The sequence below is a fragment of the Vibrio sp. L85 genome (assembly GCF_963871815.1).
GTDB lineage: Bacteria > Pseudomonadota > Gammaproteobacteria > Enterobacterales > Vibrionaceae > Vibrio > Vibrio harveyi.
This window is the reverse complement of sequence record NZ_CAWMYL010000116.1, coordinates 115,343-168,228: the sequence shown is the minus strand read 5'-3', so window position 1 is coordinate 168,228 and position 52,886 is coordinate 115,343. Positions and strand designations below refer to the sequence as shown.

The 52,886-nt window shown below is 44.4% G+C and carries 52 protein-coding genes, 1 tRNA gene and 1 pseudogene (1 of these 54 cut by a window edge); 17 read left to right on the top strand and 37 right to left on the bottom strand.

Annotated features, from left to right (window positions below; translation table 11 throughout):
- The first annotated feature begins 375 nt into the window (after positions 1-375).
- From AACR11_RS12910 to AACR11_RS12900, 4 genes and pseudogenes are all read left to right on the top strand, one after another.
- Positions 376-624 (top strand): hypothetical protein, encoded by a 249-nt coding sequence (locus AACR11_RS12910; RefSeq protein WP_079324767.1) that lies wholly within the window; start codon positions 376-378, stop codon positions 622-624.
- Positions 625-963: 339 nt separating this feature from the next.
- Positions 964-1,278 carry a transposase gene (locus tag AACR11_RS29865; RefSeq protein WP_416316084.1) on the top strand — a complete coding sequence of 105 codons (315 nt, stop codon included), beginning with the start codon at positions 964-966 and terminating at the stop codon, positions 1,276-1,278.
- Positions 1,167-1,826: pseudogene (locus AACR11_RS12905) on the top strand (transposase); the annotation flags it as partial. The gene AACR11_RS29865 and the pseudogene AACR11_RS12905, both read left to right, overlap by 112 nt.
- A gap of 658 nt (positions 1,827-2,484) precedes the next feature.
- Positions 2,485-2,877 (top strand): hypothetical protein, encoded by a 393-nt coding sequence (locus AACR11_RS12900; RefSeq protein ID WP_079324765.1) that lies wholly within the window; start codon positions 2,485-2,487, stop codon positions 2,875-2,877.
- Positions 2,878-3,260: 383 nt separating this feature from the next.
- Here AACR11_RS12900 and AACR11_RS12895 read toward each other — a convergent pair whose 3' ends face one another.
- The 5 genes from AACR11_RS12895 to AACR11_RS12875 all read right to left on the bottom strand — a co-directional run bounded on the left by AACR11_RS12895 (position 3,261) and on the right by AACR11_RS12875 (position 8,825).
- Entirely contained in the window at positions 3,261-3,452 is a 192-nt protein-coding gene (locus tag AACR11_RS12895) for a helix-turn-helix transcriptional regulator (RefSeq protein ID WP_053052850.1), read from the bottom strand.
- A gap of 93 nt (positions 3,453-3,545) precedes the next feature.
- On the bottom strand, positions 3,546-4,811 hold the full coding sequence (locus tag AACR11_RS12890; RefSeq protein ID WP_079324763.1) for a tyrosine-type recombinase/integrase: 1,266 nt from the start codon (positions 4,809-4,811) through the stop codon (positions 3,546-3,548).
- A 339-nt stretch (positions 4,812-5,150) separates the two neighbouring features.
- Positions 5,151-5,238, bottom strand: a tRNA-Ser gene (locus AACR11_RS12885).
- 144 nt (positions 5,239-5,382) lie between these two features.
- A complete protein-coding gene (locus tag AACR11_RS12880; RefSeq protein ID WP_005441741.1) occupies positions 5,383-5,832 on the bottom strand; it encodes an L-alanine exporter AlaE in 450 nt (149 codons plus the stop codon).
- 572 nt (positions 5,833-6,404) lie between these two features.
- Positions 6,405-8,825 carry a hybrid sensor histidine kinase/response regulator gene (locus tag AACR11_RS12875; protein ID WP_029789034.1) on the bottom strand — a complete coding sequence of 807 codons (2,421 nt, stop codon included), beginning with the start codon at positions 8,823-8,825 and terminating at the stop codon, positions 6,405-6,407.
- Between the two features lie 94 nt (positions 8,826-8,919).
- On the opposite strand from AACR11_RS12875, the gene AACR11_RS12870 reads away from it, so the two are divergent.
- On the top strand, positions 8,920-9,489 hold the full coding sequence (locus tag AACR11_RS12870; RefSeq protein WP_005450287.1) for a YecA/YgfB family protein: 570 nt from the start codon (positions 8,920-8,922) through the stop codon (positions 9,487-9,489).
- A gap of 66 nt (positions 9,490-9,555) precedes the next feature.
- Here the strand turns inward: AACR11_RS12870 and AACR11_RS12865 are convergent, their stop codons facing one another.
- The 8 genes from AACR11_RS12865 to AACR11_RS12830 all read right to left on the bottom strand — a co-directional run bounded on the left by AACR11_RS12865 (position 9,556) and on the right by AACR11_RS12830 (position 17,269).
- Positions 9,556-10,722, bottom strand: coding sequence for a glutathionylspermidine synthase family protein (locus AACR11_RS12865; protein WP_029789032.1), 1,167 nt, complete (start codon positions 10,720-10,722; stop codon positions 9,556-9,558).
- 5 nt (positions 10,723-10,727) lie between these two features.
- Entirely contained in the window at positions 10,728-11,297 is a 570-nt protein-coding gene (locus AACR11_RS12860) for a DUF1190 domain-containing protein (protein ID WP_029789030.1), read from the bottom strand.
- Between the two features lie 8 nt (positions 11,298-11,305).
- Complete coding sequence (locus AACR11_RS12855) at positions 11,306-11,722, bottom strand: DUF350 domain-containing protein (protein ID WP_005450290.1); 417 nt, start codon at positions 11,720-11,722, stop codon at positions 11,306-11,308.
- Positions 11,722-12,765 (bottom strand): potassium channel protein, encoded by a 1,044-nt coding sequence (locus AACR11_RS12850; protein ID WP_005450291.1) that lies wholly within the window; start codon positions 12,763-12,765, stop codon positions 11,722-11,724. The genes AACR11_RS12855 and AACR11_RS12850 overlap by 1 nt, the downstream gene beginning before the upstream one ends.
- A gap of 132 nt (positions 12,766-12,897) precedes the next feature.
- Positions 12,898-13,959, bottom strand: coding sequence for a quinolinate synthase NadA (gene nadA / locus AACR11_RS12845; RefSeq protein WP_005450292.1), 1,062 nt, complete (start codon positions 13,957-13,959; stop codon positions 12,898-12,900).
- A 246-nt stretch (positions 13,960-14,205) separates the two neighbouring features.
- Entirely contained in the window at positions 14,206-15,393 is a 1,188-nt protein-coding gene (gene manA, locus AACR11_RS12840; protein ID WP_029789029.1) for a mannose-6-phosphate isomerase, class I, read from the bottom strand.
- Between the two features lie 39 nt (positions 15,394-15,432).
- Complete coding sequence (locus tag AACR11_RS12835; protein ID WP_029789028.1) at positions 15,433-16,107, bottom strand: HAD-IA family hydrolase; 675 nt, start codon at positions 16,105-16,107, stop codon at positions 15,433-15,435.
- A gap of 73 nt (positions 16,108-16,180) precedes the next feature.
- Positions 16,181-17,269, bottom strand: coding sequence for a glycerol dehydrogenase (locus tag AACR11_RS12830; RefSeq protein WP_029789027.1), 1,089 nt, complete (start codon positions 17,267-17,269; stop codon positions 16,181-16,183).
- A 329-nt stretch (positions 17,270-17,598) separates the two neighbouring features.
- Between AACR11_RS12830 and AACR11_RS12825 the strand changes: the two genes are divergently transcribed.
- A complete protein-coding gene (locus tag AACR11_RS12825) occupies positions 17,599-18,468 on the top strand; it encodes an AraC family transcriptional regulator (protein WP_017819053.1) in 870 nt (289 codons plus the stop codon).
- A gap of 3 nt (positions 18,469-18,471) precedes the next feature.
- On the opposite strand, the gene AACR11_RS12820 is transcribed toward AACR11_RS12825, so the two are convergent.
- The 7 genes from AACR11_RS12820 to AACR11_RS12790 all read right to left on the bottom strand — a co-directional run bounded on the left by AACR11_RS12820 (position 18,472) and on the right by AACR11_RS12790 (position 25,357).
- Positions 18,472-18,807, bottom strand: a complete 336-nt coding sequence (locus AACR11_RS12820) for a PTS fructose transporter subunit IIB (RefSeq protein ID WP_026138354.1) — start codon at positions 18,805-18,807, stop codon at positions 18,472-18,474.
- A gap of 128 nt (positions 18,808-18,935) precedes the next feature.
- Positions 18,936-19,613, bottom strand: coding sequence for a fructose-6-phosphate aldolase (locus AACR11_RS12815; protein WP_029789024.1), 678 nt, complete (start codon positions 19,611-19,613; stop codon positions 18,936-18,938).
- Positions 19,614-19,716: 103 nt separating this feature from the next.
- Positions 19,717-20,580, bottom strand: a complete 864-nt coding sequence (locus AACR11_RS12810; protein WP_029789023.1) for an SDR family oxidoreductase — start codon at positions 20,578-20,580, stop codon at positions 19,717-19,719.
- A 1-nt stretch (position 20,581) separates the two neighbouring features.
- Positions 20,582-21,457: a [formate-C-acetyltransferase]-activating enzyme gene (locus AACR11_RS12805; protein ID WP_029789022.1), complete on the bottom strand. Its 876-nt coding sequence runs from the start codon at positions 21,455-21,457 to the stop codon at positions 20,582-20,584.
- Entirely contained in the window at positions 21,423-23,723 is a 2,301-nt protein-coding gene (locus tag AACR11_RS12800; RefSeq protein ID WP_017819048.1) for a formate C-acetyltransferase, read from the bottom strand. The genes AACR11_RS12805 and AACR11_RS12800 overlap by 35 nt, the downstream gene beginning before the upstream one ends.
- A gap of 133 nt (positions 23,724-23,856) precedes the next feature.
- A complete protein-coding gene (locus AACR11_RS12795) occupies positions 23,857-24,180 on the bottom strand; it encodes a PTS fructose-like transporter subunit IIB (protein ID WP_029789019.1) in 324 nt (107 codons plus the stop codon).
- 103 nt (positions 24,181-24,283) lie between these two features.
- Positions 24,284-25,357, bottom strand: a complete 1,074-nt coding sequence (locus tag AACR11_RS12790; protein ID WP_026138351.1) for a PTS fructose transporter subunit EIIC — start codon at positions 25,355-25,357, stop codon at positions 24,284-24,286.
- 431 nt (positions 25,358-25,788) lie between these two features.
- Between AACR11_RS12790 and ptsP the strand changes: the two genes are divergently transcribed.
- From ptsP to AACR11_RS12770, 4 genes are all read left to right on the top strand, one after another.
- Positions 25,789-28,296, top strand: coding sequence for a phosphoenolpyruvate--protein phosphotransferase (gene ptsP / locus AACR11_RS12785; RefSeq protein ID WP_079324761.1), 2,508 nt, complete (start codon positions 25,789-25,791; stop codon positions 28,294-28,296).
- A gap of 68 nt (positions 28,297-28,364) precedes the next feature.
- Positions 28,365-29,405 carry an oxidoreductase gene (locus AACR11_RS12780; RefSeq protein ID WP_050908528.1) on the top strand — a complete coding sequence of 347 codons (1,041 nt, stop codon included), beginning with the start codon at positions 28,365-28,367 and terminating at the stop codon, positions 29,403-29,405.
- 1 nt (position 29,406) lies between these two features.
- Positions 29,407-29,865, top strand: a complete 459-nt coding sequence (locus tag AACR11_RS12775) for a heme-degrading domain-containing protein (RefSeq protein WP_017819045.1) — start codon at positions 29,407-29,409, stop codon at positions 29,863-29,865.
- A gap of 85 nt (positions 29,866-29,950) precedes the next feature.
- A complete protein-coding gene (locus AACR11_RS12770) occupies positions 29,951-30,928 on the top strand; it encodes a KpsF/GutQ family sugar-phosphate isomerase (RefSeq protein WP_017819044.1) in 978 nt (325 codons plus the stop codon).
- A gap of 72 nt (positions 30,929-31,000) precedes the next feature.
- On the opposite strand, the gene ybgF is transcribed toward AACR11_RS12770, so the two are convergent.
- The 16 genes from ybgF to aspS all read right to left on the bottom strand — a co-directional run bounded on the left by ybgF (position 31,001) and on the right by aspS (position 45,809).
- Positions 31,001-31,756: a tol-pal system protein YbgF gene (gene ybgF, locus AACR11_RS12765; RefSeq protein WP_005450293.1), complete on the bottom strand. Its 756-nt coding sequence runs from the start codon at positions 31,754-31,756 to the stop codon at positions 31,001-31,003.
- A 15-nt stretch (positions 31,757-31,771) separates the two neighbouring features.
- A complete protein-coding gene (gene pal, locus AACR11_RS12760) occupies positions 31,772-32,293 on the bottom strand; it encodes a peptidoglycan-associated lipoprotein Pal (protein ID WP_005450296.1) in 522 nt (173 codons plus the stop codon).
- 32 nt (positions 32,294-32,325) lie between these two features.
- Positions 32,326-33,678: a Tol-Pal system beta propeller repeat protein TolB gene (tolB, locus tag AACR11_RS12755; protein ID WP_009698274.1), complete on the bottom strand. Its 1,353-nt coding sequence runs from the start codon at positions 33,676-33,678 to the stop codon at positions 32,326-32,328.
- A gap of 16 nt (positions 33,679-33,694) precedes the next feature.
- The gene (gene tolA, locus AACR11_RS12750; protein WP_029789016.1) at positions 33,695-34,759 is read right to left on the bottom strand and encodes a cell envelope integrity protein TolA; all 1,065 of its coding nucleotides are present in this window, start codon (positions 34,757-34,759) and stop codon (positions 33,695-33,697) included.
- A 13-nt stretch (positions 34,760-34,772) separates the two neighbouring features.
- Entirely contained in the window at positions 34,773-35,216 is a 444-nt protein-coding gene (locus AACR11_RS12745; protein ID WP_005450302.1) for an ExbD/TolR family protein, read from the bottom strand.
- A gap of 3 nt (positions 35,217-35,219) precedes the next feature.
- Positions 35,220-35,918: a protein TolQ gene (gene tolQ, locus AACR11_RS12740; RefSeq protein ID WP_005450306.1), complete on the bottom strand. Its 699-nt coding sequence runs from the start codon at positions 35,916-35,918 to the stop codon at positions 35,220-35,222.
- Positions 35,908-36,327 carry a tol-pal system-associated acyl-CoA thioesterase gene (ybgC, locus tag AACR11_RS12735; protein WP_029789015.1) on the bottom strand — a complete coding sequence of 140 codons (420 nt, stop codon included), beginning with the start codon at positions 36,325-36,327 and terminating at the stop codon, positions 35,908-35,910. Before ybgC ends, tolQ begins: the two co-directional genes overlap by 11 nt.
- A gap of 171 nt (positions 36,328-36,498) precedes the next feature.
- Complete coding sequence (ybgE, locus tag AACR11_RS12730) at positions 36,499-36,801, bottom strand: cyd operon protein YbgE (protein ID WP_017188312.1); 303 nt, start codon at positions 36,799-36,801, stop codon at positions 36,499-36,501.
- Entirely contained in the window at positions 36,794-36,901 is a 108-nt protein-coding gene (gene cydX / locus AACR11_RS12725; protein WP_000270284.1) for a cytochrome bd-I oxidase subunit CydX, read from the bottom strand. The genes ybgE and cydX overlap by 8 nt, the downstream gene beginning before the upstream one ends.
- 12 nt (positions 36,902-36,913) lie before the next feature.
- Entirely contained in the window at positions 36,914-38,050 is a 1,137-nt protein-coding gene (gene cydB, locus AACR11_RS12720; protein ID WP_029789014.1) for a cytochrome d ubiquinol oxidase subunit II, read from the bottom strand.
- 17 nt (positions 38,051-38,067) lie between these two features.
- Positions 38,068-39,654, bottom strand: coding sequence for a cytochrome ubiquinol oxidase subunit I (gene cydA / locus AACR11_RS12715; RefSeq protein WP_005450312.1), 1,587 nt, complete (start codon positions 39,652-39,654; stop codon positions 38,068-38,070).
- Positions 39,655-40,115: 461 nt separating this feature from the next.
- On the bottom strand, positions 40,116-41,120 hold the full coding sequence (ruvB, locus tag AACR11_RS12710; RefSeq protein WP_009698277.1) for a Holliday junction branch migration DNA helicase RuvB: 1,005 nt from the start codon (positions 41,118-41,120) through the stop codon (positions 40,116-40,118).
- A gap of 21 nt (positions 41,121-41,141) precedes the next feature.
- A complete protein-coding gene (gene ruvA / locus AACR11_RS12705) occupies positions 41,142-41,756 on the bottom strand; it encodes a Holliday junction branch migration protein RuvA (RefSeq protein ID WP_009698278.1) in 615 nt (204 codons plus the stop codon).
- A 78-nt stretch (positions 41,757-41,834) separates the two neighbouring features.
- Positions 41,835-43,286: a methyl-accepting chemotaxis protein gene (locus AACR11_RS12700; RefSeq protein WP_029789012.1), complete on the bottom strand. Its 1,452-nt coding sequence runs from the start codon at positions 43,284-43,286 to the stop codon at positions 41,835-41,837.
- Positions 43,287-43,408: 122 nt separating this feature from the next.
- Positions 43,409-43,930, bottom strand: a complete 522-nt coding sequence (ruvC, locus tag AACR11_RS12695) for a crossover junction endodeoxyribonuclease RuvC (protein WP_005426231.1) — start codon at positions 43,928-43,930, stop codon at positions 43,409-43,411.
- A 100-nt stretch (positions 43,931-44,030) separates the two neighbouring features.
- Entirely contained in the window at positions 44,031-45,809 is a 1,779-nt protein-coding gene (aspS, locus tag AACR11_RS12690) for an aspartate--tRNA ligase (RefSeq protein WP_029789011.1), read from the bottom strand.
- A gap of 272 nt (positions 45,810-46,081) precedes the next feature.
- Here aspS and AACR11_RS12685 point away from each other — a divergent pair, with 272 nt between their 5' ends.
- The 7 genes from AACR11_RS12685 to AACR11_RS12655 all read left to right on the top strand — a co-directional run bounded on the left by AACR11_RS12685 (position 46,082) and on the right by AACR11_RS12655 (position 52,676).
- Complete coding sequence (locus AACR11_RS12685) at positions 46,082-46,948, top strand: DUF72 domain-containing protein (protein ID WP_029789010.1); 867 nt, start codon at positions 46,082-46,084, stop codon at positions 46,946-46,948.
- 104 nt (positions 46,949-47,052) lie between these two features.
- A complete protein-coding gene (gene cmoA, locus AACR11_RS12680; protein WP_005426299.1) occupies positions 47,053-47,790 on the top strand; it encodes a carboxy-S-adenosyl-L-methionine synthase CmoA in 738 nt (245 codons plus the stop codon).
- A gap of 105 nt (positions 47,791-47,895) precedes the next feature.
- Positions 47,896-48,867: a tRNA 5-methoxyuridine(34)/uridine 5-oxyacetic acid(34) synthase CmoB gene (gene cmoB, locus AACR11_RS12675; protein ID WP_029789008.1), complete on the top strand. Its 972-nt coding sequence runs from the start codon at positions 47,896-47,898 to the stop codon at positions 48,865-48,867.
- Between the two features lie 221 nt (positions 48,868-49,088).
- Positions 49,089-49,835 (top strand): ATP-dependent zinc protease family protein, encoded by a 747-nt coding sequence (locus AACR11_RS12670; RefSeq protein ID WP_005450340.1) that lies wholly within the window; start codon positions 49,089-49,091, stop codon positions 49,833-49,835.
- Positions 49,836-49,846: 11 nt separating this feature from the next.
- Positions 49,847-51,352 carry an inactive transglutaminase family protein gene (locus AACR11_RS12665; protein WP_005450341.1) on the top strand — a complete coding sequence of 502 codons (1,506 nt, stop codon included), beginning with the start codon at positions 49,847-49,849 and terminating at the stop codon, positions 51,350-51,352.
- A gap of 3 nt (positions 51,353-51,355) precedes the next feature.
- Positions 51,356-52,324, top strand: a complete 969-nt coding sequence (locus AACR11_RS12660; RefSeq protein WP_005450342.1) for an alpha-L-glutamate ligase-like protein — start codon at positions 51,356-51,358, stop codon at positions 52,322-52,324.
- Between the two features lie 199 nt (positions 52,325-52,523).
- Positions 52,524-52,676, top strand: coding sequence for a hypothetical protein (locus AACR11_RS12655; RefSeq protein WP_005450343.1), 153 nt, complete (start codon positions 52,524-52,526; stop codon positions 52,674-52,676).
- A gap of 127 nt (positions 52,677-52,803) precedes the next feature.
- On the opposite strand, the gene mukB is transcribed toward AACR11_RS12655, so the two are convergent.
- Positions 52,804-52,886, bottom strand: the 3' end of a protein-coding gene (gene mukB, locus AACR11_RS12650; protein WP_079324771.1) for a chromosome partition protein MukB. Its footprint extends 4,381 nt past the window's final position; the window shows 83 of its 4,464 coding nt (coding positions 4,382-4,464); its start codon lies off the right edge, out of view — the gene reads right to left on this strand; it ends in the stop codon at positions 52,804-52,806.

Here is a 52,886-nt window from a genome sequence, read left to right as displayed (position 1 = left end):
ACATTTCTAATGGGGAGAAAAGAGGACATTTCTATCGGGGATTGACAACCACAACTTTATGTTGTTTTAACTTAAGAGCTTCTTTGCTTCGATTTGAAGCCATTCAAATGTGTTTTTGGCTCTCCATGCATTTCCATTTGATGCTAAAGTTTTTCAAATGACAAAATAGTGACTTGTAGAGCAACTTCTAAAGCATCGTACTTTTTTATTTCATTCAAACTCATAACACCATCCCATAGTTATGTACCCACAGTCTTACATTAGCACTTAGTTGCATATGATGTAGTTGCTTTTGGTCTCAGTTTATTAAGAATGTTCAGTAACTCACTCAACGTAGTCTTAAATATGATGTGTATGAGATAAATGGTATAAACCGTGAAATTAAAAATTTATTTTAAAACACGTAATAACAACGCCTTTGAAATCGCTTCATATCAAGAAAATTACGAGACTATTGTTGCTCAGTGGTTTTCGTTAGGCTGCACACAAGAATTGAGCTCTTTTTTCCTTGTGCTATGCGATGATGATGGTGAGTGTTTGGATGCAAAATATCTTTCAAAAAATAATTTTAGTCGATTGCTGATAGAGTGGGATTGCTTTGGTTTAAAAGAAAGTAATGAGTAATTTAACGTAACGCTCATTGTGCGAACCTAACATAACATAACCTGAGCCAACCCTTTTAGCTAGTGCCATTCAACCGAAGCGCTAGCTCTCCCTAACTCAAGTTCCCATACAAAAAGTAATTTGTGAATTGCTAATTTAATTAGGTGCTCTAAATGAGTTTTGTCCATAAGTATTTTAGCCCATAGAAAAATCAATTGTGCACTTCTATCTCACCCCCTCTGGCAGGATTGTTGTCACTGTTAAAATTTAACCAGTTTGGGTGGTAATGAGTGGATTTTGAATCGCATTCCAACAGAAAGAAAAGAAGCCATATTGAAGAAGCTACAGCCTCCTTATTCAATGTCTGTAAGCCAAGTAGCAAAAGAGGAAGGTATTAGCACTGCAACCTTGTATCATTGGCGGCAGCAACTTAGACGTTCAGGAGCCGCTGTGCCAAATAGTAATACTTCATCAGAGCAGTGGTCTGCTCAAACTAAACTCGCCATTGTCGCTGAAACTTACTCGATGACGGAGAATGAACTCAGTCAGTATTGTCGCGAGAAAGGCAGGCTAAGCCAACAAGTTATACGGCAACAGGTCCCAATCAAGTGTACACATGGGACATTACTTACTTGCCATCTAGGGTTCGCGGTCAGCATTACTATCTCTACGTGATTGAAGATATCTATAGCCGAAAAATCGTTGGCTATGATGTCTACGAATGTGAATGCGGTGAGTTAGCCTCACAGTTATTACAGCGGACGCTGATGCGCGAGCAATGCTTTAATCAGCCACTGGTACTGCACTCGGACAATGGTGCGCCAATGAAGTCACTGACGTTCAGAGCGAAAATGGATGAGCTTGGTATCACCTCATCATACAGTCGCCCCAGAGTCAGTGATGATAACCCGTATGTTGAGTCGCTATTCCGTACCGTGAAGTACATGCCTAGCTGGCCAACAAAAGGCTTTGAACAACTCGATGCAAGTCGTAGTTGGGTTGAGGCATTCGTACGTTGGTATAACACCGAGCATAAACACAGTAAGTTAAATTACGTCACGCCATCAGAGCGTCACAATGGCAAAGATAGCGAGATTTTAAGACGTCGTTCTGAAGTGTTGTTGGTAGCAAGAGAACGATATCCTGCGCGTTGGTCAGGCAAGATTAGGAACTGTGAACCCGTTGGTGAGGTTCATCAAAATCCAGAAAGAGAAGCCACTTAATAACTAAGCGAATGATGACAACAACCTTGAAAAACGCCGCTCAGAAGTGCCCTTTTTTCGTTAGTAGCTTTATTTATTCATATCTCATTAATCGGGCTTTTACCTTACAATAAATTATCAAAATGTAATTCATCTAGAAGCGTAGCATTTCTTGGGATTTTAGATTGCACCTGCTATTCAAAATTTCTGATTTTAGTTTTAAATTCTAAGTAAATAGGCTATAGAAAACACATTTTTGCCCTGTTAATCGAGATCAAAGCGTCACAAACTTTCAAAGCGATTTTGTACTCTCTGGGTATGGATTTCTTCTTTAAACGCTATTAACGTTTTCTCGGTCGAAGGAAACCTGATTTTGGATAGCTAACTCGTCTATTTACCAAAATAGGAATAATCATCACCAAGAAATCTTTGTACGATTGATTCTCCTGCTCAATGAAACACCAACCAACATTGATGCATGTCATTAGTTGGCATTGCACTTAAGTGTATAGTTAATCGTCAAGTAGATACCCTCGGGCATGCCCGGGGTACTTACTGGTTACAACGCTAAAGCGTTGACCAAAATTACAAACAGCTAACGCTGTAATTTTGAAATTGGCATTCATCCACGGGTAACCCCGTGGTTTTCTGTATGCACAGAATAAAAACGAGAATTAAAATGGCTAGGTTCTTAATGATTGTTGGGCTTTCAATCCTCTCTCAGCAATCCTATGGCGAAGGTATGATGACACATCCGTATACGCCGATGTGTAGTGAGTCTTTCTCTGGCAACACTCATTATGAAGTATGTAGAGATTATGATGATAATATTTGGCAGAAAAACTCCACTGGTGTTGGTAATAAAACATATCTTTACGGTGTAGATGTGCTCGGCAATAGGTGGTCAGGAGTGAGAGAGGTAAAGGGAAAAAAAAGTAAAACGAGTTACTATGATAAACAAGGGAAATTAATTGCTACTCGCGAATGCCTCACTTTAAATTGTAAGGATGAACTCATAAAGCACTATCAAATGTACGGTGTTTTAGACGTTGGTCCAAACTCTAAATCATAGCTACTTATTTTTCACTCGAGGCTGTTAATTCTCTCTTAATGAAGGGCTTGGTTTAAGATATCGCTCGTTGTGCGCACCTGCCCTAATCTAAGCCAACCCTTTTAGCTAGTGCCATTCAACCGAAGCGCTAGCTCTCCCTAACTCAAGTTCCCATACAAAAAGTAATTTGTGAATTGCTAATTTAATTAGGTGCTCTAAATGAGTTTTGTCCACAAATAAGCTAATCCAGCGACATCAGCATTGTGAACACCAAACGATTCGGTCGTACTCTACTTTTCTTATCTCAGTAAACACTTGATCAATTATGCTGTAAACCAACTTAACAGTGTGTGGTGGCTCTTAACTCAGCACACCACACATTATACAAGCTAAAGAAGCACATCTTACTCAACCCTGCGCTCATCAATACGCCCTTGCATCCATTGGTTAATCTCTTCCTCAATCCATCCAACACTTCGCGCGCCTAATTGAACGGATTGAGGAAATGCTTTTCCGTCTGCATAACGATAAATCGAACTTTTTGATAAGCCAGTCAAGGCAATAACCTCTTTGAGGCGAATGATGCGTAGAGACATAGCGACACTCCCGTATTTAATTACATATCACTATGAATATGGTTAAGAAAACGAAAGCACTCGAAATTAATGACGCATTTTTCTTACGTTTAATTATATTTTTCTCACTTTCTCCCCAAACTCTAAATGCGGCACCATGTTTAAAGTGCGATAGCCTGTTACAGAAACACTGCCGTAACTCGCTTCTTCAATTCTTTGACTCCACCATTCCATTAAGGGGCGACGACGTTCTAGATACGTCGTCCGATTGTACGCCTTCCGAATCGCATTTTTATCTGAATGAGACAGAGCAGCCTCAATAACATCACTATCAAACCCTTGCTCATTAAGCGTTGTTGATGCCAATGAGCGTAATCCGTGAGCTGTCGTTCGACCTTGGAATCCAATACGTCCTAACGCCTTATTGATAGATTCAGAATCCGTGTGCTTTTTAGGGTCTCGAATCGAGGGAAAAATAAATTCTCTGTGTCCACTCACTGGTCGGATCATTTCCAATATAGCCATACATTGCGCTGTTAATGGGATTATATGTTCGCGCCTTGCTTTCATTCTTTCGGCAGGAAGAATCCATAACCGTTGTTCAAAATCGATTTCACACCAACGTGCCGCCGCCGCTTCGATTGGGCGTGTCATCGTATGCAGTTGCCACTCAATAAGACATTTTGTTGTAATTGCCATGTTTCCTCTGGCTATTGCTCGCACTAACTCGGGCAACTCATCTGGGCTTAAGGCTTTCATATGAGTGACTTTCGCTTTTCTAAAAACTTCTCTAATACCACTGAGTGGGTTTGAATGTATAAGTCCAGCATTGACAGCGTACGTCATCACTTCGTTGATCAACTGCGCGGTGCGCTTTACGGTCTCTAAATAACCAGCCTCCTCGACAGGTTTAAGCGCCGCTATTGCCATTGGGGCTGATAACTTAGTAATAGGGATCGAGCCAAGCATCGGGAAAGCGTAGAGTTCCAACTTTCGCCAGTTACCCTCGATGGTTTTAGGCGAGATACGGTTTTGTTTCGTGTCCATCCACAAGTAGGCAACTGCTTTGAAGGTATTAGACTGTTCAGTGGCTAACTTCGCTTTTTGCTCAATTTTGAGCAGTTGCGGATCAACACCCTCAGCAATGTTTTTTCTGAACTCTGTGGCTTTTGATCTAGCTTCAGCTAATGAGACATCTGGAAAAGAGCCAATGCCTGCAAATGTTGGTTTGCCTGTTGAGGGTTTGGTGTATCTAAACTCCCAAGATTTCGCCCCACTTTTTCTTATATGAAGATAGAGGTTTCCGCCATCTCCCAGTCGATAGGCTTTATCGCGAGGTTTTGCATTCGATACTTCTTTTGCCGTTAGTTTTGCCATCATCCCCTCCTTAGAATTGAAATTTAGCCAAACTGTATGCAGTTTTTCGACCTATCCTGCTCCCTGAAATTTTCGGTATGCAAAATAGGTGAATGATGATTTTTCAATGAGATAAAAGGTGGGATAAGAAACTTGGCAATCCTGCTCCCCACAAACCTGTATGCTGAATTTTCGACGCAAATGTATGCCGATTTTTCTCACAGCTTAGAAGCATACACTTTGGCATACAATAAAGTTTGGGATAGTAAAAGACGGGTGATACGTAGTGAAACTGTTGATTCGTTCAAAAACAGAGAGTTATAAAACGAGAAAAGCCCCTAGAAACTTCTAGGGGCTCGAATGTGGCGGTGAGTGAGAGATTCGAACTCTCGATACGTTGCCGTATACACACTTTCCAGGCGTGCTCCTTCAGCCACTCGGACAACTCACCGAATCAAATTGTGGTTAGCATCATTGGCTAACGAGGCGCTAATTTAATGATTATGTTCCTGATGGTCAAGGCTAAACACGAAAAAAAGCGCCCTTTTGCGTTTGTTTGCTCACTATCTAGCTAAATTGCGCAAAACTGGGGCAATTAGGCTTCTTGATAGTAACCTGGAACTCGGAACCAACGGCGACACTGATCTAAGAAGTAACCGTAAAGGACACCCATGCCACATGACACAACTGCATTACTTGCTACTGCCGTGATGATTTGGTCAGTTGACGCGCCTACTGCCAGCAAAATGCCCGCATAGACTGGAGATTGGAACAATACGTACGCCACCAAGTCAGACACATTCTTCATAAACGAAGAGGGTGATAGTTTGTTACCTTGGCGTAATACCCAATCACGGAACATACCGTAAGGCCATGCAATCGCGATGTTTACTGGGATAGACAATGTGCGTGATGCTAAAGACTGCTCAAACGTCATACCCGAAATTAAGATCTCGATAATCATCCCTGTAATAAAACAAAAAACCACCATAGCAAAAGTATCCGCTGCGGCATTGCGAATACAAAATGGTCCACGAGACTTCATTTACAACCTCTAAAATCAAATACTAATAAAAACAACATCTATAAAATCATTTACTGCATTTAAAACCACATAGCAGTTAATGACACTATTAAATCACATAATTTTCAGTTTATGATTCCGTTTTAAAATATGAGTTGTAAATTAATAACTAACTTTCAAAGCAAAAGTAGCAGCTTTCACCAAAATCAGTAAAAAGCCCCATAAAACACTTCAAAATGGAGTTTTAAAACGTAATTTATTTACTTTTAAGCCAGTTAGCTCGCGAGAAAACACAGAAAACTAGAGAAATATCTGGCAAATGAATTTCAAAAAGATCGTCTTATGCTATTGGATCAAGCAAATTCAGAGTAAACACGAAGTTTATAGAATGGGAAGTGAAGATGGAGGTTATACCCAAGTAACATCGAGATGCTAGGTTCAGCAAGGATGACTTGGTTTGTAGGCGCAGCGGCGATTTAAAGATCTAGTTACTCTAAATCGAGAAATGACAACGCTCTGAGTCCTGCATCTTGAAATCACTTGGGTATAAGTAGTATAGGAAGTGCCCTACACTACTTAGTGAATGCACGGAGTTAGTGTTCTGCTAACAGTACCGTCAGTTGGTCGATGTCCTCTTGCTCAGGGGTAAGTGCTTTACTCAAATAGTCTTCGATGCGTTGGATAACTTTATTCAGTTCATCAGAAACATTTGGTTTGGCACTTTCGAAAATGTGAGAAAGTGTCGTCATTGCTTGTTCCAAGTTGCCATCATCTAATGCCATATAGAAGTTCAGCAACAATGCCTCGGCGTTTTGAGGTTTAGGTTGTTCTCCGCTTTGCTTGTCTTGGTATTGATAAAGTATCGACGCATGACGATACAAAGCATCATCGAGTTCTGATTCAACAATCGGTTTGGCGATGATATGGTTTGCTCCGACATCTAACATACGCTCCTGCGTTTCTTTGAAGACGTCTGCAGTACAGCCGAAGATCAAAACCGAGCGAGCTGGTGCATCCATAGAGCGAATAACAGCAATCGCTCCTACGCCATCAAGTACTGGCATGTGGTTATCCATCAACACCAAATCAAATTCATGCTTCGACACCTGCTCTACTGCTTGCTGCCCATTCTCGACACAAACGCATACAAACCCTTTAGAGCGCAAGAAGGTCTCCATAATGATGGTGTTCGTACGGTTGTCTTCCACGATAAGCGCACGTAAGCCTTGGCAATCAAGTTTATGTGTATTAGATGCTTCTAACACCCCAGCCTCACAAGGGTTGAGCTCAAGTTCGACAATAAACTTGGTGCCAATACACTCTTGGCTTTGAACAGTAATACTCCCGCCCATATGCTCTGAAATCTGCTTCACTATCGCCAACCCAAGACCCGTGCCGCCATATCGACGTGTTGTCGACGATTCTGCTTGTTCGAATGGTCGGAAAATGCGTTTCTGCGCATCAGGGCTGATACCAATCCCTGTGTCTTTTACACTAATGGTTAGTTTGGTTATGCCATCTTTCACATGCTCGGTCAGTTCGACTTCAACAAAGCCACGATCCGTGAACTTCACTGCGTTATTGAGGAGGTTAAATAACACCTGGCGCAGGCGTGCTTTGTCATTGTTGTACCAACGTCCAAATGGAACATTAGAAATAACTCTAAATTGCAGCCCCTTTTCGGCACATAAAGTGTGATACACACTGTTGATACTACCGAGAATCGATTCGATTGGGAAAGGCGTGTTGTCGAGCTCAATGTGTCCTTGCTCAATTTTCGAGTAATCGAGAATTTCATTCAGTAGCGTCATCATGTGATCGCCAGAATCATACAAGGTATTTAAGTGCTTTCTTTGTTCGTCAGTTAGATGAGTTTTCAGCAGTATTTGTGCGGTTCCCAACACCCCATTCATCGGCGTTCGGATTTCATGAGACAAGGTTGCTAAGAAGGCTGTTTTTGCGTTTGTAGATGCCTGCGCCTTAACCCGTTCACGCTCAAGGTAAACCGTCTTTTCATTGAACTTGGTGATTAAGTGCCCGATTTCATCTTCACTCTCATAGGCGATATCAATAATGCCACCCGTTTTGGAGTCATCCACTTTCTTAGCAATTCGAACAATCGGTTCTACAATGTATCGGTTTAATAGGTAGTAACCCACCAACACGCAGAGCAGTAGAAATGGGATAACACCAGTCTCAACGCTCATTACTTGATTAAAGACTTGATCCGATACTTTGACCTTGGCATTCACCACCTCCATGCGCCAATTAAAGCCACCAAACCCGAGCTGGCTGATGTATATGTTCTTAGTAAGCTGAAAGTTGTGCTCAATCACAACTTGGTCATCGGCATCGCGAATCACAACACCTAATGAGTATTGATTTGTATGTTCACGAATGAACTGGAATAACGCTTCCAAAGACAAGTCTACGGTTGCCACTCCGGCAAAAACACCCTCTTTGTAGTAAGGCGCTGAAGCCGTGATCATCTGAACTTGCGTGAAGGTATCGATATACACGCCAGACCAACTCACTGCCCCTGCAGGTTTGTTTGCAACAGACTGGTACCAAGGTTCGTTGTCGTAACCACCAGACTCTGGATTATTGTAGGAATGGATTTGATCCAAGCTGCCGTTGTCATTCTTATTGAAGAATAAGCTTGTATATTGCCAACGTTCATCTTCCAATGTTGGTTTTGGCCATAATCCGCCACTGACGATGATGTCGTCGCTCACCGCGAGTAACTGGGGAATCGTATCTTGAAGTGAAATACTTGGTGTTGGCGTCTGCCCTAACCCTACAAGGCTATTGAGCAAACCAACGGAACTGGTTAGCGGTCCTTCAATCTGTGAGGCGAGCAATTGAGTTCGCAAATCCAAATTACGCTCAAGCTTTTCACGCACTGGTGGCTCAACAACAAGGTAAACAACAGAACCAATGGTCGCGATGAAGAAACACAAATAAAGTGTCAGGGCGAGAATGCTTTTGTTTCTGAGTGACGAACGAATTTCCATAGATGTAGACGAATCATTCCCTAATATCGATTTATCACTGATTGATTGGTAAGATTAGCCAACCAACCAGCCCATTAACAAATGGTATTCTATTTTGAAACTACAAGACATCCTTTCTCTTCCAGAACTTGATGGAAAACTACTAAACCTAGCGAAAACTCAAGGCTTTGTTACGTCTATGGCATGTGCGCCAAACGTGTTGAATCCTCAAGAGTGGCTACCATTCCTATGGGGCGGTGAAGAAACAGCACCTTTCTCTGATGGTGAGCAACTAGAACAGTACATCGATGAGATCATTCAAATGTGGAACCAAACACGCCCAGCGCTTCTGGAAGGTGCATGGCTGTGGCCTGAAGGATGCGAGCTGGATGATCAAGATATCGTATCTGCAAACACGCGTGATTTCTGTGAGGGTGTACTTCAAGGCTGGCAATTGTCTCGTGACGATTGGGAAACGTTGATGCCTGATGACAGTGAAGACAGTGCATTGCTTGGTGGCGTACTGCTTTCTCTAACTATGCTTTACGATCCAGAAACGACAATCACGACACTTGCAGAGCAAGGTATGGAAGGTCTAGAGCAGTTTGAAGAGATCTTCAACGCAATGCCGATGATGCTTTGCGGGCTGACTCAACGTGGCGTAATGCTAGCTGAGCAAGAATAAACTCACCACCCTGTGAGATACATAAGACAGAATGAAAAAGCTCTCCAATCCGGAGAGCTTTTTTGATCAATCTAGAATGACATGGGGGATATATCGCGCCATATCTTGGGTAACTAAACTGCTGTCTTCTCGAATGGAGATCCCGGCTGCTTTATCATTCACTAACCAACTGCCAATCAACGTATGGCTTGAGCCAAACTTAGGTAGCGGATGATATTGTTGAATGATGTTTTGGCTCGATTCATACGGACCCGGTGTTTTCACCAATCGCTGACCATTTTTGACAATCTCAATATTGGCACCTTCGCGAGAAAACAGAGGTTTAATGACATAGTCTTTTAAGCTAGCCGCTTTTGGATCATTGGCAAAATACGCGGGCAAAAGATTCGGATGATTTGGAAACCTCTCCCAAAGCAAGGGTAACAACGCTTTATTAGACAGAATCGATTTCCACATCGGCTCTAACCAATTCACACTCGCAGTTGCCAAGTACTGGCTGTATTCCTCTTCGAACATGAACTCCCAAGGGTAGAGTTTGAACATCCAGCGAATCGCTCTGCCATCGACATCCACAAATTGCCCATCTTGCGTCACGCCAATATCTTCGACAAAAACAAAGGCGGTTGCTAACCCAGCTTCTCGCGCACAGTCTTCGAGGTATTGCACCGTGCCTTTATCTTCTTCGGTGTATTTGCAACAACTAAAATGCAGCGTTTGACCCGGCTGCAATTTGGCAATATCGGCAAAGCGTTGAATCAGAAAGTCTTGCAGAATATTAAACTGATCCGCACTTTGGTGAATGCGACCTTTATTGACAACATCCTCTAACCACACCCACTGCCAAAAGCCAGTCTCAAACAATGACGTTGGTGTGTCTGCGTTGTTTTCTAATAACTTTGCAGGAGAGGAGCCGTTGTAAGCAAAGTCCATCCTCGAATAGAGAGAAGGCTCTCTTCGTTGCCAAGAGGAAGCGACTTGTGACCACATTGCTTCGGGAATCGCACACTGTGTCAGTAACTGCTCACTTCGCACAACCTGATCGACGATTTCAAGACACATTTGATGAAGCTCTTCCGTTGGGTCTTCAATGTCTTTCTCTATCTGCTCAAGGGTAAATTGATAGTAAGCACTCTCATCCCAATACGGTTGGTCGTACATAGAATGGAAGCCAAAACCAAACTGGCGTGCCAATTCACGCCAGTTTTCTCTTTCTTGTATTTCTCGTCGAAACATTTCAGTTAACCGCCGCGGCTGACTGACACAGCTTTACCAAAGCCACCGCGAGACATCGCACGACCAATCGTACCGCCACCGCGCTTATTTAGGTTACTGGTAGCGACCTTAGTGGATTGATTACGGTAAGAGCCGTAAAACTGTCCTGCACCGTTGTAATACTTCGATTTATAACGATACATCGGCTCTGAGTAATAACTTTTGTTGTAACCCTTAAGCCCACTCACCGCGCGACTGAAGAAGTAACCACCAACAAATGGGACATATGAGTGATGACGAGAACTGTAGTAACAATCATCCTCGTAAAAGTCATTTTCGCACTCATATTTGTTGTTGTAGCGCGGCGCATTTTCTTCTGCACGCGCCATTGCTTCTTGGTAGGCGATGTCACACTGCTCACTGAATTCAGGCGCGGCAGATTTACACTCGTCAGCATCGACGTAGATATAGCCTTCCGTTTCTGATTCTTGAGTTGCGAGGAAAAAAACCCCACCAAAAGCAACGAATGGAATGATTCGTCCGACTTTAAAACTCTTGTCCATTGAGGAGCGTTTTACATTGGAACTGCGTTTCATCGTTCCTCCTAGTAGGTCATGCAAGCTGCGTTAAGCACACCGACAGACACAGAGACGGCAGCTAAAACAATGCCTGCTGGTACTTCATCATTCTCAATACGCTCCGATACTTTCGGCAGCAGAATAAAACGCACAATACCAAACGCAATGATCTGTGCCAGCATCGCTACAACGCCCCATACCATGAAATCCACAATATTGACTGAGTTAGTCGCAGCGCCGGCAATAGCCAGACAGTAACCAAGAAAAGCACCACTTAACGCAACTGCCGCAGCGGTATTTTTCTCTTCCTTGATCAGATGCCATTCGTCATAAGGTGTCAATCTGACGTAGACGAACTTAAACGCCAGCACGAAAACGATCGAAACAGAAAAGTAGAGAAGAAAATTGGGAAAACCTGCCAACAGGTCGGCAATCATATGCATTATTTGTCCTTGTTCATGTCTGTCCAAGCGAAGTCATCAATTCGCTCATCGGCAATGTAAAACAGCTTAGTGCTTGGTGGCACTTGAGCATTTAAATCTGGGTTGAGTTCAATCCCGTCACCAAGATCGAACGCGATCAACGTAGCTTGGTGATGCTTCTTGATAAATCCGAAGATCTTTTCCACGCTGGTTGTCGGTTGATCTTGTGGGTAAATCACCGAGTACTGTGTCATACCCCGAGTTGAAGCAAGTAGCTCCTGATGAAGTGCGCTCGAACCCGGATCTACTGCCGCTTTCGCAAGCATCTCCGCGCCAACGGCTGGAATGCATTCCGCTTTTGGACAGTGCTCACTCAACAGTCGACCTAGCGCTTCATCTTTAAAATAAGCCAGCAAGTGTGCATCAGGATTCACTGAGGCACAATACAATGCGGCAGAGAGAGTAATATCATCGCTAAGATTATCGACAATAATACAGTTAGCATCGGTGATGTTGGCGTTTTTCATCTCTTGCGCGTCGGTGTAACTGTTCACCTTGATAAAACCAATTTCACCTGGTAATGGGTTTTCAATGTCTGAACGACTGCATAACACAATTGGGCGTTTGCCCTCTTCTTCATGCTGTAACATGCGGATAAGGTGCATGGTTCGTGCGCCATTCCAACCCAATAATACGATATGGTTATCCACTCTTACTCTCCGTTTACCCAGTATGCCTGCTCGCCAATAGTCAATTGCGCCACCAGCCACTCGCCCCAAAATGGCAGCAAATAAACTCAAACCACCAGGGATAATAAACAGAACCACAACCCACTTACCCATATCACTTGAGGGTGATAAGTCACCATAGCCAACCGTTGAAGCAGTCACCATGAGGTAGTAAATAAAGTTAGAGAAGTTTTCGGTCAGTGCATGCTCTCCTGCAAGAGCCAACAATAACCACGAGATGGCAATATATGCGCCACTAATGACGAGAAGGTTTCGGTTGCTTAATTTGAAAAGATGGGTGCTTAGCCACTTTTTCAGTACTAGCCATACAGCCATAAGTTTCCGATTCCTTTCTGATTGCTATAACTAAATACTAACCTATTGATTGTAAGAAATAAAAAAACCAGCCACATTCGGCTGGTTTTTGAGATTTAATTTAACAAACTACAGTCTAAGTAGACGGAATGACTATGCGTTGCCTTTAACTTGCATGTTTAACTGCTCGGCAAAATCTAGCATGCGGTTGAGCGGAATCAGTGACTTCACACGTAGTGCTTCATCAACAAAGATTTCGTGCTCTTCACCACCTTCACGCAGCGCTTGCTCAATTGCTTTAAGACCGTTCATCGCCATCCAAGGGCAGTGTGCACAGCTACGACATGTCGCGCCAGCCCCTGCTGTCGGTGCTTCAATCAGTTCTTTTTCAGGCACTAACTGTTGCATCTTAAAGAAGATACCTTTGTCTGTTGCGACGATCATTTGCTTTTGAGGCAGCTCTTTCGCTGCTTTGATTAGCTGACTTGTCGAGCCTACTGCATCGGCTAGCTCTACAACACTTGCAGGTGATTCTGGGTGCACTAGGATTGCCGCATCCGAGTATACGTTCTTCATCTTGCGTAGCGCATCTGCAGAAAACTCGTCGTGAACTACGCACTCACCTTGCCATAGCAACATGTCTGCACCAGTTTTGTTTGCAATGTAAGAACCTAAGTGGCGATCCGGTCCCCAGATGATTGGCTTATCTTCTGCGTCTAGATGCTCGACGATTTCAAGCGCGATACTAGAAGTCACAACCCAATCAGCACGTGCTTTTACTGCCGCAGATGTGTTTGCGTATACCACCACCGTGTGGTCAGGATGAGCGTCACAGAACTCGCTAAACTTGTCCGCCGGGCAACCAAGATCCAGTGAACATTCTGCTTCTAGCGTTGGCATTAGAATGCGTTTTTCTGGTGTCAGGATCTTTGCAGATTCACCCATAAAGCGAACCCCACCAATGATCAGTGTACTTGCTGGATGGCGGTTACCAAATTTTGCCATTTCTAGCGAATCACCAACAAAACCGCCAGTCTCTTCAGCCAGAGCTTGGATTTCAGGATCAGTGTAATAGTGGGCGATAAGTACCGCGTCTTTTTCTTTAAGCAGCTTTTTGATTCGCTCGATGTAATCGGCTTTTTCTTGTTGGCTTAATGGGATTGGTTTTGGTGGGAATGGGTAAACTGTGTCGATTTTATCTAATATGTGGCTCATTGCTCTTGCTCTACGCAACTTCCTTTAATCCGAGTATTGTAACCTTGTTGATTTTCAAAAACCAACCCGTAACCGGAATTTATAGCAGTCTAGCCGTATATCTTTGTTGTGAGTGACAATTCTGATTGTTGCAGCGAAGCATTCATTACATCAATGATCGGCAAGCGAGCCGATCATGATTTTCTGCCGTGTTTATAGTGAGGATTTAGGCTAAATCATTTGTAACAAAATCTTGGAGCCTTTTGATTAATTATATGCGCGAGCCAATTTCCCCTTTCCTTTATATTGATAACTCTTGGTATCATGACTAATGAACATCGATTCACCAACTCGGAGCTGGATACTTTCTTTATCCGACCAAATAGTTACCTCACCCTCTATGCAAAAGAGGATTTCTGCACTTCTTAAATATTGGGGAGAGGCTTCTATATCGACTGATATAATGTCAAAGCTGAAATCATCAACTGGCACGGGATAAGTTATTCGATTCTCTTTGCACAGTGGTGTTATAAGTAAATTTTCCGAAGAAGTCGGAACAAAGTTTGTGTTATCAATCAGCTCTGGAATATCGACGTGTTTCGACGTTAAACCAGCTCTTAGTACATTGTCCGAATTTGCCATGATCTCCAACGCCGTCCCTCGGATATAGGCGTGTGGTACCTCAGCATGAAGAAACATCGCATCACCAGGTGCAAGCTCAATAAGATTAAGCATTAATGGCGCAAACAACCCAACATCATCGGGATAGTATTGTTTAAATGACCGACTGTAATGTATTGCTTGTCGACTAAGAGCCGTTATCTGAGTTGCTTCATGTGCGACATACAATTCACGCAGAGCTTGCTGCTTCTTATCTCCACTTAACGACAAAATAGCACTAAAGAATGCCTTAAGTCCTTCTGCGTTTTGGCAGCGTTCCAAATGTTTCAACTCTTTATCAAGCGCTGAAAGCTGTGCAGCCCTAAATAATGCGATGATCTGCTCAATGGGCCTGAAACCGTTCATCGCTTCATAAAAAGTGAGTGCGTATACCAACTCAGGTTTATGATTTGGGTCTTTGTAATTTCGAGTATCAGCAGCAATCGGAATGCCTAGCTCGTTCTCTCTTCTATAACCAGCTTGGGCCTTTGCATTGTTAGGGTGAACTTGAATAGAAAGCGGTGTCTCTGCGGCAAGAACTTTAAGTAAAAAAGGAAGTTCTCCAAACCGAGCACTGGTGTAATCACCTAGTATTGCGGTCCTATTTTCGCCGATAACGTGAGAGAGCAACTCTCCTGTATCTTTTATCTTAGAGCAACCACTCGGGTGTGCGCCCATCCACATTTCTGCTTGAGGCTCTACGTTGGGATTTGCGATTCCGAACATAAGGTTAATAGAAGATAAACTCCCCCACTGATAGTTTTGAATAACAGTATCGAGCTTTGAAATCGACATAAACGACCTCACTTCATAAACACTTGGATTGTTTTGGCGTCATAACATCCGACTTAAGATCATCTGAAACTCGCCAAGTTCATTTTTAATAACGCTTACATCACGCCAATTGTCGACGATGTAATCCGCTTCAATGAGTGCATCCTTTTCACCATGACTAAACATACCGACAACCTTTGCTTTTGCTGTTTTTCCAGAATGAATACCCGCACTGGCATCTTCAAAACAAATACAGTTTTCAATGTTTAAGTCGAGCTCCTCGGCTCCTTTTAAATAAGGCTCTGGATCTGGCTTGCCTTTGCTAATACGCTCCGGCGTTATGAGTACGTTGGGCATCGGCAGCTTTCCGGCTTTGATGCGAGCACTGGCAACAGGAATGGTTCCTGATGTCACAATAGCCCAAGGCACCTCAAATTCGTTAAGTTGATGAAGCAACTCTTGAGCGCCAGTAATCACTTCAATGCCCGTCGTATCTCTAGCTTCCAACTCTTCTAACCAAATCACTTCATTTTGAATTTCTTGTCTAGATGCATTCGGCAAAAGTTCAGAGATAGAATCGATAGCAGGACGTCCATGAATACGAGACAGAACGTAATCAGGCTCCAAGCCTTTTTTGATCGCCCAAGTCGTCCAAGAGCGGGTTACTGAGGGAATAGAATTCACTAGCGTACCATCTAGATCAAACAATAAACCCGCAAAAGGAATCGTGATCATTTATGTTCTCCAATAGTAATCAGCCCCACTGATTTGCAGGAAAAAGCGGGGCTGAATGTAATGATAAGCAGTGCTAGATCTTGCGACGTAACCCTTCTGCATTTGCCGCTTTCATCGCTGCAAACACCATATCTGGAGTGACAGCTCGAGGTTCGTTGTGAATAGTCTCCCCTTCTGCACATGCGGCTTCAGCTACTGCCAATAAATCTTCATCGGATACATTTTCTAAACCGATTTGAGACAGAGTCGTGGGCAAGCCTACTTTTTCGCAGAAGTCATAAACAGTTGCGATGGTCTGAGCCGATTTGTCAGTAAGGAATAGAGAAGAGAGCACACCAAATGCGACTTTTTCACCATGCAAGAACGCATGTGTTGGTTCCAATACTGTTAAGCCATTATGAATCGCATGAGAGGCAGCAAGACCACCACTTTCGAAACCTAATCCACTAAGCAACGTATTTGCTTCAACAACGCGTTCGAGCGCAGGAGTGACCACACCTTGTTCGTTCGATGTTTTAGCCATTACGCCGTATTCAAGCAAAGTGTCGTAACATAAACGCGCTAACGCGTATGCAGATAAAGAACCGACGTGACCTGTCATATTCGAGGCAAAACTTTGCTGGCATGATTCTGCTTCAAACCATGTTGCTAGCGCATCACCGATCCCAGCGATGAGTAGTCGAACAGGTGCCTTGGCAATGATTTGTGTGTCGACCAAGACAAGATTCGGGTTTTGAGGAAGGATAAGGTAACGCTTAAACTCTCCTTCTTGAGTGTAAATAACGGATAGCGCACTACATGGCGCATCGCTCGCCGCCAATGTCGGTACAATAGCCACAGGAACTCTCGCTTCATAGGATGTTGCTTTCGCGGTATCAATGGTTTTACCGCCACCTAAGCCAACCACAAACTCACCCTCAAAGCTTTTCAACATGGTTGTCAGACGTGTTATTTCTTCGTCACAGCATTCACCAGCAAACCGGACCACCTCAACTTCAACGGTCTCGAGATAAGGTTCAAACTCAGAAAGTAATGTGTCATAAACAAATGGGTCACAGATCATCAGACCTTTTTTGCCAAAGCGATTGAGTTCTGCTCCGAGTTGTTTTCGAGCATCTTTACCTTGAACATAACGACCTGGAAATATAGTTGTTGTTAGCATGGTAACTCCTAGATAACTGATTTAATTTTTGCTGTATTCGAGAGCACATCTCGACTTGGAATTACCTCAAAATAGCAAGCAAAACCTCTTCATCACATAGCATATTTGTTCGTCTAACTGGAGATTTGTCTTTAGAAAGTCAAATTGTGATGGCGATACAAATAACCACCTAAGTTATTAAAAATTAATGAGGTTATATAAAGCCACTTATTATTACCTCTTGTTATTTCAAAGCAGTATCGCTTCACAAATAGAGAAAATTGTATCTAGCAGCGACACACTTGAATGACATACACTGATGTTGTTATTTGCTCACTCGGTTACTCTTGATGCTCGACAAAAACTACCTGCTTGAATCTCTTCATCATTACAAAGACCTCAGTGGGGAAATCAGTAATGTGGTTTGCGCAGGCAACTTGCCTAAGCCACCTCAACTCGCCTTTCAAGTCCATTTTCCTCGTATTGAAATGGTGTTATTCGGTGAGCTAGAGATGGAGCTAGGGAGCCAAACCGGCGTAGAACAAAAAAGAGTATTCAAGCAAGGTGACGTGATTTACTTACCAGCAGAAAGTTGGAACCAACCAAGCTGGGGAAGCAAACCCGTTGTCACTATGACTGTGATGGCTGGTAAGCAAAGTTTTGGCTTAAGTTTGTTAAGTTGGGATGGTGAGAAGTTCGACTCCGCGATCAAAGAAACGGTTTTACGTCGGGGACCTCGTGTCGGCACGTTTATTCTTAATGCCCTAGAAGAATTGACTCGACAGATAGAGTCACAAGCAACAATGAAACTATTGGTTAGTTCGCTGTTTAGCCACATCGTGGATCTTATCGAACAACCACTTGAAACGCCTTCAAAAAGTCATGCGCTATTTGAATCGGTGAGAGATTACCTAGAACAACATTATCAAGAGCCTTTGACTCGTGAATCGGTTGCCGAGCACTTCTATGTGTCACCGAACTACCTTTCACAACTGTTCCAAAAGGAAGGACAGATTAAGTTCAATGAATATTTGAATCACATTCGCTTAGAGCGCGCTAAGTTTTTGTTGGTCGAATACGATATGAAGGTAAAAGAAGTCGCGCACCGTTGTGGCTTTAAAGACAGTAACTATTTTTGTCGTGTGTTTCGAGCGCAAACCGAGCGCTCGCCATCAGAGTATCGAGCGCAATACCTCAGCGCTCATGTTGAAGAAGATTAATGTTCAAAAACTAATTTCAGCACCTCGGGGCGCTTGACGAACTTTATCGATAGCGCTCATCACCTCTTCCGTACTACGTAGAAAATGAGCAATAGAACAACGCACAACTCGACTGTTTTCAAATCGTTCCGCGCCCTCAATGTTAATATCAGAAACGATCACTGCGACATCTGCACCATCAATCAGATCTTGCGTTAACTGATTTTCGCTACCCAAAGCGCCTTGGGTTTCTACTGTCACCTTGTGACCGAGCTTACGCCCTAATTTTTCGAGCGCTTCAGCTGCCATATAAGTATGCGCTACACCGCTAATACATGCGGTTACACCAACTATTTCCATAATATAAAAACAAAAATGACCAAGCTTATAAGTGAGTTTAATCTCATTAAGCATGGTCATTATTAATCTTGGTCAGCTTTTACGTTACAACCAAGTCTACAAACTATTAGAGCGTGTACTGGATCACATTAAAGAACATCAAGAACGTTAGTGCCCTCGCCGTAAACCGTTTCCCAATCTGAAACAAACCCCGATACCCCCGAGTCAGTTAATGGATGCACAAGCAGGTGGTCAAAAACATCCGGGGCAATGGTCACAGAGTGAATGCCAGCCAGCGCCAATTGATGGACTTGTTGAACATTTTTAAATGAAGCACCAAGCACTTTCGCATCAAGGTGGTAGTTATCGATGATTTGTGCCATTTCCGCCGCAACAGCGACACCATCACCACAAATGTTATCTAAACGATTCACATAAGGAGCAAGGAATTCCGCTCCTGCTTTCGCTGCCATAAGCGCTTGTTGCGGAGTCAGGATCGCAGTGGCTGTTATGCGGTAGCCTTCTTCATGAATCAACTTCATTGCTTTAATACCTTGCGGCGTTACCGGCACTTTGATGATGATCTCTGGATCAATTAAACGCAGTGCTCTGGCTTCTTTCAGCATAGTTTCCGCATCTTTACCCATAACTTGCGCGTGTAACATACGCTCATCACCAATTATCTCACGGATATCTAATAAGATTTCTTTCAGTGGGCGTTTTTCTTTCGCAATAATTGACGGATTGGTCGTTACACCTTCGATCGGATAAAGGTCTACTGCTTTTTTGATCGCAGCAATGTTTGCCGTATCTAGCATGAATATCATGGTACTACTCCTAATTTAACAGCGACCACTCAATTGTTTGGAGTACTCGCCTGAATCTTTTTCTTGAAGAATAATGTCTATAAATCGTTTACATTCCCGCCCATTAGGCAGAAATGTAATGAAATTCTTGTAAGCATTTAGTGATTGCGGCTTTGCTCTCTGTAAACACGACTCCTTGCCCAGCCAACTTATTGGTGTTGAGTCTGACATCTCGAGTTTTGCGCGCGTCATTCACTTGAAGTAGATGATCGAGGCGACTTTGTTGCCCCAACTCGGTCAAAATATGCTCAGCAATCTCATAACGACTTGCCGGGTTATTTGCCCCCGTATGGTAAGTGCCGTATGGAATGGTGAAGATTTTTGGAAACTGCTCTATAAGTTCATGAACATAAGTTAATCCACGGAACTCATTTCTGCGCTCTTGCATCACTTCACCATTTGTTAAAGCTTGCATCGCATTCCAAACCACATTTGGATTAATGGTGGTATTTCGCTCAGGTAACCCAAATAGCCAGGTAAAACGCAAAATCCACATGTCTTCCAAAATAGAACGCAACTCACCTTCTGCTTCTAGCTTATTTTGACCATATACAGTGTCTGGTACTGGCGTATCTTGCTCACTATATGGTCCTGCTTCGATATTCCCATTGAAGACTTGTTCAGTAGAGATGAACACGAGTTTTGAACCATTTGCTTTACATGCGTTCGCTACATTAATTGCCCCTTGAACATTCACCTTGTGCGCAATGTCTGGGTGTTGGTTACAAAAATCCGTGACTGCAATTGCCGCAGCGTGAATCACGAAATCAGGTTTAAATTCAGCGAATGTTGTATCGACCGCACTCTTATTGGTGATATCAAGTTGCTCAACGTCTAACCCCAAAATATCGAACTCATTGCGATAACGGTTGATAAAACGCGTCCCAAAGAAGCCTCTCGCACCAGTGATCAGTATTTTCTTTTTCATATTAGCCTCCAATGACTACTTGGTATCCACTAGCCTGTATATGGCTGCGGATGGCTTCCACTTCAGATTGAGTAGGAACGGGAATGTCTTTCATTAGATACTCCATCCCTAAAGTCTCATATTTGTTTGCGCCGTATTGATGGAACGGCAACAGATGAATTTCTCTGATATTGAAAGGTTTTAAAAAGCGCAAAACACTTTCAATATTGATTAAGTCCAAGGTATAACCGGGGATAAGTGGTAAACGTGGAATTACGTTACATTTCTGCTCAACCAACATCTTGAAGTTTCCAAGTACTTTCTCCACGTTGAGCCCAATCACGCTTTTAGCTTTTTGTGCATCCATGATTTTAAAATCGAACAACACTTCATCACACAACTCTCCAATACGACTCAATTGCGTGCTATTACCATGACCAGAAGTTTCAACAGCGGTGCGATAACCAAGTTGCTTTAGTTTGGTCAGAAGCTCGATGGCAAAATGCGCTTGGGTAAGGATTTCTCCACCAGAAAGCGTGATACCGCCATTTGAGGTATTAAAAAACACATCATCTTTTGCAACTTGTGCTATCACTTCATTCAAAGTCATGTCCGTGCCCACTTGCTCGTACGCTCCACTTGGGCACTCTTCAACATCCATTTCACATTCATCACACTCAAGGCATAGTGCTTTACGACGCATATAAGTGATTTTGTGTGAACGTGACTCTGGGTTGGCACACCACGGACAACTCAAAGGACAACCTTTGAAGAACACCACAGTCCTAATCCCTGTCCCGTCATGGAGTGAGTAGCGCTGAATATTGAATATCCGCGCGCTACTTTTGCTTCCATTAGCTTGATCACAGCTCATGGGCAGTTCTTCGAATGATGTCATCTTGAATTTCTTTCGATAACTCGACAAAGAAAGCACTGTAGCCAGCTACTCGAACGACCAACCCTGAGTAGTCCTCTGGCTTTTCTTGCGCTTTTTTCAGTGTCTCAGCGTTCAACACATTAAATTGAATATGTTGTAACTTGAGCTTCATAAATGCGCGGATGAAATCGGACAGTTTGCTTAAACCTTGATCCCCCTCTAACGTTGCAGGTGTGAATTTCACATTGAGAAGACTGCCATTGGACAGCAAGTAGTTATCTAATTTACTCACTGATTTTAGAACGGCTGTCGGACCTAATTGATCTTTTCCTAACATTGGTGACAAACCACCATCAGCAAGCTGTTCTCCTGACAAACGTCCATCAGCAGTAGCGCCCACAACAGCACCGAGCGGCACGTGAGCAGATACGGTGTAGGAGCCCGGGGTGAACTTTCCGCCTCTAGGGTTATCGTATTTCTCTACCTCTTTACAGAATAAACGCAATAACTCAGAGCCCAGAGCGTCCACCTCATCAATGTCGTTGCCGTACTTTTCGTACTTATTCATCAAACGAGCGCGGACTTTTTCACCGTTTGGCACCTCAAAGTTGCTATCTAATGTGGCGATAAATTCTTTGAACGTGCAGCGTTTTTCTTCGAATACATAACGCTTAAGTGCATGGAGAGAATCAGACAGATTAGCGATACCAATTCCTTGAACACCAGAAAAGTTGTAACGCCCTCCGCCGTATGTGATGTCTTTACCATTCTCGATACAATCGCTGATAAATGATGAAAGAAGCGGCACTGGAGCCCAATCACGGTGACCAACATCGCAGATGTTAGAGCCTTCAATCATCAACTTAACGTAGTGCTTAATGTCTTGATGAATATCACTCATCAAGCTGTCAAAGGTAATATCTGGGTTGTTTGCATGACGTTGCATCGCGAGTTCCATGACCTTCAGGAGGTTAAACATAGCGATGTCGTGCAAGCCATAAGTCTTGCCTGGGATCGACAGCTCCACACAACCAACCACCGAATAATCACGTGCATCCTCTAGCGACACACCACGATTTAGGAAGGCAGGCACGACCACTTCGTCATTAAAGATTTGAGGAATCCCCGTCCCCAAACGAATCGTTTCTGCGGTTTTCATTAAGAAGCCACGATCCATGAACTCGTTTACGCGCACACCCAAGTTAGGTTGAGGCAGCTGCACACTTTGGTAGGCATCCAAACATAATGTGGATAGTGCATTAACAGCGCTGCGCCCTACTTCGCTCAAACCACCTAATAGAATCGTGTATCCCGTAGGGAAACCCGCAAAAAACTTGGCGCTACCTGAAGAACGTAACAGAACAATATCATTGGTCTTGATCCACAAACTTTCCAACAACTCACGAAGATAATCAGGAGACTCACCTCGTGCTAACGATTGCTCGTAAAATGGCAACATATATTGATCAAAGCGACCCAGCGATAAAGAACTCGCATTCGATTCGTATTGCAGAATAATGTTCATGTACCAGAACAATTGGCATGCTTCATAAAAACCATCTGGAGCTTCTGTTGCAATTTTGCGAGAAATAGCCGCAATCTGAATCAGCTCTTGCTTACGCTGTTCGTTATCAGTGGCTTGCGACATGTTCTCGGCTAATTCGGCATAACGATGAATATGACGAATCGACGCTTCCAACAAGATCACAACTGACTTGAAGAATTCGTTCTCTGGCTGGCTAAAACTCAAGCTTTGCAGCTCATCGAGAAGCGAACCTAAACCGTTATCTAGCAGACGATCAAAGTCGATAATAATGTGACCTTGACCTTTGTCTGTTTGGTTAACACTAAAGATCTTTTGACCAACAGCAGATTTTACCTCTAGCGGAATTTGAGCATTGATGAAGTCTTTCATCGACCGTTCAGCCCAGTAAGGTAGTAATTGCTCACGGTAGGTTGTTTTGTCTTGCTCAGAAACAAAGAATTTATCTTGAGGGCGAGATTCGAAAATATCTAACTCTTTCTCAATCCAATAAGGGTCCATTTCAGGAGAAGCAATACCCGCTCTTGGTTGTACCGTTCGATTACCAGCAATTAGCTCATCTTCACGAATAGAGATTTCAACATTGTCCATCACATAGGCAGTTGCTTTTGCACGACGAATTAATGTCGGTTCTCCTTCTGTTTGCTTATGACTTTCTGTGTACAACAGTGCACGTTCCAATGAGATTTCGCGTTTTGCGGCAAACAGTGCGGACTTAAGACGTTCTATGCGTGGGGTACTCATATATAGACTCCTGAGAATACCTAGTTGTTGAGCGATTTAATGGTTTTGTATAGCTAAGAAACCCTAACGAGAGTCACTGAGCTATACAGAGCAGAGAGACCAAAATTTCTCTGCTCTGTAATTTAGTGGGAGGCTAAGCTGCTACTGATTCAAGATGCTTTTCAATCTTATCCATCACGGCAGATGCACGTTTTACAGCATCACTGACACCGATACGTACAATGGTTTTGCCTATAAAGCGCTCAACATTTTTGATATCGATATCTTTGGTAAGAATGACGACATCAGCGGTTTTGATCGTGCTTTCATCTAACTCGTTTTCGATACCAATTGAACCTTGTGTTTCCACTTGGCAAGACCAACCTTTGGCTTTTGCTGCTGCTTCGATGGCCTCAGCAGCCATGTATGTATGTGCAACACCTGAAGGGCATGCTGTTACTGCTACGATAGAAGTCATAATTTTGTTTCCTATATTGTTTTGGAGAACTCTTAATTTTTCGTTGTTTTGTATTTACCTTGGCGGCTATTCAGCTCACCAAGCTATAAGTCTGTTCTGCGGATTAACCAATCTCGATATCAAGGTCTAAATCATCGGACTCTTCTTCTTTTTCTTGCGTGACAGGGCGACGTGCTTTCAAGAAGTTGACTAACAAAGCAGTAGCCAATGAGCCAACAGCAAGTGCGATAATGAAACTAAAGCGACCTTCAACCACAGGAAGTACAATCAAGCCGCCCCAAGCTGCATAACTTTTCACACCAAGCACTGCTGCTGTTGCAGAACCAATTGCTGTGCCAATCATGATGGACGGTAGCACACGCAATGGATCAGCAGCTGCGAAAGGAATAGCCCCCTCCGTAATACCCATCGTGCCCATTAGAATCGAAGCTCGTCCTGCTTCTTGTTCGCTGTAGTCGTAAAGCTTTTTATTGAGGAATGTTGCTAGACCCATACCGATAGAAGGCACTGCCACAGCAACGGAGGAGATACCAGCTACGTTATAGATACCTTCACCAACACACATAATGACGAACGCATACGCAACTTTGTTGACAGGACCACCCATATCAAAGGCGATCATAAGACCCATGATGACAGCGAGAAGAACGATGCTCTCGTTTTGCATACCTTTAAGAAAATCCGTCAGAGCTGCAGTCGCTGCACCGATTGGCTCACCAATCCCCCATACAATGGCACCAGCGGTGATGAAAGTACCAATGATTGGAATCACGAAGATCGGCATTACAGAGCGAGCGTAAGATGGAACTTTGATCTTCTTCAGGTAGAACACCACGATACCACCTAACAGACCGGCAAAAATTGCCCCAAAAAAGCCCGTGTTATACATATTTGCGCCGATGAACGCCGCTATCGCAGAGGGTGCTAAGGCAGAGCGATCAGCGATTGAGTAACCAATGTAAGCGGCTAGAATCGGCACCATCAATTGGAAACCAGCAACACCAATGAAGAACAGATCGTGTAACCACGTGCCCTCTTCTGGAACGGCACCTTCTCCGTAAAGCATGACCGACATTGCGAGCAAAATACCGCCAGCAACCACAAATGGGATCATGTGAGAGACACCAGTCATCAAGTGTTGGCGAGTGTCCTTAAGTATTGAGATTAAGTCTTTCATAGACTTCTCCTTGGATAAGTTTTTTAAACTGTTTCACGTAAAGGGTTAAAACTTCAGCCGGCCGTGCTTTGGTATCTAATATAGTGAGCAATAGTACTATTCAGTTAGAGGACAAAAGTTCTATTTACTGGATTTTTGTTCGATTAAAAAGAAAAGTTGATCTGTATCTCGAAAAATACCCAGAATGAAACAAGAACAATTAAAGCCTTCAAATACAGATGCTTATGTTACATAAAAAGTAAAAATCAAACCTAACCCATGTTTAAAGTCACATTTTTAACTATAAATTTGAGATATATCACAGTTAATTTTCAACCTAACAAAAATCCAGTTTTTCGTAGTTTTGTCCCATAGTTTGTACTGTCTATTTTGATATTGTGAATGCATAACGAAAGGCAGTGACCATTGCCAAAGTAAAAGGACAATATGAAATGAAATCTTTTTCTTTCTCTTGCGAACTTCCAAATGGAGTTCACGCTCGCCCAGCGAGTCATGTTGAAGCGGTTTGTAATAGCTTTGATTCTTCTATTACATGGCAAAACCAACGTACAGGGATGAGTGGAAATGCGAAAAGCGTACTCTCTCTAATTAGTACCGATACGCTGTTAGGTGATGAGTGCTTGATTACTATCGAAGGTCAAGATGAAGACAGCGCGTTGACGCAACTAAAACAGTTTATTACTAACGAGTTTCCTCATTGCGACGCCCCACTTGCTACAACGCCTCAAGAAGATGAAAACCTTGATCCTCTTCCAAGGAACTTTTCGAATTTAAATGTGGCTCATATTCGAGGTCGCAGTGTCAGCGAAGGTTTTGGTCAAGGCGTATTAAAGGCAATAGGAGCGATTAACTTTGATGCATTCACTGACTTACCACCAGCAAAATCTCTTAATGAAGAGCGTTCACAACTCAATTCGGGCTTGGAGGCTGTCGTTAAATCTCTGACGATTCAGTTGAACTCATCTGAACACACTGAAGGCGAAGTGCTCAAAGCACACCTATCAATCGCTAAAGATGAAGAGTTTAGACAAACCATCGCGAGCAACCTGGTTGAAGGACGAAGCAGTGCAGACGCGATTATTGCCACTGCTAAACACTTTGGTGAAGTTATGAAGAACTCATCGAGTGCTTATATGCGTGAACGTGAATTAGACATTCGTGATGTGTGCTACCAGCTACTGCAAAGCATTTATGGTGATGAACGTTTTGGCAGTCAAAACAAGCTCACACAGCCTACTGTTTGCTTAGCTGACGATCTTACCCCTAGTCAGTTTCTTGAGTTAGATAAGTCTCTCTTGAAAGGTTTAATCCTCTCTCATGGAGGAAATACTTCACACACCGTAATTTTGGCGCGCTCTTTCGCAATTCCGACGATTGTGGGGGTTGAAGGTTCTCGCCTAACTGATCTTCTAGACGAGGAAGTGATTGTTGATGGGACTCTCGGAATTGTGGTGACAGAGATAACCGAATCTGTGGAACGTTACTATATTCAAGAAAGAAAAGTGAAAGAAATTGTCTCTAGCCGACAAGCACAATTTCGTGATGTAGCAGCACAAACATCCGACGGAAAAGTTCTTGAAGTTGCAGCCAATATTGCTCACTCAGTAGAAGCGAAAGCCGCCTTCGCAAACGGCGCAGAAGCCGTCGGTTTGTTCCGCACAGAAATGCTTTATATGGATCGAACCTGCGCGCCAGATGAAGATGAGTTGTACAACATTTTCTGTCAAGCGTGTGACGCTGCAAATGGAAAATCCATCATCGTTCGAACTATTGATATAGGTGGTGATAAGCCTGTTGATTACTTGAATATTCCAGCAGAAAACAATCCATTCCTAGGCTACCGTGCGGTACGGATCTACCCCGAGTTTATTGAGATGTTCAAAACTCAATTGCGCGCCATCTTACGAGCTTCTGCTCATGGAAACCTCAAAATTATGATCCCTATGATTTCCTCTTTAGAAGAAATATTGTGGGTAAAAGATATTCTCGCTGAAGTGCGCCAAGAGCTACGTAAAGAAGCCCTTCCTTTTGCTGAAAAAGTTCCGTTAGGCATCATGTTAGAAGTTCCATCTGTCGCTTTCATCATTGATCAATGCTGCGAGGAAATAGACTTTTTCTCCATTGGATCCAACGACTTAACTCAATACCTAATGGCGGTGGATCGCGATAACGCTAAAGTGGCGGCTAGTTACAACAGCCTCAACCCTGCTTTTTTGCGCACTCTGGATCATGTGGTTCGCGAAGTTCATCGACACGGCAAATGGATTGGGCTATGTGGCGAACTTGGTGCCAAAGGCTCGGTACTCCCTCTACTTGTTGGTCTAGGTCTCGACGAAATAAGCATGAGCTCACCAAGTATTGCCGCAACCAAAGAGCGCATTGCGAAACTTGATAGCCGCGAATGTCGTCAACTGCTCAACAAAGCGATGCAATGTCGAACGATCCAAGAGGTTTCGCATGTGCTTGCTCAGTTCCGTATGACTCAGTCTGAAGCGCCAATGGTTTCTGCCGATTGTATTAGCCTGGATAGAGATCTACGAAACAAAGAGGAAGTGATCAAAACACTGTCAGACAATTTGTTCTTAACCGGTCGCTGCCGATACCCAAATAAACTGGCGGATGACTTATGGGCTCGAGAAGATGTCTTTTCTACTGGACTTGGCTTTGGCTTTGCGATTCCGCACACTAAGAGTGAACATATCGAGCAATCTGCGATCAGCGTATGCCGACTTGCAAAATCGATTGAATGGGGGGATGAAGAAGCACAATTTGTCATTATGCTCACTCTCAACAAACATGCTGCAGGCGATCAGCATATGAAGATTTTTTCCAAACTCGCGAGAAAGATAATGCACGCTGATTTCCGAGATCAGCTCATGACAGCAGAAACCTCATATCAGATTGAGGCTTTGCTAAAACAAGAACTTGAACTGAACTAAGCCTTCCCCCATTTTGCATTTTGGCAGTATCAACTTCTCCGGTGGTGCTGCCTTTTTTAGGATTGCCCATGACTCCAATTAAAACCGCCATTGTTGGTTTTGGCATTTCAGGTCAATGTTTCCAAGCTCCTATCATCAATTTCTGTAAAGAGTTAGATCTTGTTGCCGTTGTCTCAAGTAATGCACAAAAAGTTCATACTCAACTAACAGATGTAAAAGTTTATTCTGAGATTAACGAAATGCTTGCTGATGAAAGTATCGAGTTAGTCATTATCTCAACACCCAATAACCTTCATGTCCCTCAAGCCAAGCTTGCATTATCGGCGGGAAAACATGTAGTTATCGAGAAGCCTTTCTGCGTTTCAGTCCAAGAAGGCAAAGAACTAATCGCACTTGCTAAACAATCAGATCAACGAGTATCAGTCTACCAAAGCCGACGTTACGATGGGGATTTCAAGACTATTCAAGCACTCATTGAGCAAGGAAAACTTCCAGGCATTCATACCTTTTACTCAAGCTACAATCGCTTTCGTCCTGAAGTCAAAGACCGTTGGCGCGAACAAGCTTTACCTGGCTCCGGCATTCTCTACGACCTAGGAGCTCACCTCATTGATCAAGCATTGTGCCTATTTGGCAAACCGGAAAGCGTCACTGCAGTATTGAGAAATCAACGGTCGGGTTCCCAAGCTGTTGACCATTTCCATTTGATTCTCAATTACCCCACGCACGAGGTCATTTTGCATGGAAACTGTTTAAGTACAACCGAAGGACCAAGGTTCCAAATCTTTGCTAAAGATACGAGCCTGATTAAATATGGGATGGACACCCAAGAAGACTTTTTGCGGAATAAACAAGGTCCAGAAACATATGGTTGGGGTAAAGATCGACCAGAGTACTTCGCCACTATCACCAGTCATCAAGGGCAGGTTTCCACAATAGAGACTCAGATAGGTGGCTATGAAGCTTTCTATCAACAACTTGCGAAGTCGATTCGAAAAGGTGACGATTTACCTGTATCACTAGAGCAAGCACTAGACGTAATTCGTATCATAGAAGCAGCTTACTCAAGCTCACAACAGCAACGGACAATCAAACTTACTGAGGTGTAGCATGATCACAGACTTAGACTTACTACTCGCACAAGAAGACAGGCTTCAGTTCACCGAGTTCAACCCAAATATCGCATGGCAGCTAGGCAATCTAATTAAACAAAATGCAGAAAATAAAGGGGCAAGCGTTGCGATTGATATCACCTTGAACGGACATTGCCTATTTTCATATGCGATGCCTGGTACCTCTATCGACAACCAAGAATGGATAGCTCGAAAGCGTAATGTTGTGGTCAGATACCAACACAGCTCTTGGTATATGGGTCAGTACTTTAAAACTAAGGGGAAAAGCATAGAAGAAGCTTCTCTTGTGGATCCAAAACAATTTGCGCCGTTCGGAGGAAGCTTTCCTCTCTCTATAAGAAACGTCGGTGTTGTTGGTAGTATTTCCGTATCCGGGTTACCGCAGTACGAAGACCATTTGTTGGTGATAGAAACTCTTGAATCCTTCTTAGGCTAAATGACTTTCTTAACAGAAAACCATCAAGAGTTTTATTATTCTTCTCCTTCTCAGCATGAAATGTTTAATACGTTAGGAAATCAATATGCATAAGCAGCACTCCACGGAAGATATTTGCCAATTAGGACGCGGCGTTATTGAACAAGAGCTAGACCAAGCTCGGTTGCTACTCGACTCTCTGACCACTTCATTCGCAGAGGCTTGCAAAGCTATTCTCAATTGCGAAGGTAAGGTCATCATTACGGGCATCGGTAAGTCTGGTCATATCGGCAAAAAAATCGCAGCGACCTTTGCTTCAACGGGCTCACCGGCTTTCTTTGTTCACCCAGCAGAAGCACTACACGGTGACCTAGGGATGGCTCGCCAAGGCGACGTAGTTATTCTGATTTCTAACTCCGGTGAAGCCAATGAATTTAAAATGATGGTACCGCTTCTAAAGCGCCAAAAAATTACCACTATTGGCGTCACCGCAAATCTCAATAGTTTTTTAGCGAAAGAATGCGATATCACCTTAGACATCGCCGCTAAGAAGGAAGCATGCCCTCTTGGTCTAGCACCTACCGCAAGCGCCACCAACACCTTGTTATTGGGCGACGCTATCGGCATTACAGTGATGACGATGCGAGAATTTGATCAAAATGACTTTGCACTATCTCACCCTGCGGGATCACTTGGTAGCAGGCTATTAACCAATGTAGGACAACTGTTAGACGACCAACACAAAAGCGCACATTGCTCACCCAATGCGACATTACAAGACGCAGTAAGTGTAATGTGCCAAACAGGTTATGGGTTAATTGCAATAGCTGAACAAGGGAATTTAAGAGGAGTCTTCACGGATGGTGATTTGCGACGAGCGTTCGCAAAAGGTGTAACACCAAGTACTGCTATTAAGAGTTTGGTGAAACCGGGAGCAATCACGGTCCAGCATTCCAGCCTTTGCGTTGACGCCTTGGCGTTGATGAGTGAAAACGCCATTACTGCTCTCCCCGTATTAACCGAAGACGGAGTATTTGTAGGAGTAATTAACCAGCATACGATCCAAAAGGCAGGGATCTATTAGTAAATCCAAGCTTTGACGGGATTTTACTAGTACCAGAAATAGAAAAGGGAGCCTGAGCTCCCTTTTGTTGTTTTACTTCAGCTTAGAGCTAGCGACTTTCGCCGATGCACTGCCTGGGTACTCATCCACCACTTGCTGATAGTATTTCTTCGCTTGCGCTGCATTGTTGTTACGCTCAGCAATATCGCCTAGCTTGACTAATGCATCTGCACGCTTGTTGGAATCTTTGTAAGAAACCACGGCTGCAAAGCTCTTCACAGCTTCTTTATCCTGTTTCTTCGCGAAGTACAACTGACCTAGCCAGTAATGTGAGTTCGCAGAATATGTTGAATCAGGATAGTCCTTTTGGAACTGTTGGAATGCAGCGATAGCACCGGTGTAGTCGCGTTTTTTAAGGATCAAATCCACCGCGTCTTGGTAAGCCGTTTGTTCATCGGCATTCGATGTGTACTTACCACCCGTCTCTGCTGGTTTCGTTTCTTTAACAGGTGCGGCTTTCATTTCGCCACGCACTCGATCAAGCTCAACAAACAGCTCACGCTGACGTTTCAGCATTTGCTGCATCTCGTAGCTATTACGCTCTAACTGACCACGTAGATCACTGATCTCTTGTGACATTTGGTCAATTTGCTCTTGCATTTGAAGCTGAACGCGGTTGCGATTTTGCAGCAAGCGCTCTAAACGCTCGATGTCGGTTTCTGAAGAAGATCGAGTAGATACTGATGACGTGCTGTTGAGATCTGATACTGGAGCTGGTGCAGCGAACGCGAAGTTCGCTGCACTTGCCAGTAACGTAAGCGTAACAGCGCGCTTAGTGTTACTGAACATGAGGTTTACCTCGAATTAGTATACTAGAACCGCACGACGGTTCTTAGCGTAAACTTCTTCAGATTGACCTAGAAGAAGTGGCTTCTCTTCACCGTAGCTAACGATAGAGATTTGGTCAGCTTGTACACCTAGTGCTTGTAGGTAGTTTGATACTGCTTCTGCACGACGCTCGCCTAGTGCGATGTTGTACTCAGGAGTACCACGCTCATCAGCGTGACCTTCGATAGTTACTTTTAGAGCAGGGTTCTTGCTTAGGTAAGAAGCGTGAGCTGCTAGCATTTCTTCGTAATCACCTGCAATTGTTGAGTTATCAAATGCGAAGTAGATAGTTTGAGTTTCACGTAGCGCTTGCTCTTTTAGCTCTTGCTCCGTTAGCTGACCGTTTTGATCGATCGGAGTAACGACTGTTGTTTCTGCAGCACCAGTGTTTGTTTCTGCACCAGTGTTAGAAGCAGCGTCATCGCTTGAACTACATGCTGTCATAGCCATCACAGGAATCGCGATTAGTAGCCCTTTTAGAACCTTGTTCAGTTGCATCTTATTTTCCTTTATTAATCAATTTTTTCTTACTACAAAAACGGTGACCATGCGGGAGCTCTTACACGCCCATTTGTTGCCGGTAATCTAGCTTTAAATCGACCATCAATTGACACCATCGATAGTACGTTTTTCTTGTTGTAAATCGAGCTATAGATAACCATGCCACCATTTGGGGCAATGCTCGGAGACTCATCAAGCAACGTTTTTGTTAGCACCTGAAGAGCACCTGTTTCCAAATCTTGTTTAGCCAAGTTGAAGCCCGAATCACTGCGATTCACCATGACAAGGAATCGGCCGTCAGGAGTGATTTGTCCACCCAAGTTTTGACTGCCTTGCCAAGTCAAGCGGTTAGTTGAACCGCTGCCCAAATTTACTTGATAAATCTGAGGTTTACCACCCCTGTCTGATGTGAAAATCAGCGATTTGCCATCGGGGTGCCAGAACGGTTCCGTATTATTTGATCTGCCACGCGTAATTTGTGTCAGCTTACGTGTTTTTAGATCCAAGGTGTAAACCTGAAGTGAACCTGTCTTAGACAGTACCAAAGCAAGTTTACTGCCATCCGGCGAGAATCTTGGCGCACCATTATGACGAGGGTATGACGTTACCTTCTCACGCTCACCGGTATAGATGTTCATGATGAAGATTTCAGCCTGACCATTTTGGAAGCTCACGTACGCTAGCTTCTGGCCATCTGGTGACCATGCAGGAGACATAAGCGGTTGCTTAGAACGAAGTACCAAACGTTCGTTGTAACCATCGTAATCCGCAACGCGAAGTTGGTATGGGAAGCGATCTTTGTCATTTACAACAACGTAAGCAATACGCGTCATAAATGCACCGCGTTCGCCAGTAAGTTGCTCGTAAACAAGGTCAGAAATGCGGTGCGCGTATTCACGCATGCGTGGAGCTTCAACCGTTGCTACTTTATTGAAAAGAACATGATCTTTAGAAAGTACCAGCTCACCATCACCACCAAGAGCTTTACTCTGACCGCCCGTTAGTTGACCACGAACAACGTCCACTAATTGGTAGTTAACCACATAGTTACCTTGCTCGTTTTGCTTAATTGAACCAGTTAGCAGAGCATCAACGCCAAGGCCAGTCCACGCATCAAAGTTCACCTCTGATTCATTGAATGGAGTTTGTGGCATTTTGCTCGTTGGTACAGGGCTGAATTTACCACTGCGTTGCAAATCAGAAGCAATCACAGCTGAAATATCAGTTGGAAGAGGTTTACTGCCTTCCCATTTGAATGGAACAACAGCAATTGGTCGTGCTGAATCAATACCATCAGTAATCACCAGCTCTAGTGCAGCATGAGCCACACTCGTTAGACTGCCAAGCAGTACAAACATTCCTAGTAAAAGGCGTTTAATCACGTCTCAGTTCCTTAATTTAATAATCAACCGTTAAGTTAACATCACGAATTTTATCTATAATGGCGCGGTCTTTTGGCATAGGGAAATTACCAACTTGATTAACTGCGCTCTTTGCTGCGCTACATAAACGAGCATCACCACTGATAATTGAAACACTACTCACTACGCCATCTGTTCCTGTTGGCACAAGCTTAATGTTCAACCTACACGACTTTCCCACAAGATAGTCATCCTTGATGATACGACTTTCGATTAGCTGTTTATAGATCGCACCATAACGATCAGCTTCCGAATTAACATGCTGATTCTTTGCTTCTTGGTTAAGTTCAGATTCACTTTCTAGACCAGCAAAGATGTCATCCAACGCTGCTTCTTGCTCTTTACGCTCACGCTCTAATCGCTCAAGACGCTCTTTTTCTTTGCGCGCTTTTTCAGCTGCCTCTTTCGCGGCTTTTTCTTTCGCAATACGTTCTTGCTCTGCTTTTGCTGCGGCCTCACGTTCACGACGCGCTTTCTCTTCTGCTTCTTTCGCAGCTTTCTCGCGCGCTACACGCTCTTGTTCCGCTTTTGCTGCGGCAGCTTCTTTAGCAATGCGTTGCTGCTCAGCTTTACGTACAGCCTCTTCTTTGGCTTTACGTTCTTTTTCTGCTTTTGCTGCACGTTCTTTTTCTTTACGAGTGCGTTCTTCCTCTGCCTTACGCTCTTGCTCTTTCTTCTTACGAGCAGCTTCGGCTTCGCGAGCGGCTTTGGCATCTTTCGCCTGTTGCTCTTTCAGTTTACGAATATGTTCTTCTTCTGCTTTGCGATTTTTCTCAAGCTGCTCAGCTTCACGTCTCAACTTATCAAGACGGTCTTGCTCTTTCTTTGCAGCTTTTTCGCGTTGCTGACGAATCTCTTTCGCTTGCTGTTGAACAAGTTTAGGGTCAATGACCACTGCCTGCACCATTTGCCCCGTAGGTTCCGGCTTAGACATTGTGAAATCTGTACCCCAAAGCAGAGCAACGACTAACAGCGCATGCAAACCAACCGATATCGCTATCGGCTTGGTGTATTCTTTGCGTTTCTTCTTGTTGTCTTTCATAGATGTACGATGTCTATTCCTTGATATCGGTCATCAGACCCACTTTTGGGATGCCTGCACGACTTAACTCGTCAAGCAAAAGTACAACGTCAGCATATGGCGTCGCCGCATCGCCGCCCACCGCAACAGGTGAATCTGGCTTGATAGAGCGTTCTGCTTTCACTCGTACAATCACGTCTTGTAGTGATAGACCGCGCTGAACCTCTTCGTCATTCACGCTCAGACCTAAATTACCGTCGCGATCAATTTCAATGATGATAAAGCTGCTGTCTGTATCACCCGCTATATCTTGCATCGATTCAGCTGTCGATGTTTGTGGAAGATCTACATCAACACCTTGGGTGACAAATGGAGCGGTTGCCATAAAAATGATCAGCAATACGAGCATGACGTCGATATATGGCACGACGTTGATCTCTGCTGTCATTTTACGCTTTTTAGGTTGGTAACCCGCCATGCCTTATTCCTTACTTGCGCTGTCTCTACCCGCCATCGCTTGACGGTGCAGGATGCTGTGGAATTCTTCAGAGAAAGTCGCGTAAGTGTGCTCTAACTTACTTACTTTGTTGCTTAGACGGTTGTAAGCCATTACTGCTGGAATAGCGGCAAATAGACCCATAGCAGTTGCAATCAGTGCTTCTGCAATACCAGGAGCCACCATAGAAAGTGTCGCCTGCTTCACTTCACCTAGTGCAATAAAGGCGTGCATGATGCCCCAAACAGTACCAAATAGACCAATGTACGGGCTAATTGAACCAACTGTGGCAAGAAATGGTAGGCTCGTTTCCAGTTCATCGACTTCACGAGCAACGGAGACACGCATCGCACGACCCGTACCTTCCATGATGTAAGCTGGAGAATTCGCATTGCTTTTGCGTAGACGTGCAAACTCTGTAAAACCTGCGTAGAAGATTTCTTCTGTGCCAGTAATGTCATCTTTACGGGCTTTTACCTTTTGGTAAAGCTGAGAAAGATCAGTACCTGACCAGAATTTGTCTTCAAATGACTCGGCATCTTTCGATGCTTGAGACAACACTTTGCTGCGCTTGATGATCATTGCCCAAGATGCGACAGACATACCGAGTAGTGTCAACATCACAAGCTTTACCAACAGACTGGCCTGAAGAAAGAGATCTAAAATGGAAATATCAGCAGTCACTATTTGTTAGCTCCGAATTGATAAAAGATGGGATAGCTATTGGTTTCATTATCTTATTATCGATACATGCTACCTTAACAATTGTCTTGCACAATGTTTTGCCTTCATCATTGACTAACTCTTGACAGAATTGCAGAGACGCACGTTTTATTTCTGACACTCGGGTAAGAACGGTCAAATGCTCGTCCAATCTAGCCCCTTGGTTGAAATCGATATCCATGTGTCGGACAACGAAACCTATATTTTGTTCCAACAACAGATTTTGAGAAATGCCTTTTGCACGCAATAACTCAGTACGCGCACGTTCAAAGAATTTTAAATAATTTGAGTGATAGACGACGCCGCCCGCATCAGTGTCTTCGTAATACACCGTGATTGGCCAGCGGAAGGAATTTGATGTGCCTTGCAAGGGAGTACCAATATATTCAATTCTTTAAAGCAATTACTATAACTGAAGCGACAGCAATTGGTACTGAGCTAAGGGAATATTTTTGAAATTTGTAGAAAAAATAAAAGCCAGACTATGAGTCTGGCTTTTATTCGATGATTTAGTAACCGACTTTATTTCAGTCTGTAACGCTTACATGAAATACAGTGCAGTTAGATAAATTAAGATAGCGAGCGAGAAATAAGGACTGAACAGCACCTGCCAGTACCAATTTCTTGGCTTGAAGCCCACACCATATACCATGCTTGAGCACACTGCCCAAATCAGCGCTGGTGCGATAAACGCATTAAAGCCACCAATTTCTCGATGGTATGCGTTCGGATCCCACATCACCAACCCTACATGCATAAAGCCGAGGATTAAGGCCAAGACTCTCAGCAGAGTCTTGTCCATTGGTGCGTGAAGTTTCGCTACCTTGTCAGCGAGATTACTCACTGTCTTTATCCATCATTTCTGAGTGCTCTAACCAAAGAGCGTTGATGATACCGAATGCACAAGCAAGTAGTACACCTAGAATCCATGCGAAATACCACATAGTAATAGCTCCTTAGTATAGTGAGTTTTTGTTTTCTTCGATGAACTGGTCATCCAAGCGGCCGAACATCTTGTAGTAAGTCCAAGACGTGTAAGCAAGGATGATAGGAACCATAACAAACGCTACGCCTGTCATTAGGTTCAGAGTCAGTTCAGATGAAGTTGCATCCCACATTGTTAGACTTTGGCTCGGCATTAGGTCTGAAGGCATTACGAATGGGAACATTGCAATACCAGCAGTAAAGATAACACCAGCGTTACCAAGACTTGAAGTTAAGAACGCGATACCACACTTCTCTAGGCGAGATGCCAATACAGCTAGTAGCGGCATAGCAACACCCAGTACAGGTGCAACCCACAGTTCTGGGTATCGTTCAAAGTTGTTCATCCACGCACCAGCTTCACGGATAACCTCTTTGTTTAGAGGGTTAGAAGCTGCTGCTGTGTCGATACCACCTACGATAACGTAGCCTTCGATGCTTTGGATCCAGAAACCAGCAACCACAAATGCAATCACAGTTAGTAGACCTGTTAGCTGAGCCACATTACGAGCACGAGTATGTACTTCGCCAGTTGTCTTCATTTGAAGCCAAGTTGCACCTTGCATCAGGATCATGAACAAGCTTACTAGACCACATAACAGAGCAAATGGGTTTAGTAGACCAAAGAATGAACCGTGGTACGTTGGCATTAGGAATTCGTTCAACTGGAATGGAACACCTTGTAGAAGGTTACCAAACGCTACACCAAAGATGATTGGTGGAACGAAGCCACTGATTGAGATACAGATATCCCAAGTGTTACGCCATTTTGGATCTTCGATTTTTGAGCGGTAATCAAGACCAATCGGACGTAGCCAAAGTGCCGCTAGAGTTAGGATCATCGCTAGGTAGAAACCAGAAAACGATGTCGCGTAAACCAAAGGCCATGCTGCGAACAATGCACCACCAGCAGTGATAAGCCAAACTTGGTTACCATCCCAGTGCGGAGCGATTGAGTTAATCATTACACGACGTTGTGTGTCGTTTTTACCGATAACAGGTACAAGCGCGCCTACACCCATATCGAAACCGTCAGTAATAGCGAAACCAACTAGTAGAACACCGATCAGTACCCACCAGATGAATCGCAAGATTTCGTAATCAAACATCTTGTTGTCTCCTTACCTTACGCTTCTACTTGGCGGCTAACTTTGTCTTCAACAGAGTCAGCGTTTTGCTCGAAGTGGTAGCGACCAGTTTTCAGGCTGCTTGGACCTTTACGAGCGAATTTCACCATTAGGTATACTTCTGCAATTAGGAATGCAGTGTACAGCGCTAGGATTGCAAATAGTGAAGTCCAGATTTCACCTGCTGTTAGTGCTGAAGCCGCAACGTGTACCGGTAGGATTTCACCTACTGCCCACGGTTGACGACCGTACTCAGCAACAAACCAACCTGCTTCGATCGCAATCCATGGAAGTGGAATGCTGAACAATGCAGCTTTAAGAATCCATGGTTTCTGTTCGATCTTCTGACGACATGTTTGGATAAATGATGCACCAAATACGAATAACATGATGAAGCCACACGCAACCATGATACGGAATGACCAGAATAGCGGCCATACTGTTGGGATTGAGTCATCTGCAGCAGCTTGGATTTGGTCTTCTGTCGCGTCAACAACGTTTTCTGTGTAACGTTTTAGAAGTAGACCATAACCTAGGTCACCCTTCACTTCGTCAAACGCAGTCATGTTTGCTTCAGACTTGTCGCCTGCACGCAGTTTTTCAAGCAATTCATATGCGTACATACCAGTACGGATACGGTCAACGTGCTCTTCACGTAAGTCGTGTAGACCTGTGACTTGCTCGTCAAATGAACGTGTCGCGATGATACCCATAACGTAAGGGATCTTAATTGCGTAATCGGTGTTCATTGTTTCTTGGTTTGGTAAACCGAACAGTGTGAACGCCGCTGGTGCTGGTTCTGTGTGCCACTCAGCTTCGACTGCTGCAAGCTTCACTTTTTGAACTTCACCAAGCTCGTAACCAGATTCATCACCTAGCACGATTGTAGACAGGATTGCTGCCATACCGAAAGAAGCTGCGATAGCAAACGAACGACGAGCGAACGCCACATCACGACCTTTCAATAGGTAGTAAGAACTGATGCCTAGAACGAACATTGCACCACACGTGTAACCAGATGCTACTGTGTGTACAAATTTAACTTGCGCTACAGGGTTTAGTACAACGTCTGCGAAGCTCACCATTTCCATACGCATGGTTTCAAAGTTGAACTCAGCGCCAACTGGGTTTTGCATCCAGCCGTTCGCAATAAGAATCCAAAGTGCAGAGAAGTTAGAACCCAGAGCAACCAACCAGGTTACCGCTAAGTGTTGACGTTTAGATAGACGATCCCACCCGAAGAAGAATAGACCAACAAAAGTTGACTCCAGGAAGAAAGCAACCAGTGCTTCGATCGCCAGTGGTGCACCGAAGATGTCACCTACATAGTGGGAGTAGTAAGACCAGTTCGTACCAAACTGGAACTCCATGGTAAGGCCGGTAGCCACACCAAGTGCAAAGTTAATACCGAACAGCTTACCCCAGAACTTGGTCATGTCCTTGTAGATTTGCTTGTTCGTCATTACGTACATCGATTCCATAATGGCCAAAAGGAAGGCCATACCAAGAGTCAATGGTACGAATAGGAAGTGATACATCGCTGTCAGTGCAAACTGCAACCGCGACAGATCAACTACGTCAATCATGGTAACTCCTATGTGTCGGCTGAATGACACTCTCTACATATTGCAATCCATACACAAGTGTTATTCACACTTGAAAAATGTTGAATTATCACAACGCTTTGTTGCAAAAATGTGCTTCATTGGTTAGTTAATTGTTAAGCATCAGCTAATATAGCTGGGTCTAATATTACTTGTAAAAACAGTTTGTTTCAAAAGGTTTATGGCGGGAAACCGCTTTGATATACATCAATCTTTATGCGCTGATTTTGCACAAAAATCCATCACATTGATCCAGATCAATCGATATTCGATGAGTATGTTAATAGAGAGTAATCAGGAGAGAAAATAATCAGTTAGGCAAGAACATAGAGTTAACAATCTATAAGTTTCTATTACCTATTTAGTATTAGAAGAGATTTAATAAATGAGAGGTTGGTCAACATTGGTGAAACGCTGAGCGCTAAGCGCCCAGCGATGGAATCTTATTTTTCAATTCCGAAATGCAGATAAGCGCGATCTGTAGCAATTCTACCACGGGGAGTGCGTTGCAAGTAGCCTTGTTGGATTAGATATGGCTCAAGAACGTCTTCAATGGTGTCTTTCTCTTCGCCAATCGCGGCTGCCATGTTGTCTAAACCGACAGGTCCACCACCAAATTTCTCCATGATCGCAAGCAACAGCTTACGGTCCATGTAATCAAAGCCTTCTGCATCCACATCAAGCATGTTCAGCGCTTTGTCTGCTGTATCAGCACATATATGACCATTACCTTTCACTTCGGCATAGTCACGAACACGGCGCAATAGTCGGTTAGCAATACGTGGTGTACCACGAGCACGGCGAGCGACTTCCAATGCACCTTCTGATTCCATCGATAAGCCCAAGCAATCGGCACTGCGCTGAACGATATCTTGCAGGTCTTTTACTTTATAGTACTCAAGGCGCTGCGTAATACCGAAACGGTCACGAAGTGGCGAAGTCAGAGAACCTGCACGCGTCGTTGCACCGATCAAAGTGAAAGGTGGCAAATCAATTTTGATAGAGCGTGCTGCAGGACCTTCACCAATCATGATGTCCAACTGGTAATCCTCCATTGCTGGATACAACACCTCTTCAACCATCGGGCTTAAGCGGTGAATCTCATCAATGAACAGTACATCGTTTTCTTCTAAATTAGTCAGCAGCGCCGCCAAGTCTCCTGCTTTCTCAAGCACTGGGCCAGAAGTGGTTCGAATGTTCACTTCCATCTCATTGGCGACGATATTCGCAAGCGTGGTTTTACCCAAGCCCGGAGGACCAAAAATCAAAAGGTGGTCAAGCGCTTCATTTCGCAATTGAGCAGCTTTGATGAAAATCTCCATCTGATCACGAACGTGATCCTGACCTTGGTAATCTGCCAGTTTTTTAGGACGAATCGCACGGTCGATGACATCTTCATCACGAAACGAAGGATTTTCTGGAGCGATTAAACGATCGGCTTCAATCATATTGTTCCCTTGGGCTTTCCGTTACACCATTGATTTTAGTGCTTCACGGATCAGTTGCTCACTGGTCATATCCGGTTTAGCGATCTGAGAAACCACTTTCGACGCTTGAGTCGGCTTGTAGCCCAGAGCAAGGAGCGCACTGATTGCCTCTTCTTCTGCGTTATTAGAACCCGCAGAGCCAGAGTCCGCAGGTGCTGCATCCGTAAATGGCGTAAACAGATCGCCAGCACCCCACCCTTTCAGGCGGTCTTTCATTTCTACAACTAGGCGTTCAGCAGTCTTCTTGCCAACACCTGGTAGCTTCACCAGCGTTGAAATGTCTTCACGCTCAACGCAAGAAACGAATTGGCTCGCTGTCATACCAGAAAGGATACCTAGACCTAGCTTAGGCCCAACACCGTTCGCTTTGATCACTTCACGGAAAAGCGCACGCTCTTTTACTGTGTTGAAACCGTAAAGCAATTGTGCGTCTTCACGCACAACAAAGTGAGTATAAATAATGGCTTCTTCACCGACATTTGGCAGTTCGTAGAAACAGCTCATTGGCATCTGAACTTCATAACCAATGCCATTAACTTCAATTAAAACTTCAGGTGGTTGCTTTTCAAGCAGAGTGCCGCGAAGACGTCCAATCACTATAAATACTCTTTGGAAATGAATTTGCGACAGGATAATAAAGAACTGGATAGACATCCAGTCCTTTATGCGGTGGGGTTAGATTTTTGAGACAACTTGATCAAGCTGTTGAGTCAGATTGCGCACCGCGACCACTTGCCCGTTCAGTTCGCTGCCGTATTGCGCGACAGTTTCGGCAATGATTTTGGTGTTCACTACGCCGTTAGCAACTTCACTGCTGGCTTCATCTAACTCTTTTAAAGCCGTCATTTGCGTCGCCATGATGCCAGACAGACTCTGCACATCGTGAGAGATGGTGGTAACTTGCTGAATAATGGTGTTCATTCGCTCTGTACTCGATGTCACAACGCTTTGACCATGCTTCACTTCTTGCTCACTGCGATCAAGCAAGTTCCGAATTTCCACCGCCGACTGACTGCTCTTAGCTGAAAGCTCTCGCACTTGGTCCGCAACGACCGCAAAACCTCTGCCCTGCTCACCCGCTCTCGCCGCTTCAATAGCGGCATTCAGAGCGAGCAAGTTGGTTTGTTCCGCAACCGACGTAATCAAGTCCGCCACTTTCATGATGTCTTCATGGCTGGTAATGATCTGGCTGATCGCTTGGGTAGAGTCCTCCAATAATTCCGAGCTTTTCTCAGCTTGTTGATGAACGCCCTCACTCTTCTCGCGCAGCTCTTCGACAAACTTGCTGGACTCTTCAATCCCAGTCGTCATGTGATGCACTTGCTGACTCATTTGCTCGGCTGCACTGGCTTGGGATTCACTATTTACATTAAGGGCATTCACCTGAGCATCCAATTGCGATGATTGCTCATCCAGCACTTGCGAGACTTGTTTCAACTCACTTGAGTTTTGATTCGCCTGTTCTAGCACCTCTGCTAAACGTAGCTCCCCTTCTGTCGCCTTTTGTGCCACCAACTCACTTTCTGCTTTAGCTTTCTCTGCACTTTCAATCGCGATGTCTCGCTGCTTGGCGGTAAAGGCTTGCGCAATACAAATCACCACCAGCGGTAACACGGTACCTGACCATATCTCCACACGCTGCGCCGATTCAGACAACACGAGTTGGGGAAAACCAAAACCAGACACATGCTGATACGTCATTACCGCAGAAAGCACTATTACTAACGCGCTCCAAGAGATCGCCATGATACGAGTGCCAGATAAAAAGAAAGCGACGACTAACAAAGGCACCCAGTAAGTTTGGGTAGAATCGACCACGCCACCACTTTGATAGATGATGTTGAGTGCATGCACTGACATGCCAACAAAACCAAGATTGAGCGACAATGCTGGTTGTTTGAACCATCTCAGGCTGAAGGCGGATATTAGTTCGAGTGCGATTAAGAGTACTGAGGTGAAAATTAGGCTTTCATGTCCATGTTTGGACCATTTGATCAGGCTGTAGATACCGACGAGGAAAGCGATGAAGGTAAATAGAGAGAGGATGTCTGCTTGACGTTGTTGAGTTCTTGTCCATTGAGTTTGGCGCGGCATAAATGCACTGCGCCACAGCGTGGCTGGATTCATGTTCAATCTTCCTTGATTGATTCCTTGTTAGACCTCTGACCACTATATTTTTGTAACATTTTCTCAACAAATCCAATCCATAAATCTGTCTGAGATGTCTCATTTTTAATACGAGAATACGCCTAACGGTAACGACCTTTTCTTGCACTGGTTGCTTTGCCTGCGAGCGCCACTAGTGTCTTATTGGTGTTAGCGTGACAAATGGCAACACCCAACGCATCGGCGGCATCGGCTTGAGGCTTGGCTGGCAATTTAAGCATGTGTTGAACCATATGTTGAACCTGAACTTTGTCTGCGCCACCAGTGCCTGTTACCGCTTGTTTAATGAGACGAGCCGCGTACTCATGCACCGGAAGATCCGCATTCACAGCCGCCACAATTGCACTACCACGCGCCTGTCCTAGCTTTAATGCAGAATCAGCGTTTTTCGCCATAAACACTTGTTCGATAGCAAATACATCTGGTTGAAACTGGGTGATGATTTCCGTCACGCCTGCGTAGATTTGCTTGAGACGACCTGGCAACTCTTTTTCAGAAGTGCGAATACAGCCGCTGCCTAGATATTGCAGATGACGACCTTGCTGGCGAATCACGCCGTAACCGGTAATACGAGAGCCTGGGTCAATACCCAAAATAATTGACATGAAGACTCCTAATCAATAACTCACTGTAAGTATGAGAATAGTTGCCATTAAAACAAAAACTCCCGCGGGTGCGGGAGTTTTTTCTTTAATTGTTGTGCGCTTATTCTGCGTCTTTTTCTTTCGCAACTGTTACTGCAATCGCTAGCTCTTCTAGAGCCGCTGGGTTTGCAAGGCTTGGAGCGTCTGTTAGTAGACACGCCGCCGCAGTTGTTTTAGGGAACGCGATAACGTCACGGATGTTCTCTGTACCACATAGCAGCATCACTAGACGGTCTAGACCGAATGCAAGACCTGCGTGTGGAGGCGTACCGAATTTTAGCGCGTCCAGTAGGAAGCCGAATTTCAGTTGTTGCTCTTCTGCATCGATACCTAGGATATCGAATACCGCTGCTTGCATTTCTGCGTTGTGGATACGTACAGAACCACCGCCTACTTCGTAGCCGTTTAGAACCATGTCGTATGCGTTTGAGTTCGCTACTGCTGGGTTCGCTTTTAGCTCTTCCGCAGTCACACCTAGAGGTGATGTGAATGGGTGGTGCATTGCGTGTAGGTTGCCTTCGTCGTCTTCTTCGAACATTGGGAAGTCAACAACCCATAGCGGAGCCCAAGTGCCTTCTTTAGTTAGACCTAGGTCTTTACCAAGTTTAAGACGAAGTGCACCCAGTGCTTCAGCAACGATGTTAGCTTTGTCTGCACCAAATAGGATGATGTCGCCAGATTCCGCTTGAGTGCGATCTAGGATACCGTTGATCACGTCTTCGTTTAGGAATTTAGCTACAGGAGATTGGATACCTTCCATGCCTGCTGCACGGTCGTTAACCTTCATCCATGCTAGACCTTTCGCACCGTAGATACCTACGAATTCTGCGTAGCCGTCGATTTGCTTACGAGTAAGCTCAGCACCACCTGGAACACGGATAACTGCAACGCGACCTTTCTCGTCGTTTGCTGGACCAGAGAATACTTTGAACTCAACGTCTTTTACTAGGTCAGCAACGTCTACTAGCTCTAGCGGGTTACGTAGGTCTGGCTTGTCAGAACCGAAACGACGAATCGCTTCGCTGAACGGCATTACTGGGAATTCACCTAGGTCAACGTTCAGTAGCTCTTGCCACATTTCACGAACCATTTTCTCAGTCGTTGCACGAACTTGATCAGCCGTCATGAATGACGTTTCGATATCAATCTGAGTGAATTCTGGTTGACGGTCAGCACGCAAGTCTTCATCACGGAAACACTTAACGATTTGGTAGTAACGGTCAAAACCAGACATCATTAGAAGCTGTTTGAATAGCTGTGGAGACTGAGGAAGCGCGTAGAAGCTGCCTTTGTGAACACGGCTAGGTACTAGGTAGTCACGAGCGCCTTCTGGTGTCGCTTTTGTTAGTACTGGTGTTTCGATATCTAGGAAGCCGTTGTCATCTAGGAAACGACGAACAAAGCTAGACGCTTTAGCACGTAGCTTGATGCGGTCGCTCATTTCTGGACGACGTAGATCTAGGTAACGGTACTTCAGACGTTGCTCTTCAGAGTTCTTTTGGTTGAAGTCTAGAGGCAGAACATCAGAACGGTTGATGATTTCAAGACCTTTCGCAAGGATCTCAACTTCACCTGTTGCCATGTCTTTGTTTACTTGGCTGTCTGGACGAACGCGAACTTCACCAGTTAGCTTGATACAGAATTCATTACGAAGTGTGTTAGCCACTTCATACGCATCTGCCATATCTGGATCAACAACTACCTGAACGATACCTTCGCGATCTCGCATATCGATAAAAATAAGACCGCCTAAATCACGACGACGGTTAACCCAGCCGCAAAGTTCTACAGTTTGTCCTGCAAGGGACTTGTTCAGGTGACCACAGTAATGGGTACGCATAATGAAATTCCCAATCTCTCAAATATTGTTAACTACGCTCTGTCAGCCTCATTGCCGAGCAGAGTAAAGATCCATTTATACGCTGAAAGCCTATGAAAATCGACTACTCAACATACAATTAAGTGTGTTTTATCATTCATTGGTGGTTTTTAGTACAACAAATGTTCAAAAGCGCACCAAAGCGAAAAAATTGGTGGGGATTATAGCGTGAAATTACCCATTTCAGCAAAACTCTCGTAAAGTGGGCTCAGGAAAAAACGTAAAGCAGAGATATGGATAATTTACCCCTTCGACTTGGATTGACCATGTGGTCGCACAACCAGTGGCAGCAAAGCTTTTATGGCAGTGGCACCAAACCCGCAGAGCGACTCGAAAAGTACGCGCAGGTGTTCCACACCGTAGAAGGCAACACCACCTTTTACGCCACACCGACGCTCAACACGGTGCAAAACTGGAAAGCCGCGACTCACGACGATTTCAAATTCACCTTTAAGTTGCCAAAAGCCATTACTCACGAACAGATGCTCAGAGGTTGCGACGAGCAGCTACGTGACTTTATGACCATCATGGAACCACTTCATGAACGCGTTGGGCAATGGACGATTCAGCTCCCTGCTGCATTTGGTCCAGAACACCTCGATAGATTAAAGAAGTTCTGTGCCAGCTTTCCGCCGAATTTCCCGCTTGGGGTGGAAGTTCGTCACATGGCGTTTTTCTCCAAAGGTGAAGAAGAACGTGCGTTGAATCAGTGGCTGTTAGAGAGCGGCATCGACCGCATTATTATGGACAGCCGCCCTGTATTCGCCGCGCAGCCGACGACTGAAGCGGTAATCGATGCCCACCAGAAAAAGCCTCGCGTTCCGGTTCATGCAATCGCAACCGCCAAGCACCCAATGATACGTTTTATCGGTCATCCCGACATGGACGACAACCTGCGCTTTTTCGAACCTTGGTTGAAGAAACTGCCGATGTGGATTGAACAAGGCATTCAACCGTACTTGATGATCCACACGCCAGATAACGTCTTAGCGCCAGAACTGGCTGAAAAGCTATATAAGCAGCTACAACTTAAGCTCTCACTGCCAAATTTGTCTGTATTTCCTGCCAACGATGGCAACTCGCAAATACAAATGTTTTAGACAAGCTTATAATTAAGCAAATGACAGAGGCGCGAATTTCCCATAAAATACGCGCCTTTTTTGATGCCTGACATTTCAGGCGGCTTGTATGCAGAGATTTGGTTATGAACCCTAAGAGCAATCCAGATACTATTTTTTCGGCTCCAATCGATAAAATTGGGGATTTCACGTTCGATGAACGCGTGGCGGAAGTTTTCCCTGACATGATTCAGCGATCGGTGCCGGGTTACAGCAACATCATTTCTGCAATTGGTATGTTAGCAGAGCGTTTTGTTAAGCCTCACTCAAACATCTACGACCTAGGTTGTTCTTTGGGTGCTGCTACGCTGTCTATGCGTCGTCATATCAAACAAGAAGGTTGCCAAATCATTGCCGTGGACAACTCTCCTGCGATGGTTGAACGCTGTAAGCTTCACGTCAACGCATACCGCAGTGATACACCAGTTGATGTCGTCGAAGCGGACATTCGTAATATCGAAATCGAAAACGCATCTGTGGTGGTATTGAACTTCACACTGCAATTCCTTTCTCCAGAAGATCGCTATGCTCTACTAGAGAAAATCTACGCAGGTCTGCGCCCAGGCGGCATTTTGATTCTGTCTGAAAAGTTCGTGTTTGAAGATGAAGTGTCTAACGAGTTGTTGATTGACCTTCACCACGACTTTAAACGTGCAAATGGCTATAGCGAACTTGAGATCAGCCAAAAGCGCAGCGCAATTGAAAACGTGATGCGCCCTGATTCAAAGAAAGATCATAAAGAGCGTTTCGCAGAAATTGGTTTCTCAAGCTACGACGTTTGGTTCCAGTGCTTTAACTTCGGTTCAATGTTTGCGATTAAATAGCGAGAAGCGAGAAGCGAGAAGCGAGAAGCGAGAAGCGAGAAGCGAGAAAGTCTTAACGTTTCGCATTTAGTGTCAATTTTTTAATTTATTACTCAGTGAAAAACTATGTTTAATTTTGCTAATTTTTATCAGTTAATCGCTCAAGACACTCGTCTTCAGCCGTGGCTAAACGTATTACCTCAACAGTTAACAGATTGGCAAAACGCTGAGCACGGTGACTTTGGTCGCTGGCTAAAAGCGCTGAACAAGATCCCACAAGGCGCACCAAACCAAGTGGACATCAAAAACTCGGTGACCATCAGCAACGATACGCCTTTCCATGAAGGTGAACTGAAAAAGCTAGAAAGCCTACTGCGTACATTCCACCCATGGCGCAAAGGTCCATACACAGTGCACGGTATTCATATCGATACTGAATGGCGCAGTGACTGGAAATGGGATCGCGTTCTTCCGCACATCTCGCCACTAAAAAGCCGCAGCGTATTAGATGTTGGTTGTGGTAACGGCTACCACATGTGGCGCATGCTGGGTGAAGGTGCACGCCTAACGGTTGGTATCGACCCTTCTCACCTGTTCCTAATTCAGTTCGAAGCGATTCGTAAGTTAATGGGCGATGACCAACGCGCTCACCTTCTTCCATTAGGTATTGAACAACTACCAAAGTTAGAAGCGTTCGACACTGTATTTAGTATGGGCGTCCTTTACCACCGTCGCTCTCCACTGGATCACTTGGTGCAGCTAAAAGACCAGTTAGTATCAGGCGGTGAGCTTGTTCTGGAAACACTCGTTATCGAAGGCGATGAGAACGCGGTATTGGTTCCGACGTCTCGCTACGCGCAAATGCGTAACGTGTACTTCTTCCCGTCAGCGAAAGCACTGAAAGTGTGGTTAGAGTTGGTTGGCTTTAAAGATGTTCGTATCGTAGATGAAAACGTGACTTCTGTTGGAGAGCAACGTACCACAGACTGGATGACACATAACTCTCTACCAGATTACCTTGATCCAAACGACCCAAGCAAAACGGTAGAAGGCTACCCTGCACCTCGCCGTGCGGTGCTTGTCGCAACCAAGCCATAATTAACTGAGATTTCTGACATTGTCTTAACTCACTCCCTCCATTAAGACATTAACCTCTCTTCAAATCTAATTAAGGATGCGTCTTGCGTCCTTAATTTTTTGGCTTTTCGTCACTATTCCTCATTCTGTAAGAGTCTGAAGCAGATTCTTGCTTGTGAGCCTTTGGCGATAACGCTAAACTCTTAAAAAACAAACAACTTACTCCAATCCCAAGGTTTTCAATGTTTATACGATTGACTCCGGTTGTTGCCATCGCCTTACTATCTGGATGTACTTTGACCAAAGGCGAACAGTACCACCAAGAAACGTTAGCTGCTATTCAGGCTTCAGAAACGAATTTCAATACTCGCGTTACCAACTTAGAGCTTCAACTTAGTAACCAGTCGGATTACATCGAAAGTTTGGAAGACCAAGTGGATAAGTTAAATGGCGAACTCAATACCTTCCGTAAAGAAGCAATGGACGAAGTGAGAAAGCCTAAAGAACCTATCATTGTTCAAGCTCCTGCTCCCGTTCAAGCAACTCCTACCCATGACATTGTCCTTGGCTCAATTGAGCGAGTGACGATCGATTCAATCAAACAAACGTTCGACGCTCGCGTAGATACCGGCGCGGCAACATCTTCACTGAACGCTGTTGATATCGAAGAATTCGAAAGAAATGGCAAAAACTGGGTGCGTTTCCACCTAGCTGATAATACCAAGTCAGATGAAGAGAAAGATATTTGGATTGAAGCACCAATTATTCGCTACGTGAAAATCCGTCAAGCAACCAATGAAGAACTAGAGCGTCGTGCTGTAGTTGAACTTTGGGTGCGCGTTGGAAAAATTCATGAAAAAGCGCAATTTACGTTGGCAGATCGCTCTCAAATGAACCATCCTGTGTTACTAGGAAGAGAATTTATGCGCGACATCGCACTCGTCGATGTGAGTCGTAAATATATTCAAACGGAAGAAGATAAAAAATAATAAGGTAGATTATGACGTCAAGAATACCGTTTTACCTGTCAATCATCCTTTTGGTGGTTGCGGGCATCGCTTTGAGTGTTTTCAGACATCAGAATTACGGCGTTCCATGGACTCCAGGTGAAACGCGTCAAGTTTGGGATGTTGAAGCCCGCATTGAGTTCAATGCAAATGGCGGTGAAGTTAAAGCTTCTCTCGCTGCTCCTCATACACAAAAAGGCTACACCTTAATCGGTGAGTCGGCGTCATCTCCTGGTTATGGTGTTTCTTACGTAAACTCTGATTCAGGTCGTCGTGCTGAATGGTCTATCCGCCAAGCAACTGGCGCACAAACCATTTACTACAAAGCCCAATTCTTGGTTGATCCACAAGCAAAAGTGGATGAACAGCCACCAACCGGTGAAATTGCCAAACCAACCCTTTCAGCACCTCAACAAGCGGCAGCAAATGCGTTGATTGAGCGTGCAATGAGCCGTTCAGCAGACAACGAGACTTTCGCTCGTGAGCTGATCAAAACACTGAACGATCCAGATAGCCAAAACGCAGCACTGATTCTAAATGACTTTGATCGTACCGACGCTCTGCACAAAATTCTGCTTACCGCTGGCGTACAGAGTAAGACCGTTGGTGTAATCGAGCTGGAAGATGGACGTCGCCGTCAAACGATTCAACCTATGGTTCAAGTTTGGTCTGGCGATAAGTGGGTACTCTTCTCACCAAACTCTGAGCAAGCTGCAGCGCAGCCTAACCTACTTGTTTGGGATGAATCGAATGTTTCGCTACTTGACCTAGTGGGCGGCAAAAACAGCCAAGTTCACTTCTCTATGATCAAGCAGGAGCTCACACCGCAAGAAGCAACCAACAACAAAGTGGAAGCTGACGGTCTATTGAACCTGTCTATCCACAGCCTACCTCTTGAAGAGCAGGCGATGTTTAAGACCATCATGCTGATTCCAATTGGTGCTCTTATTGTTGTATTCCTGCGCGTTATCATCGGTCTTAAGACATCCGGTACCTTCATGCCAGTTCTTATTGCGGTTGCCTTTGTACAAACGCAACTTGTAACAGGTATCGTCGGCTTCCTACTGATTGTCGGTACGGGTCTGATCATCCGAAGTTACTTATCGAGGCTAAACTTACTTCTGGTCGCAAGGATATCCGCGGTTATCATCACAGTAATCATGATCATCTCTGTGTTTACCGTTGTGGCATTCAAGATTGGTCTGACTGAGGGTCTAACCATTACCTTCTTCCCAATGATCATCTTGTCATGGACGATCGAACGTATGTCGATTCTATGGGAAGAAGAAGGCGCGAAAGAAGTTGCGCTTCAAGGTGGTGGCTCACTACTGACCGCGGTACTGGTTTACTTGGCAATGACCAACACCTACATCCAGCACCTAACGTTTAACTTTATCGGCCTACAGCTCATTGTACTGGCAGGTATTCTACTACTAGGTACATACACGGGTTACCGTCTAACTGAGCTACGTCGCTTTAAACCACTAGCGGAGGACTAAACGATGTTTGAACGTTTTACTTCGCCAGCAAAACTCCGCCATAAAGGCATTATGGGGATGAACAAGCGTAACCACAGTTACATTGGTCGTTACAATGATCGTTCTAAATACCCTTTGGTGGATGACAAGCTCAAAACCAAAATTATCGCTGAAGCAGCAGGCGCGACTGTGCCTGCTCTTATTGGCGTGATCGCCAGCCAAGCTGAAGTGAAAAAGATTCACAAGATGGTTGAGAACTGGCCCGGTTTTGTAATCAAGCCAGCTCAAGGCAGTGGTGGTAAAGGTATCTTGGTTATCACTTCGCACAAAGATGGCGTATATACAAAGCCATCGGGTGCTACCTGCAATAAAGAAGAAGTTGAGCGTCACATCAGTAACGCACTTGCGGGTCTTTTCTCCCTTGGTGGTAAGAACGATGTAGCTGTGGTTGAGAACTTAATTAAGTTTGATGACTGCTTCGACGGCTTCAGTTACGAAGGTGTGCCAGACGTACGTATTATCGTATTTAAGGGCTACCCTGTTATGGCGATGATGCGTTGCTCTACAGCAGCATCGGATGGTAAGGCTAACCTTCACCAAGGCGCGGTAGGTGTCGGTATCGACATTGCTACTGGTAAAGCCATTCGCGCGGTGCAATTTGACCAACCAGTGACTCATCACCCAGATACGGGTAAAGACCTGTCGACACTGCAAGTGCCTCATTGGGAGCGCTTGTTAGAGCTTGCGTCCAGTGCTTGGGAAATGACAGGTCTAGGTTACATGGGCACCGACATGGTATTGGACAAAGAAGAAGGTCCAATGGTTCTAGAGCTAAACGCTCGCCCTGGTCTAGCAATCCAAATTGCAAACGGTGCAGGTCTCCTACCTCGCTTGAAACACATTGAGAATCTTGGCACTCCTGCTGAATATCCAAAACCAAAAGAGCGTGTTGCGTACGCAGCAGAGCAATTTGGCGTAAAATCTCAGTTCTAATCTAATCGCTAGCAGCCATTCTCGTGGTTGCTAGCTTTCTTTTCATATTTGAGCACTATCGCTCTCTTCCTAAGTAATTCATCGTTTTTATCACTGCAATCGATGATCCAGCTAACAAAATACACATCGATCGTTTCTTTTTTCTGCCGATTTTTGATTTTATATTTTCTCCCCCTTACTCAACTCGAGAGGTTGGGCGATGCTAACAAAAGAAACTAATAACAATGATACTCCGCTTGTTGAACAAGAGAACTTTGACCAACACCTACAACGTTTGTCGGAAATCTCTGTCCAAGCACTTGATGAGCTTGCTGAAATGATCGAAAAAGGAAACGACTTTTCAGAAGAATAGGACTTACTTTTTCACATTTAAGCGCCTGCAAAAAAGCCGAGCCTGTTGCCCTACAGACTCGGCTTATTTCGTTTTACAAATACAAAAACGCCCGCGTTTCTTGCGGGCGTTTTATTAGCTTCGGAGTTTAGGACTCAAACTCTTCAATCATCTCTTGTGCCTCAGTCTTAGGTTTATCGTTTTGACCAAAACCACGCAGACCAACTACGT

Bases quoted from the DNA above. Each gene is read 5' to 3' on its own strand.
- AACR11_RS12835 (WP_029789028.1), bottom strand. From the start codon at position 16,107: ATGATCACGATTCCTTTTGCGGGTTTATTGTTTGATCTAGATGGTACG.
- AACR11_RS12825 (WP_017819053.1), top strand. From the start codon at position 17,599: ATGCTCGACAAAAACTACCTGCTTGAATCTCTTCATCATTACAAAGAC.
- AACR11_RS12810 (WP_029789023.1), bottom strand. From the start codon at position 20,580: ATGAAAAAGAAAATACTGATCACTGGTGCGAGAGGCTTCTTTGGGACG.
- AACR11_RS12860 (WP_029789030.1), bottom strand. From the start codon at position 11,297: ATGAAACGCAGTTCCAATGTAAAACGCTCCTCAATGGACAAGAGTTTT.
- AACR11_RS12685 (WP_029789010.1), top strand. From the start codon at position 46,082: ATGGATAATTTACCCCTTCGACTTGGATTGACCATGTGGTCGCACAAC.
- aspS (WP_029789011.1), bottom strand. From the start codon at position 45,809: ATGCGTACCCATTACTGTGGTCACCTGAACAAGTCCCTTGCAGGACAA.
- ruvB (WP_009698277.1), bottom strand. From the start codon at position 41,120: ATGATTGAAGCCGATCGTTTAATCGCTCCAGAAAATCCTTCGTTTCGT.
- AACR11_RS12895 (WP_053052850.1), bottom strand. From the start codon at position 3,452: ATGTCTCTACGCATCATTCGCCTCAAAGAGGTTATTGCCTTGACTGGC.
- AACR11_RS12850 (WP_005450291.1), bottom strand. From the start codon at position 12,765: ATGGCTGTATGGCTAGTACTGAAAAAGTGGCTAAGCACCCATCTTTTC.
- cmoA (WP_005426299.1), top strand. From the start codon at position 47,053: ATGAACCCTAAGAGCAATCCAGATACTATTTTTTCGGCTCCAATCGAT.
- AACR11_RS12805 (WP_029789022.1), bottom strand. From the start codon at position 21,457: ATGACATCATTCGAAGAACTGCCCATGAGCTGTGATCAAGCTAATGGA.
- AACR11_RS12795 (WP_029789019.1), bottom strand. From the start codon at position 24,180: ATGACTTCTATCGTAGCAGTAACAGCATGCCCTTCAGGTGTTGCACAT.
- tolA (WP_029789016.1), bottom strand. From the start codon at position 34,759: ATGAAAGACAACAAGAAGAAACGCAAAGAATACACCAAGCCGATAGCG.
- cmoB (WP_029789008.1), top strand. From the start codon at position 47,896: ATGTTTAATTTTGCTAATTTTTATCAGTTAATCGCTCAAGACACTCGT.
- AACR11_RS12855 (WP_005450290.1), bottom strand. From the start codon at position 11,722: ATGCATATGATTGCCGACCTGTTGGCAGGTTTTCCCAATTTTCTTCTC.
- cydX (WP_000270284.1), bottom strand. From the start codon at position 36,901: ATGTGGTATTTCGCATGGATTCTAGGTGTACTACTTGCTTGTGCATTC.
- AACR11_RS12660 (WP_005450342.1), top strand. From the start codon at position 51,356: ATGTTTGAACGTTTTACTTCGCCAGCAAAACTCCGCCATAAAGGCATT.
- AACR11_RS12745 (WP_005450302.1), bottom strand. From the start codon at position 35,216: ATGGCGGGTTACCAACCTAAAAAGCGTAAAATGACAGCAGAGATCAAC.
- AACR11_RS12900 (WP_079324765.1), top strand. From the start codon at position 2,485: ATGGCTAGGTTCTTAATGATTGTTGGGCTTTCAATCCTCTCTCAGCAA.
- AACR11_RS12865 (WP_029789032.1), bottom strand. From the start codon at position 10,722: ATGTTTCGACGAGAAATACAAGAAAGAGAAAACTGGCGTGAATTGGCA.
- cydB (WP_029789014.1), bottom strand. From the start codon at position 38,050: ATGTTTGATTACGAAATCTTGCGATTCATCTGGTGGGTACTGATCGGT.
- AACR11_RS12670 (WP_005450340.1), top strand. From the start codon at position 49,089: ATGTTTATACGATTGACTCCGGTTGTTGCCATCGCCTTACTATCTGGA.
- ptsP (WP_079324761.1), top strand. From the start codon at position 25,789: ATGAAATCTTTTTCTTTCTCTTGCGAACTTCCAAATGGAGTTCACGCT.
- AACR11_RS12820 (WP_026138354.1), bottom strand. From the start codon at position 18,807: ATGGAAATAGTTGGTGTAACCGCATGTATTAGCGGTGTAGCGCATACT.
- AACR11_RS12880 (WP_005441741.1), bottom strand. From the start codon at position 5,832: ATGAAGTCTCGTGGACCATTTTGTATTCGCAATGCCGCAGCGGATACT.
- AACR11_RS12800 (WP_017819048.1), bottom strand. From the start codon at position 23,723: ATGAGTACCCCACGCATAGAACGTCTTAAGTCCGCACTGTTTGCCGCA.
- nadA (WP_005450292.1), bottom strand. From the start codon at position 13,959: ATGAGCCACATATTAGATAAAATCGACACAGTTTACCCATTCCCACCA.
- pal (WP_005450296.1), bottom strand. From the start codon at position 32,293: ATGCAACTGAACAAGGTTCTAAAAGGGCTACTAATCGCGATTCCTGTG.
- AACR11_RS12790 (WP_026138351.1), bottom strand. From the start codon at position 25,357: ATGAAAGACTTAATCTCAATACTTAAGGACACTCGCCAACACTTGATG.
- AACR11_RS12780 (WP_050908528.1), top strand. From the start codon at position 28,365: ATGACTCCAATTAAAACCGCCATTGTTGGTTTTGGCATTTCAGGTCAA.
- ruvC (WP_005426231.1), bottom strand. From the start codon at position 43,930: ATGTCAATTATTTTGGGTATTGACCCAGGCTCTCGTATTACCGGTTAC.
- AACR11_RS12830 (WP_029789027.1), bottom strand. From the start codon at position 17,269: ATGCTAACAACAACTATATTTCCAGGTCGTTATGTTCAAGGTAAAGAT.
- ybgF (WP_005450293.1), bottom strand. From the start codon at position 31,756: ATGTTCAGTAACACTAAGCGCGCTGTTACGCTTACGTTACTGGCAAGT.
- AACR11_RS12655 (WP_005450343.1), top strand. From the start codon at position 52,524: ATGCTAACAAAAGAAACTAATAACAATGATACTCCGCTTGTTGAACAA.
- AACR11_RS12890 (WP_079324763.1), bottom strand. From the start codon at position 4,811: ATGATGGCAAAACTAACGGCAAAAGAAGTATCGAATGCAAAACCTCGC.
- cydA (WP_005450312.1), bottom strand. From the start codon at position 39,654: ATGATTGACGTAGTTGATCTGTCGCGGTTGCAGTTTGCACTGACAGCG.
- AACR11_RS12665 (WP_005450341.1), top strand. From the start codon at position 49,847: ATGACGTCAAGAATACCGTTTTACCTGTCAATCATCCTTTTGGTGGTT.
- AACR11_RS12700 (WP_029789012.1), bottom strand. From the start codon at position 43,286: ATGAATCCAGCCACGCTGTGGCGCAGTGCATTTATGCCGCGCCAAACT.
- AACR11_RS12770 (WP_017819044.1), top strand. From the start codon at position 29,951: ATGCATAAGCAGCACTCCACGGAAGATATTTGCCAATTAGGACGCGGC.
- manA (WP_029789029.1), bottom strand. From the start codon at position 15,393: ATGTCGATTTCAAAGCTCGATACTGTTATTCAAAACTATCAGTGGGGG.
- AACR11_RS12815 (WP_029789024.1), bottom strand. From the start codon at position 19,613: ATGATATTCATGCTAGATACGGCAAACATTGCTGCGATCAAAAAAGCA.
- AACR11_RS29865 (WP_416316084.1), top strand. From the start codon at position 964: ATGTCTGTAAGCCAAGTAGCAAAAGAGGAAGGTATTAGCACTGCAACC.
- AACR11_RS12775 (WP_017819045.1), top strand. From the start codon at position 29,407: ATGATCACAGACTTAGACTTACTACTCGCACAAGAAGACAGGCTTCAG.
- AACR11_RS12875 (WP_029789034.1), bottom strand. From the start codon at position 8,825: ATGGAAATTCGTTCGTCACTCAGAAACAAAAGCATTCTCGCCCTGACA.